56 protein-coding genes (2 of these 56 running past the window's edge) are annotated in these 56,101 nt (G+C 63.8%); 48 read left to right on the top strand and 8 right to left on the bottom strand.

All coding sequences use genetic code 11. From position 1 onward, the window contains the following. A protein-coding gene (locus EPO61_06190; protein ID TAJ09643.1) for an SCP2 sterol-binding domain-containing protein crosses the window boundary here: on the top strand, positions 1-122 show its end. Its footprint begins 211 nt before the window's first position; the window shows 122 of its 333 coding nt (coding positions 212-333); the start codon falls outside the window, past its left edge; the stop codon is at positions 120-122. Positions 123-227: 105 nt separating this feature from the next. Here the strand turns inward: EPO61_06190 and EPO61_06185 are convergent, their stop codons facing one another. The 5 genes from EPO61_06185 to EPO61_06165 all read right to left on the bottom strand — a co-directional run bounded on the left by EPO61_06185 (position 228) and on the right by EPO61_06165 (position 6,691). Next, entirely contained in the window at positions 228-3,470 is a 3,243-nt protein-coding gene (locus EPO61_06185) for an efflux RND transporter permease subunit (GenBank protein TAJ09642.1), read from the bottom strand. Between the two features lie 99 nt (positions 3,471-3,569). Further along, positions 3,570-4,829, bottom strand: a complete 1,260-nt coding sequence (locus tag EPO61_06180) for an efflux RND transporter periplasmic adaptor subunit (GenBank protein ID TAJ09641.1) — start codon at positions 4,827-4,829, stop codon at positions 3,570-3,572. Beyond that, on the bottom strand, positions 4,826-5,557 hold the full coding sequence (locus EPO61_06175; protein ID TAJ09640.1) for a TetR/AcrR family transcriptional regulator: 732 nt from the start codon (positions 5,555-5,557) through the stop codon (positions 4,826-4,828). Before EPO61_06175 ends, EPO61_06180 begins: the two co-directional genes overlap by 4 nt. Positions 5,558-5,601: 44 nt before the next feature. Continuing rightward, positions 5,602-6,171, bottom strand: coding sequence for a hypothetical protein (locus EPO61_06170; GenBank protein TAJ09639.1), 570 nt, complete (start codon positions 6,169-6,171; stop codon positions 5,602-5,604). Then, positions 6,140-6,691, bottom strand: a complete 552-nt coding sequence (locus EPO61_06165) for a hypothetical protein (protein ID TAJ09638.1) — start codon at positions 6,689-6,691, stop codon at positions 6,140-6,142. The genes EPO61_06170 and EPO61_06165 overlap by 32 nt, the downstream gene beginning before the upstream one ends. Positions 6,692-6,835: 144 nt before the next feature. Between EPO61_06165 and EPO61_06160 the strand changes: the two genes are divergently transcribed. From EPO61_06160 to EPO61_06135, 6 genes are all read left to right on the top strand, one after another. Continuing rightward, positions 6,836-7,363 carry a sulfopyruvate decarboxylase subunit alpha gene (locus tag EPO61_06160; GenBank protein TAJ09637.1) on the top strand — a complete coding sequence of 176 codons (528 nt, stop codon included), beginning with the start codon at positions 6,836-6,838 and terminating at the stop codon, positions 7,361-7,363. Positions 7,364-7,475: 112 nt separating this feature from the next. Then, positions 7,476-8,054, top strand: a complete 579-nt coding sequence (locus EPO61_06155) for a sulfopyruvate decarboxylase subunit beta (GenBank protein ID TAJ09636.1) — start codon at positions 7,476-7,478, stop codon at positions 8,052-8,054. Positions 8,055-8,133: 79 nt separating this feature from the next. After that, on the top strand, positions 8,134-9,225 hold the full coding sequence (locus EPO61_06150; protein ID TAJ09635.1) for an aminotransferase class V-fold PLP-dependent enzyme: 1,092 nt from the start codon (positions 8,134-8,136) through the stop codon (positions 9,223-9,225). 93 nt (positions 9,226-9,318) lie between these two features. Further along, on the top strand, positions 9,319-11,313 hold the full coding sequence (locus EPO61_06145) for a carbon starvation protein A (protein TAJ09634.1): 1,995 nt from the start codon (positions 9,319-9,321) through the stop codon (positions 11,311-11,313). Between the two features lie 92 nt (positions 11,314-11,405). Then, entirely contained in the window at positions 11,406-11,903 is a 498-nt protein-coding gene (locus tag EPO61_06140; protein TAJ09633.1) for a YajQ family cyclic di-GMP-binding protein, read from the top strand. Between the two features lie 21 nt (positions 11,904-11,924). Then, positions 11,925-12,959, top strand: a complete 1,035-nt coding sequence (locus EPO61_06135) for a hypothetical protein (protein TAJ09632.1) — start codon at positions 11,925-11,927, stop codon at positions 12,957-12,959. 111 nt (positions 12,960-13,070) lie between these two features. On the opposite strand, the gene EPO61_06130 is transcribed toward EPO61_06135, so the two are convergent. Beyond that, on the bottom strand, positions 13,071-14,015 hold the full coding sequence (locus tag EPO61_06130) for a hypothetical protein (GenBank protein TAJ09631.1): 945 nt from the start codon (positions 14,013-14,015) through the stop codon (positions 13,071-13,073). A 194-nt stretch (positions 14,016-14,209) separates the two neighbouring features. Between EPO61_06130 and EPO61_06125 the strand changes: the two genes are divergently transcribed. Continuing rightward, positions 14,210-15,502, top strand: coding sequence for an asparagine--tRNA ligase (locus tag EPO61_06125; GenBank protein ID TAJ09630.1), 1,293 nt, complete (start codon positions 14,210-14,212; stop codon positions 15,500-15,502). A gap of 215 nt (positions 15,503-15,717) precedes the next feature. Here EPO61_06125 and EPO61_06120 read toward each other — a convergent pair whose 3' ends face one another. Beyond that, positions 15,718-16,380: a hypothetical protein gene (locus tag EPO61_06120; protein ID TAJ09629.1), complete on the bottom strand. Its 663-nt coding sequence runs from the start codon at positions 16,378-16,380 to the stop codon at positions 15,718-15,720. A gap of 288 nt (positions 16,381-16,668) precedes the next feature. Here EPO61_06120 and rsmH point away from each other — a divergent pair, with 288 nt between their 5' ends. The 23 genes from rsmH (at position 16,669) to EPO61_06005 (ending at position 41,044) form a co-directional block, all read left to right on the top strand. After that, positions 16,669-17,598, top strand: coding sequence for a 16S rRNA (cytosine(1402)-N(4))-methyltransferase RsmH (rsmH, locus tag EPO61_06115; GenBank protein TAJ09628.1), 930 nt, complete (start codon positions 16,669-16,671; stop codon positions 17,596-17,598). Continuing rightward, entirely contained in the window at positions 17,595-17,924 is a 330-nt protein-coding gene (locus EPO61_06110) for a hypothetical protein (protein TAJ09627.1), read from the top strand. Before rsmH ends, EPO61_06110 begins: the two co-directional genes overlap by 4 nt. Further along, positions 17,921-19,705, top strand: coding sequence for a penicillin-binding protein 2 (locus tag EPO61_06105; protein ID TAJ09626.1), 1,785 nt, complete (start codon positions 17,921-17,923; stop codon positions 19,703-19,705). Before EPO61_06110 ends, EPO61_06105 begins: the two co-directional genes overlap by 4 nt. After that, positions 19,702-21,210, top strand: a complete 1,509-nt coding sequence (locus EPO61_06100) for a UDP-N-acetylmuramoyl-L-alanyl-D-glutamate--2,6-diaminopimelate ligase (protein TAJ09625.1) — start codon at positions 19,702-19,704, stop codon at positions 21,208-21,210. Before EPO61_06105 ends, EPO61_06100 begins: the two co-directional genes overlap by 4 nt. A 79-nt stretch (positions 21,211-21,289) precedes the next feature. After that, the gene (locus EPO61_06095; protein ID TAJ09624.1) at positions 21,290-21,505 is read left to right on the top strand and encodes a hypothetical protein; all 216 of its coding nucleotides are present in this window, start codon (positions 21,290-21,292) and stop codon (positions 21,503-21,505) included. Further along, a complete protein-coding gene (gene murF, locus EPO61_06090) occupies positions 21,477-22,949 on the top strand; it encodes a UDP-N-acetylmuramoyl-tripeptide--D-alanyl-D-alanine ligase (GenBank protein TAJ09623.1) in 1,473 nt (490 codons plus the stop codon). Before EPO61_06095 ends, murF begins: the two co-directional genes overlap by 29 nt. Before the next feature lie 80 nt (positions 22,950-23,029). Continuing rightward, positions 23,030-24,106, top strand: coding sequence for a phospho-N-acetylmuramoyl-pentapeptide-transferase (locus EPO61_06085; protein TAJ09622.1), 1,077 nt, complete (start codon positions 23,030-23,032; stop codon positions 24,104-24,106). Between the two features lie 164 nt (positions 24,107-24,270). Continuing rightward, positions 24,271-25,671, top strand: coding sequence for a UDP-N-acetylmuramoyl-L-alanine--D-glutamate ligase (murD, locus tag EPO61_06080; GenBank protein ID TAJ09621.1), 1,401 nt, complete (start codon positions 24,271-24,273; stop codon positions 25,669-25,671). A gap of 90 nt (positions 25,672-25,761) precedes the next feature. Beyond that, positions 25,762-26,964, top strand: coding sequence for a putative lipid II flippase FtsW (gene ftsW, locus EPO61_06075; protein TAJ09620.1), 1,203 nt, complete (start codon positions 25,762-25,764; stop codon positions 26,962-26,964). After that, positions 26,961-28,154, top strand: coding sequence for an undecaprenyldiphospho-muramoylpentapeptide beta-N-acetylglucosaminyltransferase (gene murG / locus EPO61_06070; protein ID TAJ09619.1), 1,194 nt, complete (start codon positions 26,961-26,963; stop codon positions 28,152-28,154). Before ftsW ends, murG begins: the two co-directional genes overlap by 4 nt. A gap of 82 nt (positions 28,155-28,236) precedes the next feature. Continuing rightward, complete coding sequence (locus tag EPO61_06065; GenBank protein ID TAJ09692.1) at positions 28,237-29,616, top strand: UDP-N-acetylmuramate--L-alanine ligase; 1,380 nt, start codon at positions 28,237-28,239, stop codon at positions 29,614-29,616. Beyond that, positions 29,613-30,602, top strand: coding sequence for a UDP-N-acetylmuramate dehydrogenase (murB, locus tag EPO61_06060; protein TAJ09618.1), 990 nt, complete (start codon positions 29,613-29,615; stop codon positions 30,600-30,602). Before EPO61_06065 ends, murB begins: the two co-directional genes overlap by 4 nt. 26 nt (positions 30,603-30,628) lie before the next feature. After that, entirely contained in the window at positions 30,629-31,642 is a 1,014-nt protein-coding gene (locus EPO61_06055) for a D-alanine--D-alanine ligase (GenBank protein ID TAJ09617.1), read from the top strand. Next, positions 31,639-32,496: an FtsQ-type POTRA domain-containing protein gene (locus tag EPO61_06050; GenBank protein ID TAJ09616.1), complete on the top strand. Its 858-nt coding sequence runs from the start codon at positions 31,639-31,641 to the stop codon at positions 32,494-32,496. Before EPO61_06055 ends, EPO61_06050 begins: the two co-directional genes overlap by 4 nt. 6 nt (positions 32,497-32,502) lie before the next feature. Continuing rightward, a complete protein-coding gene (gene ftsA, locus EPO61_06045) occupies positions 32,503-33,735 on the top strand; it encodes a cell division protein FtsA (protein ID TAJ09615.1) in 1,233 nt (410 codons plus the stop codon). A 105-nt stretch (positions 33,736-33,840) separates the two neighbouring features. Then, on the top strand, positions 33,841-35,037 hold the full coding sequence (gene ftsZ, locus EPO61_06040) for a cell division protein FtsZ (GenBank protein TAJ09614.1): 1,197 nt from the start codon (positions 33,841-33,843) through the stop codon (positions 35,035-35,037). A gap of 4 nt (positions 35,038-35,041) precedes the next feature. Further along, the gene (gene pgeF, locus EPO61_06035; protein TAJ09613.1) at positions 35,042-35,953 is read left to right on the top strand and encodes a peptidoglycan editing factor PgeF; all 912 of its coding nucleotides are present in this window, start codon (positions 35,042-35,044) and stop codon (positions 35,951-35,953) included. Positions 35,954-36,078: 125 nt separating this feature from the next. Then, positions 36,079-36,753: a YggS family pyridoxal phosphate-dependent enzyme gene (locus tag EPO61_06030; protein ID TAJ09691.1), complete on the top strand. Its 675-nt coding sequence runs from the start codon at positions 36,079-36,081 to the stop codon at positions 36,751-36,753. Continuing rightward, a complete protein-coding gene (gene proC, locus EPO61_06025) occupies positions 36,680-37,576 on the top strand; it encodes a pyrroline-5-carboxylate reductase (protein TAJ09612.1) in 897 nt (298 codons plus the stop codon). The genes EPO61_06030 and proC overlap by 74 nt, the downstream gene beginning before the upstream one ends. Continuing rightward, on the top strand, positions 37,576-37,872 hold the full coding sequence (locus EPO61_06020) for a YggT family protein (protein TAJ09611.1): 297 nt from the start codon (positions 37,576-37,578) through the stop codon (positions 37,870-37,872). Before proC ends, EPO61_06020 begins: the two co-directional genes overlap by 1 nt. 19 nt (positions 37,873-37,891) lie before the next feature. Continuing rightward, a complete protein-coding gene (locus EPO61_06015; GenBank protein TAJ09610.1) occupies positions 37,892-38,380 on the top strand; it encodes a DivIVA domain-containing protein in 489 nt (162 codons plus the stop codon). A gap of 98 nt (positions 38,381-38,478) precedes the next feature. Further along, the gene (locus EPO61_06010; GenBank protein TAJ09609.1) at positions 38,479-39,600 is read left to right on the top strand and encodes a class A beta-lactamase-related serine hydrolase; all 1,122 of its coding nucleotides are present in this window, start codon (positions 38,479-38,481) and stop codon (positions 39,598-39,600) included. A gap of 466 nt (positions 39,601-40,066) precedes the next feature. Continuing rightward, positions 40,067-41,044: a hypothetical protein gene (locus EPO61_06005; GenBank protein TAJ09608.1), complete on the top strand. Its 978-nt coding sequence runs from the start codon at positions 40,067-40,069 to the stop codon at positions 41,042-41,044. A gap of 81 nt (positions 41,045-41,125) precedes the next feature. Here EPO61_06005 and EPO61_06000 read toward each other — a convergent pair whose 3' ends face one another. After that, on the bottom strand, positions 41,126-41,437 hold the full coding sequence (locus EPO61_06000; protein TAJ09607.1) for a hypothetical protein: 312 nt from the start codon (positions 41,435-41,437) through the stop codon (positions 41,126-41,128). Positions 41,438-41,598: 161 nt separating this feature from the next. Here EPO61_06000 and EPO61_05995 point away from each other — a divergent pair, with 161 nt between their 5' ends. The 17 genes from EPO61_05995 to fabD form a co-directional block, all read left to right on the top strand. Further along, on the top strand, positions 41,599-42,165 hold the full coding sequence (locus tag EPO61_05995) for a CDP-alcohol phosphatidyltransferase family protein (protein ID TAJ09606.1): 567 nt from the start codon (positions 41,599-41,601) through the stop codon (positions 42,163-42,165). 79 nt (positions 42,166-42,244) lie between these two features. Beyond that, a complete protein-coding gene (locus tag EPO61_05990; GenBank protein TAJ09605.1) occupies positions 42,245-43,456 on the top strand; it encodes a type II secretion system F family protein in 1,212 nt (403 codons plus the stop codon). A 143-nt stretch (positions 43,457-43,599) separates the two neighbouring features. Further along, complete coding sequence (locus EPO61_05985; GenBank protein TAJ09604.1) at positions 43,600-45,309, top strand: PAS domain S-box protein; 1,710 nt, start codon at positions 43,600-43,602, stop codon at positions 45,307-45,309. Then, complete coding sequence (locus tag EPO61_05980; GenBank protein TAJ09603.1) at positions 45,294-46,679, top strand: sigma-54-dependent Fis family transcriptional regulator; 1,386 nt, start codon at positions 45,294-45,296, stop codon at positions 46,677-46,679. The genes EPO61_05985 and EPO61_05980 overlap by 16 nt, the downstream gene beginning before the upstream one ends. Before the next feature lie 33 nt (positions 46,680-46,712). Next, entirely contained in the window at positions 46,713-47,642 is a 930-nt protein-coding gene (ispE, locus tag EPO61_05975; GenBank protein ID TAJ09602.1) for a 4-(cytidine 5'-diphospho)-2-C-methyl-D-erythritol kinase, read from the top strand. 133 nt (positions 47,643-47,775) lie between these two features. After that, positions 47,776-48,717, top strand: coding sequence for a ribose-phosphate pyrophosphokinase (locus EPO61_05970; protein TAJ09601.1), 942 nt, complete (start codon positions 47,776-47,778; stop codon positions 48,715-48,717). A gap of 219 nt (positions 48,718-48,936) precedes the next feature. After that, positions 48,937-49,725 (top strand): 50S ribosomal protein L25, encoded by a 789-nt coding sequence (locus EPO61_05965; GenBank protein ID TAJ09600.1) that lies wholly within the window; start codon positions 48,937-48,939, stop codon positions 49,723-49,725. A 2-nt stretch (positions 49,726-49,727) separates the two neighbouring features. Then, a complete protein-coding gene (locus EPO61_05960) occupies positions 49,728-50,333 on the top strand; it encodes an aminoacyl-tRNA hydrolase (protein ID TAJ09599.1) in 606 nt (201 codons plus the stop codon). Between the two features lie 25 nt (positions 50,334-50,358). Then, the gene (ychF, locus tag EPO61_05955) at positions 50,359-51,450 is read left to right on the top strand and encodes a redox-regulated ATPase YchF (protein TAJ09598.1); all 1,092 of its coding nucleotides are present in this window, start codon (positions 50,359-50,361) and stop codon (positions 51,448-51,450) included. A 139-nt stretch (positions 51,451-51,589) separates the two neighbouring features. After that, positions 51,590-51,922, top strand: coding sequence for a 30S ribosomal protein S6 (gene rpsF / locus EPO61_05950; protein TAJ09597.1), 333 nt, complete (start codon positions 51,590-51,592; stop codon positions 51,920-51,922). Continuing rightward, a complete protein-coding gene (locus tag EPO61_05945; GenBank protein ID TAJ09596.1) occupies positions 51,919-52,311 on the top strand; it encodes a single-stranded DNA-binding protein in 393 nt (130 codons plus the stop codon). The genes rpsF and EPO61_05945 overlap by 4 nt, the downstream gene beginning before the upstream one ends. Positions 52,312-52,401: 90 nt before the next feature. Next, positions 52,402-52,572 carry a 30S ribosomal protein S18 gene (gene rpsR, locus EPO61_05940; protein TAJ09595.1) on the top strand — a complete coding sequence of 57 codons (171 nt, stop codon included), beginning with the start codon at positions 52,402-52,404 and terminating at the stop codon, positions 52,570-52,572. A gap of 101 nt (positions 52,573-52,673) precedes the next feature. Next, positions 52,674-53,258 (top strand): DUF177 domain-containing protein, encoded by a 585-nt coding sequence (locus EPO61_05935; protein ID TAJ09594.1) that lies wholly within the window; start codon positions 52,674-52,676, stop codon positions 53,256-53,258. A 39-nt stretch (positions 53,259-53,297) separates the two neighbouring features. Further along, the gene (locus EPO61_05930; protein TAJ09593.1) at positions 53,298-53,483 is read left to right on the top strand and encodes a 50S ribosomal protein L32; all 186 of its coding nucleotides are present in this window, start codon (positions 53,298-53,300) and stop codon (positions 53,481-53,483) included. A 190-nt stretch (positions 53,484-53,673) separates the two neighbouring features. Next, positions 53,674-54,708, top strand: a complete 1,035-nt coding sequence (plsX, locus tag EPO61_05925; protein TAJ09592.1) for a phosphate acyltransferase PlsX — start codon at positions 53,674-53,676, stop codon at positions 54,706-54,708. Then, positions 54,705-55,679, top strand: a complete 975-nt coding sequence (locus tag EPO61_05920; GenBank protein ID TAJ09591.1) for a ketoacyl-ACP synthase III — start codon at positions 54,705-54,707, stop codon at positions 55,677-55,679. The genes plsX and EPO61_05920 overlap by 4 nt, the downstream gene beginning before the upstream one ends. A gap of 175 nt (positions 55,680-55,854) precedes the next feature. Then, a protein-coding gene (gene fabD / locus EPO61_05915; GenBank protein ID TAJ09590.1) for a [acyl-carrier-protein] S-malonyltransferase crosses the window boundary here: on the top strand, positions 55,855-56,101 show its beginning. The gene runs 701 nt beyond the window's last position; only the first 247 of its 948 coding nucleotides appear in the window; it begins with the start codon at positions 55,855-55,857; the stop codon falls past the right edge of the window.

Here is a 56,101-nt window from a genome sequence, read left to right as displayed (position 1 = left end):
GCGTGGGAATCCTGGCCGGGCGGCTGGACGGAATGCAAGTGGCCATGACCGGCCGTCTTCAAATCAGCGGCGATCTCACGCTGGCCATTCAGCTCAAGTCGCTCTTCCCCTCTGTTCGCTAGCCGAAGACCGTTAAGCGTCCCTCGTGAAGCGTGAAGAAAGACGGCTTCCCTGCGAATAATGCTTCGTGAGATACGAGATACGTTTTTTGAGCGACGAGATACGCTTCACGAGATACGAACGCCGCCTGCCTGTCGTTCCATCTCCGGTTCGGTCTTCCGCGGGAACCGCTGCTCCAGGAGCAAATAGAGCGTCGGGATCAGGAAGAGGGTCAGGATCGTGGAGACGCTGAGCCCCCCGATCACGGCGCGGGCCAGCGGCGCGTTGGTCTCGCCCCCGGTGCCCAGCCCCATCGCCATCGGCAACAGGCCGAAGACGGTGGCCAGCGAGGTCATCAAAATCGGCCTCAGTCTGGTCCGGGCCGCCAGCACCACCGCTTCGTGCAGGCCCACCCCGCGCCGCCGCAACACGTTGGTGTAGTCCACGAGCAGCACCCCGTTCGACACCACGATCCCCAGCATCATGATCATCCCCATGAACGAGGTGGTGGACAGGGTCGTGTGGGTGAGGAAGAGCATCAGGATCACGCCCGGCAATCCCATCGGCACCGAAAACATGATGATGAAGGGGTCCAGCAACGATTTGAACTGGGCGGCCATTACCATGTACACCAGCAGCAAGGCCAGAATCGTGGCGAAGACCAAGCCCTCGAAGGTCTCGCGCTGTTGCTGGATCTGGCCGGCCAGCCGGACGCTGAACCCCTGGGGCATTTGCAGCTCGGCGAAGCGGTCCTCCAGATCGGCCGCAATGGCCCCGAGGTCGCGGTTCACCGGGTTGGCGGTGATGTGCACGATGCGCTGGAAGTATTTGCGCTCGATTTGCACCGGGCCGGCGTTCATGTGGACCTGGGCCACGTTCTTGAGCAGCACCGGGGAGCCGCCCCGGGTCGTGAGCAGGATGTCGTCCAGGTCCGTCAGGTTCTTGCGGTAGGGCTCGGCGAGCCAGGCGCTGATGTAGTACTCGTTGCCGGTCTGCGGGTCCGTGAAAATGATCGGATCGGTCTGCCCGTTGCCGTTCAGCGAAAACAGAACGGCATTGGCCACGTCGGTCTCGCTCACGCCCAGCAGCGCCGCTTTTTCCCGATCCACCTCGATGTCCAGCTCCGGATAGTTTTCCTCCCGGCTGACCTCGATGTCGGCCAGGCCGTGGACCTGGTGCATGGCGGCTTCCACCTGCTTGATCACGGCCCGGCCCTTTTCCAGGTCGTAGCCGTAAATCTCCACATCCACCGCTTTCTGGGACCCGAAGCTGGTCACCCGCTTGATGATGCCGCCCGGGTCGAAGAACATGGCCACGCCGGGGAACAGCTTGAGGATCTTGGGCCGCACCTCGCTCATGATCTGGACCTGATTGCGCCGGCGCTTGTCCGGCGAGGTCAGGTAGACCTGGATCTGCGAGGTATGGGGACCGGTGTTGCGGTTAAACAGCGACGAGCGGCCTTGCGCGAGCACGCCGGTGCTCGAGACGACCGTCTCCAGCTCGTTCGGCGGGATCGTCTCGCGGATCACCCGTTCGATCTCCGACACCTGCTGCTCGGTTTTCTCCACCCGCTGGCCCACCGGCGCGCGGACGTTGATGCGGAACTGGCTCTCGTCCGTCACCGGAATGAACTCGGTGCCGATGGCCGGGATCAGGGTCAGCGAGGCGGCGAACACCAGCACGATCACGCCGACCAGCGCCTTCTTGTGTCCCAGCACCCAGGTGAGCAGCGTTTGGTAGCTGGCGTCCAGCGCGTCGTACCGGGCCTCGCTCCAATGCATCAGGCGGACCCACCAGGCCGGCATGGAGCGGAGGGCGTCCTGCTCGGGCTTCAGGAATTTGTAGCAGAGGGCCGGCGTGACGGTGCGCGAGATGAAAAAGGAGGTGAAGAGGGAGATCGCGATCGTCAGCGTGAGCGGGATGAACAACAGCTTGGCGATGCCCACCACGAAGAGGATCGGGAGAAACACGACGACGGTCGTGACCGTGGAGGCGAAGATCGGCATGGCTACTTCGCGGGCCGCCTCCAGCAGCGCTTCCCACTTGGTCGGGACCGACAGGTTAAGTCTGGCCTCCGGCGCGACGTCCTTGGCCAGGGCCTGGACCTCTTCCCACCGCTGGTGGCTGGCGTTCAGGTGGCGTTGGATGTTCTCCAGTTCGACGATCGAGTCGTCCACCAGGCGGCCGATCCCCAGGGCGAGGCCGCCCAGCGTGAACACGTTCAGGGTCTCGCCGCTGAAGTAGAGGACGATGAACGTGACCATGATCGAGAGGGGGATGGCCACCGAGATGATCATCGTGCTGGCCAAGTTCCGGAGGAACACCAGGATCACGGCCGCGGCCAGCAGAGAGCCGTGCAAGGCTTGCTCCATGAGGTTGTTGATGGATTGCCGGATGTAGAGCGACTGGTCGAAGGAGACGCCGAGTTGAACCCCCGGCGGAATGCCGACCATCTTGGGCAGGGCTTTGCGGAGCGCGTCCACCACGGCCACCGTGTTGGCGGTCGGCTGCTTGTTCACGCGCAGGTAGACGGACCGCTGGCCGTCCGTATGGACGATGTTGGTCTGGATGTCGGAGGAATCCGTGACGGTGCCCAGGTCGCGCACCCGCACGGGGTTGCCTTGCGGAGTCAGCCTCACGATCACGTCGTTGATCGGCTCGACGGTCTTGAACTGGTTGTTGGTGAAGACGTTGTAGTCCAGATTGCCGGCCTTGATGTCACCGGACGGCAGGATCAGGTTCGAGGCTTTCACGGCCTTGACGACGTCCAGGATCGACAGCCCGCGCGCGTGGAGGAGGGCCGGGTCCAGGTTGATGTTGATCTGCCGGATCTTGCCGCCCTCGACCGTGGCGGCGGCGACGTTGGCGATCTGTTCGATCTGGGGCGCGATCGTGTTGTAGGCCAGGTCGTACAAGGCCCGTTCGTCCATGTTGGGGCCGGTCACGGTGACCAGGGCGACGGGGATGTTCGACACGTCGAATTTGACGATGAACGGTTGGAGGATGCCGGGCGGCAGCTGATTCAAGATTTGGGTGACGCGCTGCATCACCTCCATCTGACCCACATTGATGTCGGCCCCCCAGTTGAACCAGATCTGGACGGCGCCGATGCCGTGCTTGGCGAACGATTCCACGTGCTCGACGTTGGAGGCGGAGCTGACGGCTTTCTCGATCGGGTAGACGACGCTTTGCTCGACGTCCAGGGGCGGCGCGCCCTTGTAGATCACGCCGACGAAGGCGACCGGCACCTGGATGTTGGGGAACAAGTCCACGGGCAGGCGATCCAGCGAGGTCCAGCCCAGCACGACCATCGCGAGCGAGAGCATGAGGATGCCGATGCGGTTTCTGAGGGCGAGGAGAGTCAGCCACATATCAACAAATGACGAACGATGAACGCTGAACGCTGCATCGCAGGCATGAGATTTTGGTCGGCGAGTAATGCATCATTCAGCCTGTGCCTGCACGGCGTGTCACCCCTCGCGTTTCACCGGCCCGGCCGGCTTGTCCGTCGGGACCGTTTGCGGGGTCGGCTCGGGCGACATGCCGGGACCGGGCGTCGGGTCGGCCGGCCTGGTCTGCACGGGGGTCCCTTCTCCGACCAAGTCTTTGCCCGACACGATCACCTGTTCGGTGCCGGCGAGTCCTTTGGTCACCTCAATCATGTTCCCGGACCGGACCCCCACTTCGACGGGCATCTGGTGGGCCTTGCCGTCCCGGACCACGTAGACGTATTGGGCCTCTTCCAGCTTGGTCAGGGCATCGATGGGGATCTGAATCGCGTTCGGATGCCTGCCCACCAGAATCTCGACGCGCGCGAACATGCCGCCCTTCAGCGCCAGGTCCTTGTTCGGCAGATCCACCTCGACCGTCATGGTCCTGGTGCCGCGGTTCAGCGCCTGGACGATCCGGGTGACCTGGCCCATGAAAACTTTGTCCGGGTACGCCTCGGCCCGCACTTCCGCTTTCTGCCCGATCTTGATCAGGGGCACGTTCTTCTCGACCACTTCGATCATCGTGCGGACCGTCCCGATGCTCTGCAACGTCAGGATGCCGCGCGCCGTCGTCGAGGTGCTGGCGGTGGAACCGGTGACGGAGGCGCCGGTGTCGAGCGTCCGCTCCGCGATGTAGCCGGCGAAGGGGGCGCGGATGTAGGAGTAGGTCAAATTCGTTTCGGCCTGTTGCAGCGCCACCTCCATCTGCTTGACCTGGGCGCGCACGGATTCGATCTGGGCCAGGGCCATGTCGTAGTTGACCTGGGCGTTGTCCAGGTCCTGCTGGGACACGAACTGATCTTTGATCAACTTCTGCATCCGGTCGAGGGTCAGTTTGGCGTTGCGGATGTTGGCTTCCTGCCGGAGCACATCGGCCCTGGCTGCGGCCAGGTTGGCTTTGGCGCGGTTGACGGCGTGGACGTAATCCGTGTGGTCGATTTCGACCAGCAACTGGTGGGCTTTCACGTAGTCGCCTTCGTCCACGTGGAACTTGGCGATGTAGCCGTCCACACGGGAAAAGACGTTGATCTGCTGATCCGGCTCGATATCGGCCGTAAAAGTCAGGCGCACGTCCAGATCCTGGCGGATCGGCGTGCCGATGCCGACCGTGATCACGCGGCCCTTCTTCGTGTCGGGCTTGGCCCCGCTGCTGGTCAGGCGGAACACGACCAGGCCGGCGAGCGCCAGGATCAGAATCGCGGCCACCGTCAGGCCCGGATGGCGGCGGATGTGGTTCATGACTGCCTCCGGGCGGCGGGCGTGCGGCCTTCGGGACGGGCGGCCAGCAAGCCATCCAGAAACAGCGTCACATAGGCGGCCACGCTATCTTCGGGGCTCCGGTGGGCCGGGATGCCGAAGATTTCGTGCAACATCCGGTGGTGGGCGATCATGCCGGTGAAGGCCCTGGCCGCAAGCATCGGGTCTACGTGCCGGAACGCGCCCTCCTTGGCCCGCTGCGCGATGTAGCCGGCCAGAAAATCGTAGAAGATTCGGTGCTGGGTGCGGAAGAACATGGCCGAGATCTCGTGCCCTTCGAGCGCGCTGAACAGGAGCAGGCGGAGCAACGTCGGGTCCGCGCCCCGGCGGATGCGGTGACTGGCGATCAACGTGAAGACTTGCCGGTCGTCCCGCTTCTTGGCCGCCTCTTCCACGCTGGCCAGCAGTTCGGGAATGGACACCTTTTCCTTCAAGATCGCCGCGTAGAGGGCGCGTTTGGTGGGGAAATGCTTGAAGAGCAGGGCCTCGCTGATCCCCACGGACTTGGCGATTTCTTTTGTGGTCGTGCCCTTGAATCCGTTGGCGGCAAAGAGTGCGGCGGCGGCGGTGATGATGCTCGCTTGCCGTTCCTGCCCGGAAGGCCGGAGCGATCGGGGAACGCCCCTAAGCGGTTTGTGCGGTTTGACGGCGTGCAACGTCGGCATCGGATACTCGGTAAGTGAGTGATTACTCACCGGAGATGTTATCATAAGCCGTTTGGCGCGGCAAGCGGCGGGGAAACGGGTCGGGTCGGTCAGAACCCGCTCATGATTTCGGCGAACTTGGCCCCGAGGGCGCGGCTCTCAAAAAAGACGACGCCGGTCTCTTGTTTGCCGTCATAGGTCAGGTTGACTTCGGTCTCGGGGCCGCGCCAGTTGTACTGCTGGTTGGCGCCGGCCATGGTCTGGCCCGGCGTCAGGTCGAGCGGGCCGTAGCGGGCCTGGAGGTAGCGGAGCATGGCTTCGTGCTGGAGCGCGCCCTGGTAGCGGACGGTTACACGGGCGAACTTCCCATCCACGGTGGAGAACTTCATGGATTGGACGGGAACAGTCCCGATCAGCAGGGGCTCCTGCTTGAGCTGGTATTCCTTGATTCGGTCTTCCGAGTACGTGAGCGGAAACGTCGGCGCTTCGGCCAGCGCCGCGCCCCAGGGAATTCCCTCGAACCCTTTGGGATCGGTGGCCATCGTGACAGCCCAAGCGGGAGAGGGGGACGACAGGTAAAGGATCGCGAAAGCCAGCAGGCAGAATGTGGACGAACCGGACGCGCGCCGCAACCGGCGCGGGCGGGCGTCAGTAACTGGAGCCTGTGTCTGCCAGAGCATCGTTGAACCGGGGGGAAAGGGTGCGGCTTTCGATGAACAGGTAGCCCCGCTCCCGCTTGGCCTCATAGGTCAGGTTGATCTCCGTGTCGGTCCCCCGCCAATTGTACTGCTGGTTGAGGCCTCGCATCATGGAGCCGGGCGACCGGTCGATCGGGCCGAATTGGGATTGGAGATACGCCAGGACCGCGTCATGAGTGTCTTTGCCCTGATACCGGATGGTGACCCGGCCGAACTGGCCGTCGATCGTGAAGAGTCGGACCGATTCGACGGTGGTCTCTCCCAGATGAGGCGGCTCTTTCGGGACTTCATAGCCCTTCACCCGGTCCATGTTCTGGATCAGGGCCAGCTCCGCCTGATTGGTGAGCGGGGAGCCCCAGGGGATGTTGCGGAATCCCTTGGGGTCGTTGAGCAAGGTGCCTGCCTCGACGGTGGCCGGGAGAAACGGGGCCGGCCAGAGCCAAGCCAGCAAGATCAGTGCTGCAGTCAGACGGGGCCGGCTGTGGGCAATCAGAGGGGGCATCGGTGTCCATTCCGTCGCAGGTCGCGAAACCATAGCATCTTTGGGGAAGCGAACTCAATCGGCGCGGCGCGAGGGGCGCGGGCGACCCGTTCCTTGTGAAGTCGGGAGGGGCTTCGCTATAATGCGCCGTTCTTCAATCGGCGGATGTCGGCGAATCCTTCGTCATGGGGCGTCATGATCGAGAGCGATGCGTTTTGCCAGGCCTTGCAGGATATCGGGTTCGACTTCTTCACGGGTGTGCCGGATGTGTTGCTGGCGGGCGTGATCGAGACGCTGATCGAACGGCGCCTCTACACGCCGGCGGTCCGCGAAGATGAAGCCGTGGCGATGGCGGCCGGCGCCTTCATGGCCGGCAGGGTCCCGGCGGTGCTGATGGCGAATGCCGGCGTGGGAAACAGCCTGAATACACTGGCCTCGTTGAACCTGCTCTATCGCCAGCCCTGCCTGCTGGTCATCGCCTGGCGGGGCTTCGATGGAAAAGACGCGCCGGAGCACCTTGTCATGGGCCGGACCGTGACGCAGGTGCTGGAGACGGTCCGCATTCCTCACCGGACCCTGTCTGAGCAGACGGCTTCCGATGATTTTCGCTGGGTCGCGCAGACGTTCATGAAGGAACGCATTCCCGTCGCGCTGCTCCTGAAAAGCGGCGTGGTGCGTGGGATTCAGCCGTGAAACGTGAATCAAAGTTGTCAGTATCCAGTTCTCAGTAGTCAGTTCCGGAAACTGAGAACTGATCACAGAACACTGATAACTCTTTACGAACGGCGATGAGTGAGGACTAGGAATGAGACCGGAAGAAGGGACCATGCAGAGCCGGGCCAGGGCGATCCAAGCCCTGTTGGACCTGGTCAGCGATCAGCCGGTCATCATTTGCAATGGGTTCGCCTCGCGGGAAGCCTTCAAGGTCAAAGACCGTCCCGAGAATTTTTATATGACCGGCTCCATGGGCATGGCGGCGGCGATCGGGCTGGGAGTGGCGCTGCACAAGCCGCAGAAAAAGGTCGTGGTGCTGGACGGGGACGGGAACGTGCTGATGGGCCTGGGCACGTTGGCGACGGTCGGCGCGCTGAAACCGAAAAACTTCATCCACGTGGTGCTGGATAACGAAGTCTATGGGAGCGGGGGCAACCAGCCGTCCTATTCGCGGGTCGTGAAGCTGGACCAGGTCGCCAAGGCCGCCGGCTACGTGAACGTGGAGCGGGTGCGTGAGCGGGAGGACCTGGTCTACGAGTTCAAGGACATGCTGGGGAAGGACGGGCCCAGTCTGTTGCTGGTCAAGATCACCGAGCAAGTGGAAGATGTGCCCTGGGTTCCGCTCCCACCGGCCCAGATTGCCGAACGGTTCCGGAAAGCCATCGAATAATCGCTGTCAGCCGTCAGCGTTCAGCCTTCAGGTCGAGGCTGGGAACTGATGGCTGATGGCTGAAAGCTGAGGACTTGTTATGATTCTGTTAAGCCCCGGCCCGGTCAATGTGTCGGCGCGCGTGCGCGCGGCACTTCAACGTCCCGATCTCTGCCATCGGGAGTCTGAGTTTGCGGACCTCATGCAAGGGATCAGGCGAAAGCTGGTTCAGGCGTTCGTGCCAGGGGCGGAGGCGGACTATACCGCGGTGCTCCTGACCGGCTCGGGCAGCGCGGCCGTGGAAGCGGCGGTGCTCTCCTCGCTCCCGAACGGCAAGCGAGCGCTGGTGATCAACAATGGCGTCTACGGCGAGCGCCTCTCCTCCATCGTCGGCGTGCACCGGCTGGGGGTCAACGAGTTCAAGCTGGATTGGGGCACGAGGCCGGACCCGGAGAAGCTGCGGCTGGCGTTGCGCCAGCACCCGGAAGTCCACGTGGTCGCGATGGTGCACCATGAGACCACGACGGGCTTGATCAATCCCGTGAAGGAGATGGCCGAGGTGGCCGACAGCCTGAACCGCGTCTTCGTCCTGGACTCGGTCAGCGGCCTGGGCGGGGAAGAACTCGACGTGGCTGGGCCGCACCTCTATATGGTGGCCGGCACGGCTCATGACTGTCTCCAGGGGGTGCCCGGCGTGTCCTTCGTGCTGGTTCGCAAGGGGTTCATGGAGCGGATGAAGGCTTATCCCAAACGGTCCTGGTATCTGCACCTGCCCCATTACTATGAAGACGCGGAGAAGGGGAGCAGCCCCGTCACCCCGGCGGTGCAAGTCTTTCAGGCGTTCGACGAAGCGCTCAACGAATTGTTGGAGGAGGGAGTGGCCGCCCGGATCCAGCGCTACAAGAACGCCGCGGCACAGATTCGGAAAAAGATGGACGCACTGGGGATGAAACCGGTCCTACCGGTGGAACTGCAGTCCAACAGTCTCACGGCCTATCATCTGCCGGACGGAGTGACCTATCAGGCGCTCCACGACAAGCTGAAGGAGCAGGGCTACGTCATCTATCCGGGGCAGGGGTTGTTGGAGGGGAAGATCTTTCGCGTGGCCAACATGGGCGCCTTGACCGGGCAGCAGATCGACGGATTCCTCACGGCTTTCCAGGGCACGATACGCACGATTGCGGCCCGGTGATGGTTGCCTGAACCGATGCGCTGCCGCCGCGGCGCCCTCCTCTCGCGTGCCTCTTGTACAGGACTCAGCAGAGTTGCAAGGATACCGATCGTCATGAGCGTGGCGATGAAAGCTCTGTGGATGCTGATCGCGTCGGTCTGCGCGCTGGCCTTCGGCTTCGTCACGGGCCTGGTCAATCCGGGCGAAAAGGTGAACGGCCTCTGGCTGGTCGTGGCGGCGGCCTGCTTCTACGTCCTCGCCTTCCGGTTCTACGCCCGGTTTCTGGCGCGACGGGTCATGGAGCTGAACGACGAGCGGGTGACGCCCGCGCACCGGCTCAAAGACGGCAAGAATTTCTACCCGGCCAACAAGTATGTTCTCTTCGGCCACCACTTCGCCGCCATCGCCGGAGCCGGCCCGCTGCTGGGGCCGGTGCTGGCGGCCCAGTTCGGCTACCTGCCCGGCTTCCTCTGGCTCGTGATCGGCGCCGTGCTGGCGGGGGCGGTGCAGGACTTCATCATCCTCGTGGCCTCGATGCGGCGCAATGGCCGGTCCCTGCCGGAGATCGCGCAGGATGAAGTCGGGATCGTCACCGGGGCGACGACCGCCGTGGCGGTGCTGTTCATCGTGGTCGTGGCGCTGGCGGGGCTGGGACTCGCCGTGGTCAACGCCTTGTATCGGAATGCCTGGGGGACGTTTACGATCGCCATGACGGTGCCCATCGGGTTCCTTATGGGGTTCTACCTGCAGAAATTCCGTCCGGGCCGCGTCGGGGAGATGACGGTGCTGGGGGTTGCGCTGCTCCTGTTGGCCGTCTGGGGCGGGCGCCTCGTGGCCCAATCCGATACGGCAAGCTGGTTCCATTTCGAGCGGCCGACGCTGGTGTGGCTCCTGGCCGGCTACGGGTTTCTCGCGAGCATCCTGCCGGGCTGGATGCTCCTGGACCCGCGCGGCTACCTGTCCACTTTCATGAAGATCGGCGTGGTCGTGCTCCTGGCGGCCGGGGTGATGGCGATGGCCCCGATCATCGAGATGCCGCGGGTCACGGCCTTCGTGCACGGAGGTGGGCCGATCATTCCCGGGACGCTCTTCCCGTTTCTCTTCATTACGATCGCCTGCGGCGCCATCTCTGGGTTCCATTCGCTGGTCTCGTCCGGCACGACGCCCAAGATGATCGCGCGGGAGTCCTACTCCATCGTGGGCTACGGGGCCATGCTGATGGAAAGCTTTGTGGGCGTGATGGCGCTGATCGCCGCGTCGGTCCTGGTGCCGGGCGATTATCTGGCGATCAACACGCTGCTCTCGCCGGAGGCGCTGGCGGCCATGGGCTTTCCCGTTTCGCGGATCGAGGAGCTGTCCCACCTCGTCGAGTCGGACGTGGCCGGGCGGCCGGGCGGAGCCGTGTCGTTGGCGGTCGGGATGGCCTCGATCTTTTCCGGTCTCCCCGGCATGGCGCACTTGATGGCCTATTGGTACCAGTTCGCGCTCCTGTTCGAAGCCCTGTTCATCCTGACCACGATCGACGCAGGCACCCGCGTGGCCCGCTATCTGGTGCAGGAAATGGGCGGGCGCCTCTATCGGCCCTTGCGGCAGATATCCTGGTGGCCGGGCGTGCTGGCCAGCAGCGCCCTCGTGGTGGGGGCCTGGGGCTATCTGATCGGGACCGGCAGCATCTCGACGATCTGGCCCATGTTCGGGGCGGCGAACCAACTGCTCGGCACCCTGGCCCTCTGTATCGGGACGACTGTCTTGATCAAGATGCAGAAGGCCCGGTATCTCTGGATCACGATCGGGCCGATGCTGTTCGTCGGCGCCATCACGTTGACCGGCTGCTATGAGCTGGCTTTCTTGTTCCTGCACAAAGCGGCAACAGCCGGGGCCGCCGAGCCGGTCTTGCCCCTCTATCTGGATGCGGCGCTGGTGGGAGCGGTGGCCCTGTTGGCGGTGATCGTGCTGGCGGACAGTCTGCGCCAATGGTATGGCTATCTGGTGGAAGGGAAGCCCTGTACGAGCAGCGAGGTGTTAGTGGGGCCGGGCGGAGTGCCGTTGGGCGGGGCTTCTCCGGCCCATGGGGAGGGGTTGCGGATTACCGTGGATCGCTGTTGTTGATCAAGAAGCTGTCAGCCGTTAGCCATCAGCTTTGACTTCGGACCGGAGCTGAAGGCTGAAAGCTGACCGCTAATAGCTGAAAGGGGTGTGTGATGGCCGATCAGAATTCGTTCGACGTGGTGTCGCAGATCGACATGCAGGAAGTGAAGAACGCGGTGGAGCAGGCCACGAAGGAAATCCGCCAGCGCTTCGACTTCAAAGATTCCAAGACCGAGCTCACGCTGACGGAAAAGGACAAGACGCTGGTCGTGGTCTCGGACGACGAGTACAAGCTCAAGGCGGTGCTGGAAATCCTGAAGGCCAAGTTCGTCAAGCGCAACGTATCGCTGAAAGCCCTGACCTACGGGGCCGTGGAGCCGGCGCTGGCCGGGACGGTGCGGCAGACGATCACGCTGCAAAGCGGCATCGCCTCCGACAAGGCCAAGGAGATCAGCCAGGCGATCCGCGACGGGAAATTCAAGGCCCAGGCGCAGATCCAGGGGGACCAGGTGCGGATCCAGAGCAAGAGCCGGGATGAACTCCAGGCGGTGATCGCATTCTTAAAGCAAAAGGACTTTGGCATTGATCTGCAATTCCTTAATTATCGGTAGGCTCCTGCCTCGGGCGTGACGATGCCGACCTGCCTTCGAGGCCTGCTTCTCACCTGCTGTCTGCTGGCGGCGCTGTTCCTCTCCGGCTGCGGACGCGCCGACGCGATCGTCGTGATCACGGTGCATCCGGCCAATCCGAACATCCTCTACGTCGCGACCAACGATTACATCTACAAGACGCGCGACGGCGGCGAGACCTGGGAGAATCTCTCCAAAGGCATGAGCCACTCGCGCGTGATCTCGATGGCCGTCGATCCCGCCTATCCCGCCACCGTCTATGCCGGCACCAAAGGGGATGCGGTCTTCAAGAGCTACGATGGGGGCCAGCGCTGGGTCTCGCTGCGGGCCGGGCTGGAGGATGTGACGATCACCTCGGTCGTCAACCAGTTCGTGTTCGACCCGGCGGAGCCAGCCCACATCTTTGTCGCGACCACGATGGGAGTCTTCGAGACGCAGAATGCCGGGGAGCAGTGGCAGAAGCGCATGGACGGGATGAAGGAAGTGTTGATGGTCGTGACGCTGGCGCTGGACCCGACGAGACCCCAGGTCATGTATGCGGGCACGAGCGGGGGCGTGTACAAAACCGTCAACGGCGGCAAGGGATGGGAGAAGGCCAACAACGGCCTCGTGCCGCCGGAAGTGCTCAAGTCCTCCCGCGCTCTGGGCGTGACCGTCATGCAAGTGGACCCCTATGCGCCCGATACGATCTATGCCGCCACCCTGAACGGAATCTACCGGTCCCGGGATCAGGCTCAGTCCTGGACGCGCATCGCCCAGAAGCTGCCGGACCAGATGATCAGCGCCATGCTGCTGGATCGGGCGCAGCCGGGCACGATCTATGTGGCCAGCCGCGAGGGGGTGCATCGGAGCAAGGACCGGGGCGAGACCTGGCAGGCATTGAATCAAGGTCTGGCCACGCTCAACGTCCGTTCGTTGGTTCAGAGCCAGGTCGATCCGAAGGTCTGGTACGTGGGCACGAACGGGAGCGGGCTCTACCGGAGCCAGGACGGGGGCGAAACGTGGACGCCCATGCCGCCGGTGAAACCGGCCGCCTAAAGAAGAAGTTGTCGGTAAGCAGTTTTCGGTTGTCAGTTTCCGGAACTGACTACGGAGAACTGAATACTGAAAACCTTCTCGCTCGGCTTACGGCCTATTTGCAGCGAATGACTAGCGCTTATTCAGGTCGGACTGGCCGACCGAGGGGCCGGTGGAAGATTGCTCGTTGAGGGAGCTGCTGCCCTTGAGGCCTGGGCCGATCTGGCTGTCGCGATTGAAGCTGGATGTGTCCTCGAGGGCCGGACCGGTCTGGCTGGCGTCGTTCAGGCCTGATTGCCCCACGCTTTCGGTGCCGGTACGGGCCGCCTTGTCGAGGGTGCCTTGCCCGGCCGCCGGACCCACGGCCGCGTCGCGGTTCAAGGTCGAGGTGCCGCCGAGGGCCGGGCCCGTTTGGCTCGTCGCGTTGAAGCGGGAATCGCCCACGTCTTTCCCCGTCGGGGCGCGGCTCGGCTGAGGGGCCGGCTGGAACTCACGCTGCATCGTCGCTTCTTCCTCTTGTATCTTGCGCCGTGCCCGCCCCGCCGCGTCGTAATCCAGGCCCTCCGCCTTTTCATACGCCTGGTCGAGCTGTTGGTGTTTCGCCTTCAGGGCGTGCAGTTTGTCCCGCGCCTCGACCACCGGCAGCACCAGCGCCCCATGAGAGGCGACCAGCGAGAACCGTTGGCCGACCAGTTTGTCCGTCTGCTTGAGAATCTCCCCTGCCTCGTAGTCCAGATCGTCGATGTCCTTGATCATCGCCGGATCCGTCGAGCAGCAGGACATGAATTCGCGGTATCGCTTCAGGAAGGACGCCACCGAGGCCTCGATATTGTCCGGTGTGACGCCGATGTCGGGTCTGGGCTTGGCCGGCTTCTTGTCCGCCTCGGCCTTGAGCTCGGCCTTGGGATCGACCAGCGGCTTGCAGCCTGGGCCAGGCTGGAGTTGGATCGTGTCCCCGACCTTGCCGGGGCAGAGGTACATGGTCGCCTGCGCGGACTCCTGAAGGAAGAACACGCCGGCTCCGGCCAGGACGAGGCCGAGGACCAGCAGACCGTCTGTCATCGTGGTGTGTCGCATGAGCGCGTCCATCCGCTGCCGACGGTTTCATTCTGCTCGCCGCCGCCGAACAATGTCAAACCGGAGCGGGGTTTGCGCGGGGCGGACGCGGTTGACGCGGTGCGGTCGGCGATCTTGAAAGCCGGTTGACGTTGGGATAGGCTGCATCCGCCGTGGCCGCGCAAGGCCGACGACGGAGACGCAGGGAGGTTCACATGCCGCACGTGTATATCCAGGATGTCGCCGACCATGTCGGGCAGGAGATCACGATCAAGGGCTGGCTGCGCCATCGCCGCTCCAGCGGGAAAATCCATTTCCTCGTCGTGCGCGACGGGACCGGGGATCTCCAGGCTGTCGTCAGCAAGGGCACGGTCGGGGACGAGCCGTTTGCCGCGGCAGCCGCGTTGACGCAAGAGTCCTCCGTGGTCCTCACGGGCACCCTCAAGGCCGATGCGCGCGCCCACGGCGGGTATGAGCTGGACGTGACGAAGATCGAGCCGGTGCAGGTGGCGGAGCCCTTTCCGATCCAGCCGAAGGAACATGGGGTCGGTTTCTTAATGGAGCACCGGCACCTCTGGCTCAGGTCCAGCCGGCAGCATGCCGTGCTCCGGATCAGGCACGAAATCATCCGCGCCTGCCGCAACTTTTTCGACGACCGGGGCTTCACCCTCGTGGACGCGCCCATCTTCACGCCCAATGCCTGCGAAGGCACCACGACTCTGTTCCAGACCGACTATTTCGACGAGAAGGCCTATCTGACGCAGAGCGGGCAACTGTACAGCGAGGCCACGGCCGCGGCCTTTGGAAAGGTCTATTGCTTCGGCCCGACGTTCCGCGCCGAAAAGTCCAAGACGCGCCGGCACCTCATGGAATTCTGGATGGTGGAGCCGGAAGTGGCCTACGCGGAACTGGCCGACATGATGGACCTGGCCGAGGCGTTTCTCTCCCATATCGTCGAGCGGGTGCTGGCGACGAGGCGGGCCGAGCTGGCCGTGCTGGAGCGGGACGTGACCAAGCTGGAACGGATCGTCGCGCCGTTTCCGCGCATTACCTATGAAGAGGCGGTGGCGCGGTTGCAGCAGAAGGGGAACCCAATCCAGCATGGGGACGATTTCGGCGGCGACGAGGAGACGTTGCTCTCGAACGAATTCGACCGGCCTGTGATCGTCCACCGGTATCCGTCGGCCATCAAGGCCTTCTACATGCAGAACGATCCGACCAGGCCGGACCTGGCCCTGTGTATGGACGTGCTGGCGCCGGAAGGCTACGGCGAGATCATCGGCGGCGGGCAGCGCATACACGAATACGAGAAACTGCTCTGCCGCATCCGGGAACACAAGCTGCCGGAAGAGGCCTTCCGCTGGTACCTGGACCTTCGTCGTTACGGGTCCGTGCCCCACGCGGGCTTCGGCATGGGCATCGAGCGGGCCGTGGCTTGGATCTGCGGGCTGGAGCATGTGCGGGAAACGATTCCGTTTCCGCGCATGCTGTATAAATTGTATCCGTGAAAGAGGTGGTCAGCCGTCAGCAATCAGCCTTCAGCTTGTGGAAGAAGAACCTCATCGGGTTCACGATTATATACTTGCACGAGGTGTCCAATCTGGACGCCTGCCTCGATGAACTGGAATGGCGGTTTGACGACCGTTAGAATCCATACCTGTTTCGGGACGCGCTCATTAAGCTGCTCAATTCATCCAATGTGGAGTACAAGGAATTAGTGGCGTCATGATCGTCGCGGAAGTTCATGAAATTCCTTTCGCCACTCCGATGCTTGCTGCTCAGTGGCAATAAAGGAAATGTGTAAAAAATGGCTCCGTCGAAACTCGCAGTTTTCCAGGCCGACAGTGCCTACCAATGAATGGCCTTCAGGAACAATCCAAACATAGTCCGTAAATGTTGGTCGGCCTCCGTCAAGTTCATTGCGACTTATTGTATTGCCACCCAATAACGCAATCACGGCTGGCCCAACAATCTGACAGCCCTCTATAATCTTATCTCGAAGAATGGGGCCATCTTTAACCAAATCTGCAAGGTGCAAACGCACGCCGGATATACGTCTTTGCGCTAATTGTGCTGGTGTAGCATCTGGAAGCTTTTGTTTCGGTACCTCGCCTTGCTCAATGTTCGCTCGCATTTTTTGTTGTAATTGACGCCATCGAATCTGATTTACCAAGGCAAAGCCGATCACGAAAAAGGCAAAACCGATCAGAACTATTATCTCTCCCGGCCACTGCTGCACTTCCTGGAACGCCGCCCATGCGAAGTAGGCCATCATGCAAGCAAACCCAATGAGAGTTTGCCAAAACCAATTTTTGATCGCGTCTTGAACTGGGGAGGGAAGCGATTCCCAGAAACCCGCCCATGCCCATCTCCAATCAAAAGCCATGGCGCACCCCTCTTGAGATTTGCGCTACGGTACCATGCCCCTAACCCTGTATCAAACGAGCAATCGTGATCTCTATGAGCTTCATTTTTAGCTAAAAGTCATTTGAAAGTTCTTGCTCGCCTTCTGCACCACTTAGTCTATTCGCCCCCCTGGAAGCGTGAATTTCGCATTCATTCTGTGAATTCACAGCCATCCATATCCTATTAAGAAACCGCAAAATTTTCTTGACAAGTATATGCATGGGAGTATATTACGCGAGAAAAGTGGGAAGAAGTGGGAGTAAATGGTTTGCCTGGTGAACATGAGAAAGATCTCCATATTCCGGTATTGGCTGAAGAAGTGGTCGCGGGCCTGGGCTGCAAGCCCGGAGGCCGATATGTGGACTGCACCGTTGGGTATGGAGGGCATGCAGCCCTCATTCTGGAGCGCAGCGCCCCTGATGGTGTGCTCATCGGCATGGATCAGGATGAGGCGGCCCTGCGTGCGGCCGGGGAACGGCTACAGCCCTATGCCGGTCGCGTGCGTCTCGTTCGGGGAAATTTTCAAGAGCTGAAGCAACAGTTACGCTCAATGGGCGTCGCGGAGGTTGACGGCGTGATGTTTGATCTGGGGGTGTCGTCAGCGCAACTGGACGAACCGACGAGGGGTTTCAGCTTTCTTGCCGACGGCCCGCTGGATATGCGGATGGATCAGCGTGCCGCTCTCTCCGCCGCCTCTCTCGTGAACGACCTGCCCGAGCAAGAACTGGCCGACCTGATCTATCGCTATGGGGAAGAGCGGTATTCGCGACGGATCGCGCGGGCCATCGTCCGCGCGCGGGCGATCCACCCGCTGGCCCGGACCCTGGAGTTGGCGTCTGTGATTCGCGGATCGGTCCCGCCGCCCTATCGCCACGGGCGCATCCACTGCGCGACGCGCACGTTTCAAGCCCTGCGGATCGCCGTCAATCGCGAACTGGATGTGCTGGAGGGCGCGCTCAAGGATGCGGTGGAGGTGCTGGCGCCGGGGGGGCGGCTCTGCGTGATCTCGTTCCATTCCCTCGAAGATCGTATCGCCAAGCAGACTTTCCGCGCGTTGTCGCGAGGGGAGTCTCCTTGCTTGTCCGTACTCACCAAGAGGCCGCTCGTGGCGTCCGAGGAAGAACGGGCGGGCAATCCGCGCGCCCGGAGCGCGAAGTTGCGGGTTGCCGAACGCCTGACCGTGGGGAGGGCCGCATGAAAACCTTGGCCGGAATGACCGTGACGGGCCTGCTCCTGTTGCTGCTCTGTGTGTGGGAGCGCGTGGACATCGTGCGCGTCGGCTATCACATCGAGCAGCTCAAGCAGCAGAAGGTGCAGCTCCAGCGGGAGCGGGACGAGTTGCGGGTGAAGGTGTCCAGCATGACGGCGCCGGAGCGGATCGCGCGGGCGGCCACGGAGAAGCTGGGGATGGGGCCGCCGGAGCAGGGGCAGGTGGTGCTGGTGAAGGTGACGCCGGATTTCGCGCCCGGCCGGGGGGCGGAGTTGCGGCTGGCCAAGAGCGACGTGGGGGTGAGAATCCCGTGACTTCGGCAGACCCCTATCGGTGGCGGAGGATCGTCGCCGGGCTCATCCTGATGCTCGGGTTTGCCGGCGTGCTCTTCCGGCTGTTCACGCTGCAAGTATTGCAGGCGGCGGAACTGACGGAAAAGGCGGACCGGCAGCACCGGATGTCCGTGACGGTGGAAGGCGGGCGCGGCGGCATCTACGACCGGCAGGGCAAGGTCCTGGCGATGAACATGGAGGTGCCCTCGGTCTACGGCATTCCGGCGTCGCTGGAGAATCCTGCCGGCGTGGCGCGCGACTTGGCGCGGGTGCTCCACGTCCGGGCCGATGACATCGAACGGAAGCTGAGGCGGGAGCAGAAATTCGTCTGGATCGCCCGCAAGCTGGACCCGGAGCAGGGACGGAGCCTGGAGCGTCTGTCGCTGGAGGGGATCGGGACCAGGATGGAGGGGCGGCGTTTCTATCCGAAGGGGCCGCTGCTGGCGCATGTGCTGGGGTTTGCTGGGATGGACGGGCAGGGGCTGGAGGGGATCGAGCGGCGGTACGAATCGTACCTGCGGGGGGAAACGCAGAAGGTGGTCCTGCAGCGGGATGCGCTGGGCCGCACCGTCTTTCCGAAGGGGCTGAACGAACAGGGGCCGGCCCCTGGGCATAGCCTCACCCTGACGATCGACGAGGTGATCCAGTACATCGCGGAAAAGGAATTGGACGAAGCGGTGACGAATTCCAGGGCGAAGGGCGGGGTCGTGTTGGTCATGGAGCCTCGTACCGGTGCGATCCTGGCCATGGCCATCAACCCGAAATTCGATCCGAACAGCATGGGCAACCTCACGCCGGAACGCTGGCGGAACCGGGCGCTCACCGACGCTTATGAACCTGGCTCGACGATGAAAGTGATTACCGCCGCGGCCGCCCTGGAAGAAAAAGTCATGGGGCCCGGCACCCTGATTAACGGCGAGAATGGACAGTTCTCCGCGGCCGGGCGGAACATCCACGACCATGAAAAGCTCGGCTGGATGACCTTTGCCCAGATGGTGCAGAAGTCGAGCAACATCGGCGCGGCAAAAACCGGGATGGCGCTGGGCGAAGAGCGGCTGCACCGGTATCTCAAGGCGTTTGGCTTCGGCGAGCGGACCGAAATCGATTTGCCGGGTGAAGCGGCGGGGCTCGTGCGGGATCCGAAGGACTGGGGCCGCCAGTCGTTGGCCTCGATCGCGTTCGGGCAGGAAGTCGGCGTCACGCCCCTGCAGTTGCTCAACGCGACGGCGGCCGTCGCGAACGGCGGCTGGCTGATGAAGCCCTACGTCGTGTCGGAGATTCGCGACGGCAAGGGGGCGGTGGTGGCGCAGACGGGCCCGCAAATCCGGCGCCGGGCCGTGTCCGCCGAGACCGCCCAGTCCCTGACGGCGATTCTGGAAGGCGTGGTGACCCATGGGACCGGCGCCAAGGCGGCCATTGCCGGATTCCGGGTGGCGGGCAAGACCGGCACCGCGCAGAAGATCGATCCTCAGACTGGCCGCTATTCGCCGACCCTCTTCGTGGCCTCCTTCGTCGGCTACCTGCCGGCGGACGATCCGCGGCTGGCGATCCTGGTGGTGGTGGACGAGCCGCGCACGGAGCAATGGGGCGGCACGATTGCGGCGCCGGTGTTCCGGCGCGTGGCGGAGCAGGCGCTTCCGCACCTGGGCGTCTCCTCCAAGTCGCCGATCAAGCTGGCCCGGTATGATGAATATGGGGAAGCAAGGCGCGGCGGGGTGGATCGAACGCTTGTGCGATTGGCTTCGGTGGGAGATCCCTCGTGAGGCTGGCCGAACTCATCGAACCTCTGGAAGCGGTCACGCGGCCCGGAGGCCTCGGAGTCGAGGTGACCGGACTAACCGACGACTCGCGTTGCGTCAAGCCGGGCCATGTGTTTGTCGCGGTGAAGGGCGGCAAGGCGGACGGCCACCGGCATCTGGTCCAGGCGGTCCAGGCCGGCGCAGCCGCGTTGGTGGTGCAGGAGCCGCCGGCGGGAGGGTCGGTGCCGCCGGCGGTGCCGGTCATTCAGGTGCCGGATTCCCGGCGCGCCGTCGGCCTGCTGGCCGGCCGGTTTCACGGGGATCCTTCGTCCAGGCTGACGATGATCGGTGTGACCGGGACGAACGGAAAGACCACGATCACCTATCTCTGCCGGGCCGTGCTAGAAGCGGCCGGCCGGAAGGTGGGGGTGATCGGTACCGTGGCCTATCAGATCGGGGCCGAAGTGATCCCCGCCTCCCACACGACTCCCGGGGCGGTCGAGCTACAGGCACTGCTGGCGCGCATGGTGGCCGCGGGGCTGGATACGGCGGTCATGGAAGTGTCGTCTCATGCGCTGGCGTTGGATCGCACGGCCGGCTGCGAATTCGACCTGGCGGTGTTCACGAACCTGACCCAGGACCATTTGGATTTCCACGCCGACCTCGAAGAGTATTTTCAGGCAAAGGTGCGCCTTTTCTCCGCCCTGTCGCCGACCGGGCGAAAGCTCAAGCCCAAGCGCGCCATCGTGAATGTGGACGATGAGCGGGGCCCGCGCGTGTGCCAGGCCTGCCGCGTTCCCGTGTGGACCTATGCGATCCGGCGTCCGGCCGACATCCGCGCCGAAGCGGTGCGGCTCTCGCTGGCAGGCACGAACTTCACGGTCGTGACCCCGGTCGGCCGGTTCGAGGTGGCCAGCAAGCTGGTGGGGGAGCACAACGTCTACAACCTGCTCGCGGCCATCGGCGTGGGGTTGCAGGAGGGGCTGACGCAGGAACAGATCCGCGCCGGGTTGGCGTCGGTCGAGAACGTGCCGGGACGCTTCGAACGCGTCGAGGCGGGCCAGGATTTCACCGTCGTGGTGGACTATGCCCATACCGAGGATGCGCTGATGCGTCTGCTGGCCGCGGCCAACCGTCTCAAGACGGGCCGGGTCATCACCCTGTTCGGCTGCGGCGGGGACCGAGATCGTGGCAAGCGGCCGAAGATGGGGCGTGTGGCGGCGGAGCAGAGCGACGTCGTGGTGCTGACCTCCGACAATCCGCGCAGCGAGGATCCCGCGGCGATCTTGCGCGAAGTCGAGGTGGGCGTGAAGGAGGCCCTGGCAGCCGCGCCGGCGCGCGCGCAGTACCGGGTGATCGCCGACCGACGCCAGGCCATCGAGGCGGCCATCCGCGAGGCGCGGACGGGAGATACGGTCCTGATCGCCGGAAAGGGTCACGAGGATTACCAGATCATCGGCAGCCAGAAGCTGCATTTCGACGATCGCGAAGTGGCGCGAGAGGCGTTGCGCAAGCGGAGCCGCGCCTAACAGGATGTTCAAAGAGGCCGTCCAGCGATGCGAGAGCAAAGCTGGCGGACTTTTTCAACATCCTAACTGAGGAGGAGCCGTGACGGATATCCAACGAATGCAAGGCATCACGGTCTTGGGCGTCCAGACGAGACAGCAAGGGGGCTCATACATCCTCTGCAATGATCCGGAAACGGGGACGACGTTCGCCGTCCATCCGGGCGAGACTATCGGGGCGGCGCTGGAGCGGGTGGAGGAGCGCTACCGCGAAGCGATGAAAGGGAGCCATGGGGGCGGTCACAGGGTCCATCGCTGAACAACCGGCGCTGAGGCCCGGCCAGCCATATCCGTGGGATGTCATGCCGCTGTTTACGGTGGAAGAGATCCTCGAGGTGACTGGGGCGCGGGTGCTGGCTTCCGGCGCCGGTCGACTCGCGCGCAGCGGGTTCCGCCGTCTCTGCACGGATTCGCGCCAGATCCGGCGCGGCGATCTGTTCGTGGGCCTGCCGGGGGAGCGCTTCAACGGCCGGGAGTTCGTGGAGGCCGCGATCCGGAAGGGGGCGGCCGGCGCCCTCATCCAGGGCCAGTCTTGGGGCAAGACGGCGACCAAGCCGATCTTCGGCGTGCCCGATGCCGTGCTCGCGTATCAGCAGTTGGCCGCGCACCATCGCCAGCGATTTTCGATGCCGTTGGTCGCGGTGACCGGGAGCAACGGCAAGACCACCTGCAAAGAGATGACGGCCTCCGTTCTGGCCGAGCGGGGATCGGTGCTCAAAACGGAAGGGAATTTCAACAACCGGATCGGGGTGCCGCAGACCTTGTTGCGTCTGACCCAGCGCCATGACGCGGCCGTGGTGGAGATGGGCGTGGACCGGAAGGGGCAGACGACGCGCCTGTGCGAGATCGCCCATCCGACGATCGGCCTGATCACCAATATCGGCCCGGACCATTTGGAATTCTTCGGCAGCCTGGACGACTCCGCCCATGCCAAGGCCGAACTGCTGGACTGGATTCCGGAAGACGGAACGGCGGTGCTGAACGCGGACGATGCCTATTTCGACTACCTGGCCTCGCGGGCGCGCTGCCGCGTCCTGCCGTTCGGCCAGTCTTCGCGCGCGCTGATTCGCGCCGCCGATGTGACGATGGATCTCAGCCGGGGCACGACGTTCAGCCTCATCCTCCCGGACCGGGCGCGCGGCACGAAGGTCCAGTTGGCGGCGCATGGCGTCCACAACCTCTCCAACGCCCTGGCGGCTGCGGCTGTGGGGCACGCCCTGGGCATGAGCGGCGCGGCGATTGCGCGCGGGCTGGGGCATTTCAGGCCAGCCGAGATGCGTTCGCAGGTGACGGTCTGCCGCGGGATCACGATCATCAACGATTGCTACAACGCCAATCCGGCCTCCATGAAGGCGGCCCTGACACTGCTGGCCGAACTGGCCGGCGGAGGCGGGACGATTGCGGCGCTGGGCGACATGCTGGAACTGGGCCCCGAGTCGCCGGCCCTGCATCGGGATGTCGGTGTCCATCTGGCGTCCCGGGGCATTACGCAGCTCATCGCCTGCGGGCCGTTGGCGCGGAACCTGGCGGCAGGCGCTCGTTCGGCCGGTATGGAAGCCGGGCGGATTCATACGGTGGCCGATTCGTCTGCCGCCGCGGACCTCTGCAAGGAGCTGGCGCGGGCGGGGGACGTGGTACTGGTCAAGGGCTCGCGCGGGATGACGATGGAACGGGTCGTCGAAACATTGATGAAGGGTGATTGATGAATGATGAACTGAGGCGACATCCGTTCTCCGTTCATCATTCATCACTCATCGTTTATCGTTTTACCTGGAACTGACGCATGCTGTATCTGTGGCTCTATCCGTTGCACACCGAGTTTTCGTTCCTGAACGTCTTCCGGTATCTGAGCTTCCGAATCATCTATGCGGCGGTCACGGCCTTCCTCGTCGCCTTCGTGCTGGCCCCCCCGCTGATTCGGAAATTGCAGGAGATCCGGATGGGCCAGCAGGTGCGGGAGGACGGGCCCAGCACGCATCTCTCGAAGTCGGGCACGCCGACGATGGGCGGGCTGCTGATCCTCTTCGCGGTGGTGCTGGCCACGTTCCTGTGGGCGGACATCACCAATCGCTATGTCTGGCTGGTCGTGCTGGCCACGTTGGGATTCGGGGCCGTGGGGTTTGCCGACGACTATCTCAAGTTCGTGCGGGGCCGCTCCAAGGGACTCTCGGCCACGCAGAAAATTCTGGCGCAGGGGCTCGTGGCGCTCAGCATCGGCTTGGTCTTCTATTTCCTGCCCGGCTACTCCACCCAACTCAGCGTGCCGTTCTTCAAGAACTTCACGCCCGACTTGGGCCTCCTCTATATCCCGTTCGCCGTCCTGGTTATCGTGGGGGCCTCCAATGCCGTGAATCTGACCGACGGACTGGACGGGCTCGCGGTCGGCCCGATCATGATCGCGTCCCTGGCCTATACGATTGTCGCCTACGTGGTCGGCAACAAGATTACGTCGGAATATTTGCTGATTCCCTACATCGAGGGCGCCGGGGAACTGGCGGTCTTCACTGCCGCAATTTTTGGCGCCAGCCTGGGCTTCCTCTGGTTCAATACCTACCCGGCCTCCGTATTTATGGGGGATGTGGGTTCCTTGCCCCTCGGGGCGGCGCTTGGGACCGTGGCGGTCGTGAGCAAGCATGAGCTGCTGCTCCTGCTGGTCGGCGGGGTGTTCGTGATCGAGGCGATCTCGGTCATCTTTCAGGTGGCGTCGTTCAAGTCGCGGGGGAAGCGGATCTTTCTGATGGCGCCCATCCATCATCATTTCGAGATGAAAGGATGGGAGGAACCGAAAGTCGTGGTGCGGCTGTGGATCGTTGCCATTCTTCTGGCGCTCTTGAGCTTGAGCACGTTGAAACTACGGTAATGGCAGGATGCTGAAAATGGCTCCCAACTTTGTTCTCGGTCGCTCGATCCCCTCAACGTACTTCTTCAGTACGCCTCGGGGCTCTTACTCCCTGCGGCCTCGTTGGATAGCCGTTTGAGCATCCTGTTGGGTCTGAATCCTACAGGCTGATCCAGTGGAGGAGGATGTCATTCCCAGCGGAAGCGGAGATCAGGGGCAAGCGCGTGACCGTGGTGGGCTTGGCCCGCAGCGGGGTCGCGGCGGCTCGGCTCCTGCAAACAGTGGGTGCGCAGGTCACGGTGGCGGACGGAAAAGAGGAGTCGGCCCTGGCCGAACCCCTCTCGCGGCTGGACCGGTCGGCGGTATCGGTGCGGGTCGGGGCCGGTTACGAGGCGGCGCTGAACGGGGCGGAACTGGTGGTGATCAGCCCCGGCGTGCCCAGCCGGCTTCCCGCGCTCGAGGCGGTGCGAGGGCGCGGCGTGCGGGTGATTGGAGAATTGGAGCTGGCCTCCCGGTTTCTGCGCGCGCCGATTCTTGCCGTCACCGGGACGAACGGGAAGAGCACGACGGTGACGTTAGTGGGGCTGTTGCTGGCCGAGAGCGGCAAGCGGGCGTTCGTCGGGGGCAATCTCGGTACGCCTCTGTGCGAGGCGGCGCTGGCCTCCTATCAGGCTGGGCCTGGCGCCGGTCCCTACGACTATGTGGTGGCTGAAGTGTCGAGCTTTCAACTGGAAACGGTCGAACGGTTTCATCCCAGGGTGGCGGCCCTGCTGAACATCACGCCGGATCACCTGGATCGCTATGACTCGCTGGACGACTATGTGGCGGCCAAGAGCCGGCTGTTCGAGAACCAGGCGCAGGGGGACCTGGCCCTGTTGAATCTGGATGACGAGCGGGTTGCGGGGTTGGCGGGGAAGCTGAGCGCCAGGACCCTGGGCTTCAGCCGGGTCTTGTCCCCGGATCGCGCCGGCTGCGAAGGAACCTTTCTCGACGGGGGAGCGTTGGTGGCGACCATCGGAGGGAAGCGGCAGGAGATTTGCCGCCGGGAGGAGTTGCGGCTGTTGGGCGATCACAACCTGTCCAATGCCTTGTCCGCCGCGGCCATCGGTCTGGCTTGTGGCTGCCCGATTCCGTCCATGCGGCAGGTGCTCCGCACCTTTCCCGGTTTGGAACATGCCCTGGAGTTCGTGCGGGAGCGGGAGGGGGTGCGGTTCATCAACGACTCCAAGGGCACGAACGTGGATGCGACGCTCAAGGCCTTGGAGAGTCTGTCGCAGCCGATCCTGTTGATCGCGGGCGGTAAGGACAAGGGCGGGGATTTCAGCAAGCTGCGCCAGACGGTCATGCAGCGGGTCAAGCGGCTGATCCTGATCGGAGACGCGGCGCCGTTGATCCAGGCGGCGTTGGCCGGATTCGACCGGATCAGCAAGGCGGCGACGTTGCGGGACGCGGTGGACCTGGCGGCGCGGGAGGCGACCGCGGGCGACGCGGTGCTCCTCTCGCCTGCCTGCGCCAGCTTCGACATGTTTGCCGATTATCAGGACCGGGGGCGGCAGTTCAAAGCGTTGGTGAAAGAACTGCCGTAAGAGCTATCAGCCGTCAGCTTTCAGTCTGGGATGAAGTAGGGAAGATCGGAGCTGATGGCTGAAGGCTGAGAGCTAAAGCGGAGCATATGAATGTCGCGCAAGGGAATGCAGGGGGGCACGTTGGCGCTTCCTTGGCCGGGGGGCGGTGCCAGGCCCAAGGCGGTGGCGAAGGCCGACGGGGTCCTGTTGACCATCACGTTGCTGTTGGCGTTGATCGGGCTGGTGATGGTGTTCAGCGCCAGCGGGGTGGTGGCGGGCAATCGGTTCCACGATTCGATCTACTACCTCAAGCGGCAATTGGCCTGGCTGGCCTTCGGGTTTCTGCTGCTGCACGTGGCGTCGCGTGTGGACTACACGGTCTGGCAGCGGATGGCGCTGCCGATTCTCTGCGTCACGGTCCTGCTCCTGATGCTGGTGCTGATCCCGCACGTGGGCACGGTGGTGAAGGGCGCGCGGCGCTGGCTGCGCTTCGGCCCCATCTCGATTCAACCGGCCGAGATGGTCAAGCTGGTGGTGGTGCTCTACCTGGCGGCCTATCTCACCAAGAAGGAGGGACGGGCGACGGAATTCACCACCTGGTTTTTGCCGCCGCTGCTGGTCATTGGATTGCTGGCCGGGCTGGTGGTGCTGGAACCGGATTTGGGCACGGTGATCGTGGTCGGTCTGGTGACGTTGGTCTTATTGTTTCTGGGCGGGGCCAGGCTCGGGCATCTGCTGGGGTTGGTGCTGATGGCGTTGCCGGTGGTGGGGCTGTTGGTCTGGCGGTCGCCCTATCGGATGCAGCGGCTCATGACCTTTCTGGATCCGATGAAGGACCCGACTGGGGCCGGCTTTCAGGTGAACCAGTCCTTTTTGGCCTTCGGGAGCGGCGGCCTGTTGGGCGTGGGGTTGGGCGAAGGCAAGCAGAAACTCTTTTTCCTGCCGGAGGCCCATACGGATTTCGTGTTGGCCCTGGTGGGCGAAGAAGTGGGCCTGCTCGGCACGGCCTGTATCATGCTCCTCTATGCCCTGCTGGTGGTGAAGGGGTTTCAAATCGCGAACCGGGCGCGGGAACCCTTCGGCCGGCACTTGGCCCTGGGCATCACGTTGTTGATCGGATGTCAGGCCTTGATCAATGCGGGTGTCGTGACCGGCATGTTGCCGACCAAAGGGTTGACCCTGCCTCTGGTCAGCTACGGCGGGTCGTCGCTCATGGTGAGTCTGTTGGCGATCGGCATTCTGCTCAGCATTTCGCGCGATCGGCAGGGAGGCAGACCGGCGCCGGGGGCCGCTCGTCAGGCCGGAGGGAGATGAGGATTGTCATTGCGGCCGGCGGGACCGGCGGCCATCTGTATCCGGCTGTGGCCTTGGCCCGCGAGTTTCTGCGTCAGGACCGAGCCACGGAGGTGCTGTTCGTCGGGACGGCCAGGGGAATCGAAAGCAAGGTGCTCCCGCATGAGGGATTTGCATTGCAGATGATCGCGGCCAGGCCGGTGATGGGACGGGGTTGGCGGCAGGCGGTCCTGGCTTGTCTATCTTTACCTGTGGCGGTCCGGCAGGCGGTTGCGATCCTGCGCGCGCGGCGGGCTGACCTCGTTATCGGCGTCGGGGGATACAGCAGTCCGCCGGTGATCCTGGCGGCCTGGCTGCTACGGATCCGCCGGGTATTGTTGGAGCCCAATGCCTCTCCTGGACTGGCGAACAAGGCGACGGGGCCCTTGGCCGACCTCGTGTTCCTGTCCTACGGCGCGGCGGCCGGCTCGTTTTCGTCCGCCAAGGTCAGGGTCACGGGGATGCCGATCCGGCGGGAGTTCTACGAGGAAGCTACGAGGGCAGGAGGGGACGCGGAGACACGGGGACGCGGGGACACAACGGCACTGCTACATCCCCCCGTCGCCGCGTCCCCGCGTCGCACCGATCGCCCGGTGTATCGACTGTTGGTGTTCGGCGGCAGCCAGGGAGCGCATGCGATCAATCAGGCGATGGTGGAGGCCCTGCCTCATGTGCAAGCCATGAAGGACCGGTTGGCCATCGTCCATCAGACCGGCGAGTCGGATTGTGCATCCGTGCGCGCCGCTTATGTGGCAGCCGGGCTGGAGGCAGAGGTGACGCCGTTTATCTATGACATGCCGAAGGCGCTGCGGTCTGCCGACCTGGTGGTGTCGCGCGCCGGGGCGATCACGCTGGCCGAATTGTCCGCCTGCGGCAAGCCGGCTATTTTGGTCCCGTTGCCGACGGCGATCTATCAGCATCAAGAGAAGAATGCGCTGGTGATGGAGCAAGCAGGAGCGGCGGTCTTGCTGAGACAATCCGAACTCACGGGGACCTCATTGGCGAACCAGATTGCAGCTTTACTGTCCGATGCCGGTCGTCTGCGTTCGATGGGGGAGCGGAGCGCGGCCCTGGGGCGACCCGACGCCTCCGAAACCATCGTGGAGATGTGCCGAAAACTCCTAAAGGAGGACTATGGGACCAACCAACCTCTTGGAGCAACCAGGTCGTGAGCAGAGCCTTCGTCCGGACAGGCTCGGTTCGGACGAGTCGTCCGCCAGACGGAGCGGAGTGAGCGTTCGCGTGGGACCGACGATGTTCAGGAAGATTCAGCACATTCACCTGGTCGGGATCGGGGGTTCCGGCATGAGCGGGATCGCCGAGGTGCTCTTGACGCTCGGCTACAAGGTGACGGGCTCAGATTTAAATTACTCGGAGACAGTGAAGCGTCTGGAGGAATTGGGCGGGCGGATATTCATCGGACATGACGCGGCCAACGTGGGGGACGCGCAGGTGGTGGTCATCTCGTCGGCCGTGGCGCCGACCAATCCGGAGGTGGTGGCGGCCCGCGCGAAGGTCATCCCGGTTATCCCGCGCGCCGAGATGCTGGCCGAGCTGATGCGCCTGAAGTATGGGATCGCCATCGCCGGCGCGCACGGCAAGACCACGACGACCTCCCTGGTGGCGGCGGTGCTGGCGCAAGCCGGGTTGGACCCGACCGTGGTGATCGGCGGAAAAGTCAACGCGCTGGGCAGTCACGCGCGGCTGGGCCGGGGCGATCTGCTGGTGGCCGAAGCGGACGAGAGCGACGGGTCGTTCCTCAAGCTCTCGCCCTCGGTCGTCGCCGTGACCAACATCGACAAGGAGCATCTGGAGCACTACGGCACGATGGAACGGCTGGAGGGCAGCTTCCTGGAATTCATCAACCGCGTGCCCTTCTATGGACTCGCCGTGCTCTGCGCCGACGACGAGCGGATCCGCGCCCTGCTGCCTCGGGTGGTCAAGCGCTACCAGACCTACGGGTTGCAGGAGCGGCCTGGGGTGCCGGCGCCGGACTTCCGCGCGAGCGACATCACGGCGAACCAGTGGGAGTCGGAATTCCGGGCCTACCACCGAGACAAGAATTTGGGGCCGTTCCGGATATCCATTCCGGGGATCCATAACGTGAGCAACGCGCTGGTCGCCATCGCCATCGGCATCGAGCTGGATGTGCCGGTGGATTTGATCCGCAAGGGGCTGGCCTCCTTCGCCGGGGTCGAGCGGCGCTTCCAGCTGCGCGGCGAAAAAGGCGGGGTGATGGTCGTGGACGATTACGGCCACCATCCGAGCGAGATCAAGGCGACGCTGGCCGCCGCCAAACAGGGGTGGAAGCGCCGGCTGGTCGTGCTCTTTCAGCCCCACCGCTACACGCGCACGCGCGACCTGATGGAGGAGTTCGCCCAGGCCTTCGGCCAGTCCGATCTCCTGTTCGTCACCGACATCTATCCGGCCGGCGAGGCGGCGATCCCCGGCATCACCGGCGAGAAGCTCGCGGCGGCCATCCGGGCCGCCGGCCATCCGGCCGTCCGTTGGGTGGAACGGAAAGAACAATTGACCGAGCAGGTCAGGGCGGAAGTCCAGCCGGGCGATCTGGTGATCACGCTCGGAGCGGGCGATATCTGGAAGGCCGGTCCCGGGTTGTTGGAGCGGCTATGATCGTGGAGGTCGTGATGCGGGACGGCGGCAGACAGGGGCTGAGTCCGGGGCCCAAGGCGATCGCGTCCGCGCCGGCTCGCAAGGGGGCGCAGGCCAGAGACCTGCATGCGGCCGTGGCCGGTCTGCGCGGAGAGGTCCGATTCAATGCCTCGCTGCGGGATCTGACGTCGTTTCACATCGGCGGGCCGGCCGATGTCTTGTGCTTCCCCGCCGACGTGGAGGACTTGGGCCGGCTCGTCGGTCAGGCCAAGGCCGCGAAGGTGCCGATCTTCGTGTTGGGAGGCACGAATCTGCTGGTGCGCGATCGGGGCATCCGCGGCTTGGTGGTGAGTCTGGCGAAGCTCACGGCGATCCGGGACGAACCGGACTCCGTGGTCTATGCGGAAGGCGGCGTGGGCATGCCGACGTTGATGAAACATGCGATCACCCGATCGTTGACCGGGCTCGAATGGGCCGCCGGGATTCCCGGCACCCTGGGCGGGTCGGTCGTGATGAACGCGGGAACCAGACTGGGGGAGATGCGGCAAGTGCTGAAGGCGGTGCGTCTGGTGGACCCGAAGGGGAAGGTCCTGGACGTACCGGCCTCGGCCATCCGGTTCAGCTATCGGCGCGCCAAGCTGCCGCGCGGCATCGTGGCCGGGGCCTGGCTGCAACTCCGGCCCGGGAACCGCGAACAGATCGAGACCGTGGTGAAGGACTACTTGCATCATCGGCGGGATACCCAGCCGCTGGCCCAGCCCAGCGCCGGCTGCGTGTTCAAGAATCCCCCGAACGATGCGGCCGGGCGCGTGATCGAAGCCGCGGGCATGAAGGGGGCCCGAGTCGGCGACGCCCAGGTGTCGGAGAAACATGCCAACTTCGTGGTGAACCTGGGACAGGCGCGCGCCGCCGACGTGATCACCCTGATCAAGCAAGTCGGCCGTGCGGTGCAAGAGCAGACGGGCATTACGCTGGAACTGGAACTCAAGATCGTGGGGCAGCCGTGAGGATTGTGAACAGTGAAAGGTAAACGGTGAGGAGAAAGCCGCTGACGAAAGCGCGCATCGGTGTCCTGATGGGGGGGCAATCTTCCGAGCGGGAGGTGTCGCTCCGGACGGGGCGCGCGGTGCACGGCGCGCTGCAGCGTCGCGGCTACGAGGCGGTGGCCATCGATGTGAGCGAGTCCCTGGTGCAACAACTTCGGGCCAAACGGGTGGGGCTGGTGTTCCTGGCGCTGCATGGTCCCGGCGGAGAGGATGGGACGATACAGGGTTTGCTGGAATCCATCGGGATGCCCTACACGGGATCGGGCGTGCGGGCCAGCGCGATCGGCATGCACAAGGTAGCGACGAAGGCCCTGCTGGCCTATGCCGGTATCCCCGTGGCGGAGGGAACGGTGATCCGGCGCGAACAGGGCCGGTCCGCCGGGTTGCCGGCCGGCCTGCATCTGCCGCTGGTGGTGAAACCGGCTTCGGAGGGCTCCACGATCGGGGTCTCGATCGTGCGGCGGCGCTCCGACTGGCGCCCCGCGCTGCGTCGCGCCCATGCCTACGACGAGGAAGCGCTCGTGGAAACCTACATTCCCGGACGCGAGATCGGGGTGTCGGTGTTGGGCGATACCGGCAAGATCGTGGCGCTGCCCGCGGTGGAGATCGTGGCGCCGGGCGGCTTCTATGACTATGCGGCCAAGTATACGAAGGGCCGCACGCGCTACCTCTGCCCGGCTCCGCTCAAGCCGGAGCTGGCCCGGCTGTTGAAGGACCTGGCCGTCCGGACCTATCGGGCCGTCGGCTGCGACGGGGCGGCGCGGGTGGATTTTCGCGTGACGCAACGCGGCAAACCCTACGTGCTCGAAATCAACACGATCCCCGGCATGACCGAGACCAGCCTCCTGCCGATGGCCGCCGCGCAAGCCGGGTTGGACTATGACACCTTGACCGAGTTGATCCTCCGGTCCGCCCTCGCCCGCGCGGCGGCCGGCCAAGCCGCTTGCCGGGCTGCTTCGCCTGCGCTCCGTGCCATGGCGGGAGGGAGAAAGACACGATGAAACAGTGGAAAGGCGCCAAGCAGCGGGCGCGGGCCGCCCGGCCGATGTGGGCGCCGAGGCGGGCCGGTCGGTCGTCTGCTCGTTGGCGGCTGTCCTCCAAGCTGGGGCGTGTGAGCAAGTGGATCGGGTGGGCTTGCCTGGGCATCCTCGTTGCGGGTGCGACCGGGTGGGGCGGGTTACAGGCGTACCGGCAGGCCCAGCCGATCCTGCATGATTGGCTGGAGGTCCGGGAGGTGACGCTTGCGGGCATCCAGCACTTGTCGCGGGAGGAAGTGCTGGATCGGTTGGGGCTGCAACCGGGGGAGACGCTCTGGTCGGCCAATCCCGCGGTTCTGAGCGAGCGGCTGATGACGCATCCCTGGATCAAGCAGGCCTCCGTGACCCGGTCGCTGCCCCATCAGTTGATCGTGACTCTGGTTGAGCGCCAGCCGGTGGTCATGCTGAAGTCTTCGTCCTCGGCGCTGTTGCTGGACAAGGAAGGCCAGGTCTTGACGCCGCTGTCCGTGCTGGAGGGCGCCGAGTTTCCGATCCTGATCGGCGTGGACCCGGATCGCGTGATGCAAGGGGACGACCGGGCCCGCCAGTTGGTGCGGAACGGGATCCGGCTGGCCGGCCTGCTGGGCGATGAGTTCGACGGGCTGCCGGAAATCGACCTGGGCAACCCGGAGAATGCCGTCGCCTACGTGCAAGGCCTGCGGTTTCAATTCGGGCCGGCGTCGTTCGAGGAGAAATGGGAGCGGTATCGCAAGATCGACCGGACGCTGCACGTCAGCGTCGGCGACGAGCAGGCGAATCCAAAGCATGAGATCGACTTGCGCTATCCGGGCAAGGTGATCGTTCGCGAAAGGGGGTGACCGACTGTGGGGAGACGTGATCACGTAGTGGTCGGGCTGGACATCGGCACGACGAAGATTTGCGCGGTCGTCGCGGAAATGACCGAGGACGGGACCGTCAACATCATCGGCGTGGGCTCCAGCCCGTCCCGCGGGCTCAAGAAAGGGGTCGTGGTCGACATCGACCTGACGGTGGATTCCATCAAGAAGGCGGTGGAGGAAGCCGAGCTGATGACCGGCGGCCAGATCAACGCCGTCTATACGGGCATCGCCGGCAGCCACATCTCCGTGGCCCAGGCGCGCGGGGTACTCGCGCTGAAGCGGCAGGAGGTGACCCGCCAGGATGTGGACCGGGTGATGGAGCAGGTCCGCGCCGGCATCATGGTCGAACCGGGGCGGGAAATCCTGCACGTGATCCCGCGCGAATTCGTGGTGGACGACCAGGACGGGGTGCGGGAACCGTTGGGCATGTCCGGGGCGCGGCTGGCCGTGGAGGCCCACATCATCACCGGGGCGGTCACCTCGGTGCAGAACATCAGCAAGAGCGTGAACCGGGCCGGCCTGGACGTAGTGGAGATCGTGCTGCAGCCGCTGGCCTCCAGCGAGGCGGTGCTGAGCAGCGAGGAGCGGGACCTCGGCGTGGTGATGGTGGATCTGGGCGGCGGGACGACCGATCTGGCGATCTTCGTGGACGGGAGCATCCGGCACACGGCGGTCCTGCCGATCGGCGGCCAGAATTTGACGAAGGATATCGCGATCGGGCTGCTGACCTCCCAGACCGAGGCGGAGAAGATCAAGATCAAGCACGGGATTGCGCGGGTGGACCTGGTCAACGACGGCGACATGGTCGAGGTGCCGAGCGCGGGGGACCGGCCGGCCAGAAGCATCGCGAGGCGGGAGCTGGCGCTGGTCATCGAGCCGCGCGTCGAGGAGATGTTCGAGTTGGTTCGCGACGAGATCAACCATGCCGGCTATGACGGAAGGCTGGGGGCCGGGGTGGTCATCACGGGCGGGACCTCGATGTTGGAAGGGATGCCCGATGCGGCAGAGCGGGTGCTCAATCTGCCGGCGCGCCGCGGCGTGCCGACCGGGGTGGACGGGCTGCGGGACATCGCGGGGACGCCGATGCATGCGACGGCGGTCGGGCTCATTTTGCATGCCTGCCATCACATGGGCGATCTGGAATCGGTCGGCCGGGGCGGACGGCGGGTCGGGCGGGCCTTCGGTCGGATGCGGCAACTGTTGCAGGAGTTTTTCTAAAATGAGCCGTCAGCCGTCAGCGTTCAGCCATCAGCATGAAGAATTTGTTCTGCTGAGAGCTGATTGCTGAAAGCCGACGGCTCTTCAGAAAAGGGAGGAAGCACGATGTTCTCATTTGAAGAAGAAGACATCATGCCGGTCCGGATCAAGGTCGTCGGGGTCGGGGGGGCCGGCTGCAATGCGATCAATACGATGATCGGCTCCGGCCTCGGCCGGGTCGAGTTCATCGCGGCCAACACAGACGTGCAGGCGTTGGGCCGTTCCATGGCCACGTTTAAAATCCAGCTGGGGCCGGAGAAGACCAGGGGATTGGGGGCCGGCGCCAAGCCGGAAGTGGGCCGGGAATCGGCGATGGAAAGCAAGGACCGCATCCGGGAGAGCCTGGAGGGCGCCGAGATGGTCTTCGTCACGGCCGGCATGGGCGGCGGCACCGGGACCGGGGCCGCGCCGGTGGTTGCCGGGATCGCGCAGGAACTGGGCATCCTGACCGTGGCGGTTGTGAGCAAGCCCTTCACCTACGAAGGCAACCGGCGGATGAGCCACGCCGAGGACGGGCTCCGGGAACTCAAGAAGCACGTGGACACGCTGCTCGTCATCCCGAACCAGCGCCTGCTCCAGATTGTGGACAAGAGCACCTCGATGCTGGAGGCCTTCAAGGTGGCCGACGATGTGTTGTTGCAGGCGATCAAGGGTATCGCGGACGTGATCACCACGACGGGCCACGTGAACGTGGACTTCGCGGATGTGCGGACGGTCATGACCTACACGGGCCGGGCGGTGATGGGCATGGGCGTGTCGCGGGGCGAGACCCGGGCCGTCGAGGCGGCGCAAAAAGCCATCTCCAGCCCCTTGCTGGAGGACGGGAGCATCGCCGGCGCCAGGGGCGTGCTGCTCAATATCACGGGCGGGCTGAACATGACCCTGCACGAGGTGGACCAGGCGGCCTCGATCATCCGCGAAACGGCCGATCCCGAAGCCAACATCATCGTCGGGCAGGTCATCAACGAAGCGCTGAACGAAGAGCTGGTGGTGACCGTGATCGCCACCGGATTCGACCGGGAGGAGGCCGGACTGCCGGAGCGGTCCTTGCTCGAGCGCCCGGCCCCGGCGCGCGCTCCGCAACCGGCCCTGGCCGGCGTGGGCGCCAAAACGTCGGCGGAGGCGCCGAAGAAAAACCTCGAACGCCCGACCTTCCTCCGCAAATTGTCCGCGCAGCGGGAAGGACAAGAGCGGTTGGGTCTGGTCATGGACGAAAACGAGAAGTGGGACGTGCCCACGTTTCTGAGAAAGCAAGCGGACTGAGGCCATGGCAGGTCCTCGGCGCGTCCGCACCTCCGGGGCCGCCCTCCGAGCCCCTCGGCGAGGAAGCCTTCCGGAATTCCCGCGGCCGCGGCCATGCCGCGGTGCCTCGGTCAGTTCCGGCTTTCCTTCGCCGAGAGGCTTGGTCGGGCTGACCGCTCTTTTGGCGAAGTCCTTGCCGAGGACCTGCCAGGCTGTGTGGGGAGAAGAGATGAGCAAGGGACACATCACGGTTCCGGCGTTTGCCGACGCGCGCGAAGGCGTCCGGCATTTCTTCGGGACGCGACATGAAGCGGGCCGCCCGGACCAGGCTGCGCGTCTGGTGGTGTCGGTCACGCAAGTGCATGGCACGGAGGCCTTGGTGCTGGATCGGCCGGTCGAGCCGGGCGAGACCTTTGCCGGCGGATGGGATGCGCTGGTGACGAACCAGCGGGAGGTCTGGCTCACGGTCAAGACGGCCGATTGCGTGCCGATCTTGGTGCATGACCCGCGTGAGGGGGTCGTGGCGGCGATCCATGCCGGCTGGCGGGGCGCCGTTGCAGGCATCCTGCCGCGCACCCTGGCGGTGATGCAGGAACGGTTCGGTTCGGACCCCGGCGCGCTGCGGATTGGCATCGGCCCATCGGCCGGCTCCTGCTGCTACGAAGTGGACGAGCCGGTGCTGGCGCAGCTGCGCCAGGGGTTCCCCGACTGGTCTCTCGTCGTGCGGGAGACGGGCCCGGGAACCTGGCTGTTGGACTTGCGTGACCTGCTCCTGCGCCAGGCCCAGGCCATGGGGGCGGCCCGTCCCTCCATCCGGACGGTCAACGCCTGCACGATCTGCCACCCGGCGTTGTTTCACTCCTATCGTCGCGAAGGGACGGCCCGAGGCACGATGGTGAGCGGCATCCTGCTGACGAGCCGCTCGAAGAAACGATGAATGATGAAGGCCGAACGATGAATGGTGTAACATGTCATCCATTACTCCTACGCAGTCGCAAGCATCGTTCAGCCTTCTGCCTTCATCGTTGAGTGAATGTGGCGGACGCACAAAGCCCGGATGCCATCGCCCGCAATGTGCGGGCGGTCTTTGACAACATCCGGCAGGCGGCGCTGCGCACGGGCCGCCGGCCCGAAGCGGTTCGCCTGATCGCGGCGACCAAGACCGTCGCGCCGGATCTGGTCCGGTCGGCCATCGAGGCCGGCGTGCATCTTCTGGGCGAGAGCCGGCTCCAGGAAGCGCTGCCGAAGATCGAGGCCGTGGGGGACTGTCAGGGGATCGCCTGGCATTTCATCGGCCGCTTGCAACGGCGCAAGGTGAAGGCGGTGGTCGGGCGGTTCCAGATGATCCATTCGGTGGACAGCCTGGATCTCGCTGCGGAGATCAACCGGCGAGCGGCGGAAGCGGGGCTCGTCCAGGCGGTCTTGATGGAAGTGAACATCGGAGAGGAGGCGACCAAGGGGGGGCTGGCTCCCGCTGCGGTGGCCGAAGCGGTGGCGGCGATCAAAGACCTGCCGAATCTCTCCGTGCAGGGGCTGATGGCCGTGCCGCCGCTTGCAACCGATCCCGAGGCGGCCAGGCCCTACTTCCGGCGTCTGCGCGAGCTGGTTTTGTCGCTGCCGTACGAAGACGTGAAGGAACTGTCGATGGGGATGTCGCAGGATTATGCCGTGGCGGTGGAAGAAGGCGCCACGATGGTCCGTGTGGGCACCGCGATTTTCGGAGCGAGACGTGGCTGATCGGACGATCTCCAAGAAACTGGCCTTTATCGGGGCCGGCCAGATGGCGGAAGCGCTGTTGGGAGGACTGTTCGCCTCCCGCTGCTGCGAGCCGTCGTTGGTGCGTGCGGCCGACGTGAGCCAGGAGCGACGGGATCTCATGAAGAGCCGGTTCGGCATCCTGGCCGGCGCCGACAACAAGGAGGCGGCGGCCTGGGGCGAGGTGGTCCTGCTCGCGGTCAAGCCGCAAATGATGGAGACGGTGCTGGACGACCTTGCGCCGGTTCTGCCGGGCCGTCTGGTCATTTCGATCGCCGCCGGCTGGTCCATCGGGAGTCTTGGTCGGCGGTTTGAAAAATTGGGAGACAAGGCGCCGCGTGTCGTGCGGGTGATGCCCAATACCCCCGCCTTGGTGCGCGAGGGCATGTCCGCCATCGCCTGCGGGTCCGGCGTGAGCGAAGCGGATGCGGAGCTGGCGCGGACGCTCTTCGAATCCGTCGGACGGGTGGTGATGGTCGAGGAGCGTCTCATGGACGCGGTGACCGGCCTGAGCGGCAGCGGACCGGCCTATGTATTTCTGGCGATCGAAGCCCTGGCGGACGGAGGGGTGAAGATGGGCCTGCCCCGGTCCGTGGCCGCCCTGCTGGCAGCCCAGACCGTGCTAGGCGCGGCGAAGATGGTGCTGGAGACGGAGGAGCATCCGGCCCGGTTGAAAGACCGTGTGGCGTCACCGGGCGGTACGACCATTGCCGGGTTGCACGAGCTGGAGCAGGGGGGGCTAAGGGCGACTCTGATCGCGGCGGTCGAGGCGGCAACGAACCGATCCAAGGAGCTGGGAAGCTGATGTTTGTCGCCGGCAATCTGCTCAACGCGTTCGCGACGGTCGTGGACTATGTGCTCTGGCTGTACATGTGGGTGATCATCGCGCGGGCCTTGATTTCCTGGGTCAACCCGGACCCGTGGAACCCGATCGTACAGTTTCTGGATCGCGCCACCGAGCCGGTCCTGGGACCGATCCGGCGGAAGCTTGGCTGGCGGATGGGCATCGACGTGTCGCCGATCATCGCGTTTTTGATTATCATGTTCCTGCAATTGGCCGTGGTGCAAACGCTCAAGGATTTCGCCGCCCGCATGCACTGAGCCTTTAGAGAGGTGCGCCATGAAAATTACGCCGCTCGACATCCAGCAAATGCAGTTCCGGACCAGCCTGCGCGGTTATTCGAAGCGGGAAGTGGATCACTTCCTCGAAGATCTGGCGCAAACGGTCGAGGGGCTCACGCGCGAGAACCAAGCCCTGCGCGACAAATTGGCGGCCACCGAAGAGCAACTGGCTGTCCTCAAGAAGTCCGAATCCACCCTCAGCCACGCGCTGGTGACCGCGCAGGCGTTCACGGACGATCTCAAGCAGGCGGCGCAGCGGGATGCCGAGCTCATCATGAAGGAAGCGGAGTTGAAGGCGGCGGAGCTGGTCCGTGAAGCTCAGGCCGAACTTGCCGGCACCCAGCGGGAGATTCTGGACCTGCGCAAACAACGGCTTATGGCCATCGAGCGGCTGCGCTCGACCCTGCGTTCGTTTGAGCGGATGGTGGAGATCGAGATGGGCGACGAGGCGCACGCGGACCAGGCGGAAAAGCTGATCGGCGGCTGACCGTGCCGCCTTCCTGACGGCCGTTCCGGGGCCTGCCCCTGCTATACCCGCGTACCTGCCTTGTGCCTCTCAATGCCTTGTGTCCCTGATGGGTGACGATGGATGCGTCCGATCCGATTGCCGGCGCCATGCAATCTGCGGTGGAGGCCGGTGTCTTCCCCGGGGCGGTGTTGCTGGTCCGGTTCCGGGGCGCGGTCCGGTACCATCGGGCCTTCGGCCTCGCAGCTACCGTGCCAACGCCGGAGCCGCTTCATCGTGACCAGATCTATGACCTGGCCTCGCTGACCAAGCCCCTCGCCACCGCCACCGCCCTCCTGTGCCTGGTTCAAGACGGGCGACTCGACCTGGACGTTACGGTCCAGGGCTATCTTCCTGAACTTCAAAGCTGTCCGGTCGGTCGGGCGACCATCGCGCACCTCTTGACCCACAGTTCCGGGCTTCCCGCCTGGTGCCCCTTTTACGAACGGATTGCCGAACAAGACAAGCTCCAGCCGGGTTTTCTCGGCAGCCAGGCGGCGAAGGACTATGTTCTGCAATTGATCGGAGCGGAAGCACTCGCGGCGCCGATCGGAACCAAAGCGATCTATAGCGATTTGGGGTTTATGCTCTTGAGCCTGCTGGTGGAACGGCTGGTCGGCCGGTCGCTGGCGGATTTCATCCGGGAGCGGGTCTATGGTCCGATCAATGCGGAACCGCTCTGCTTCCTGCCGACAACGGGAGGGCCTGCTCGTGTCGCGGTCGAGACGATCGCGCCGACGGAGGACGATCCCTGGCGGGGCCGGATGCTGCGGGGGGAAGTGCATGACGAAAATGCCTACGCGTTGGGGGGGATTGCCGGCCATGCAGGCCTGTTCGGGACAGCCGAGGCGGTGCTGGCCGTCTCCGGCTGTTGGTTGGATGCAGTGACGGGCAAGCCGTCCTTGCTGCGGGCGGACCTCGCGCGGCGGTTCACCAGCAGGCAGGAGATCGTGCCTGGATCGAGCTGGGGCTTGGGGTGGGACAGTCCCTCGCCGCCGTCCTCATCCGGCACGAAGTTCTCGCCCAAGTCGTTCGGCCACCTCGGATTTACTGGCACGTCCCTCTGGGTCGATCCGGAGCGGGAATTGGAGGTGGTCCTGCTGTCGAACCGCGTCCACCCGACGCGGAAGAACGACAAGATCCGGGAGTTTCGCCCGAAGATTCACGACATCATCTATAAAGAGCTGGTGGCCGAGGGCTGATGGCTCTTCCGGCGAAGGATGGACGGAGGCATGTGCCTCTCGCTTTCGCGCCTCTCGCGGCACCCCTTCCACGGTGTCAGGAGCGGAAGCCTTCTGGAATTCCCGTCGCCGTGGCCTGCGACCACGGTGCGGTGGTCAGTTCCAGCTTTCCTTCTCCTGACGCCGGGCGGGGACCCCGCCGCTCCGGCGGACGTTCGCTCCAGGCACATGCCTCCTTGTGGAAGGTTCTGCGGCTCTAAAAAAAGAGAGTGACGGGGACCGACCGCTTGTAGGCCGGTCCCCGTTGCTCGGAGCACGTTTCAAAATTGAGAAATGGGACTATGCCGACCAGCATAGTACGCGACCTCTGCGCTGTGGGCTTCGTTGACAAGTCACTGAAATCAGCGGAAAACTACTCGATAATGTGTAGTCTGCACGAGTGTGCTACGTCGGTCAGTATATTCAATAGTTCGACCTACTGGAGATCGTGGTGAAGCCAATTTTTAAAGTAGATATCGCTCCGAATGCGCAATCGAGCCTGGAAGCGCACTCGTTGTTGGCCGCGATGATGGATGAGACATTTTTCAAGCAAGTAAGCAATCTCAGGCCGCCTATGGGCATTTACAACGTCTCTGTCTCACGAGTGTGTGATCGCGTGATTCGTTTCTGCACTCGTCTCGAACAATATTTCCGTGCTTCGGGCACCGTAACGCCTTCCAAGGCAAATGATGACGTCATGCAGGAGCTCATCGACTATATCGAATCGGCGTTCTACGCCGCAGCTGAGCATGTTGACGACATCGATTCAATCGCAACCGCGTTCTTGGCACGCTCAAATGCGGGGACGAAGGAAGCAGATTATCGGAATCTTCAAAGTGGGATAAAAAAGCACAAGCGGCTGGTTTCTGCGGCTGCGAATGCGATAAAGCATCAGCAGTCGCGGATCAGAATATTTTCAACTGAGTTTGCATACTCAGGAGTATCCGGTTGCCTCCACGGGTATTTCATTGAGGGTGTTGAGGATGGAGTTATCTGCCCAAGCACCACTTTCCATCACACTTATCCAGTACTCTCCGCTACGGCACTCGCTTGGGAAATCGTGATGTTTGTGCTGAACTGTTCTCGTGATTTGAGTCAATTTCTGAAAGCGGTTTCCCCGGCATCAATCGAGGCAAAAGATATCCAATGCGAGGTATTAGGCAAGGCGGTGATTGCCGCCGCTCGGCTGCCGAATTATACGTTTGGGGAGGAGCACCCCTTCGCTCGGGCTACGCTACGGCTGACAAATGCGGCCCCTAATCGGAAACTATTGGATTCCAATTTGTATGGGTCAATCCTTATCGGATGGCCCCAAAATGGCGCGCCGGAGTTTGGCTCCTCTACTAGTGGATATGCTGGCGATGGTGTGTCCAAAAGCTTCAGAATCGTGCATCCAAAGAGTGTTACGTTTCATCAATGGGATTAGGAGGTTTAACCATTCGATTCTGCTGACCGCGGCCTCGGATGGGGATGGACTTTGGATAGCCGCGGCAGCAGATCGTCTGCGTTACGCGTCCGGGTAGTCGGTCCAGGTTTCTTTCTCGGCCAGGTACCGGCGGCCCTTGAAATTGGGGCGGGTGCGTATGCGGCGGAAGCCAAAGGCCTGCAGTTTCTCCACGAGGCTTTTCACGGCCGCGCCGATCGTGGGCTGGGTGTCCCCGTCGACCGTCAGGGCCTCGTACATCACCTTCCCCGCATAGCCTTGCGCCACGCGGCTGACCAGCACCGACCGGTTGAAGTAGCGATCGCTGGGGTCGGTCCCCTCGATCTGATGCCGCTCGACAACACCCTCTTTTTTGAAGGTCAGGGGAAGAGTCACGCCAGCCTCCGTCTCGCTCCGTCCGTGATTCGGTCGCTTGAGTCGCCAGCTGTGATTATAGTCAGGCCCTCGCCGGAGTTCAACCTTTGTTGACAACGTGCGGCCCCTATTCATATTATTCTCCAGCTTGTTCCTCAACGGAATTCCGCGGGAGGGCGTTTGTGTCTGCCAATTCGGTCATGAACGTGCCGAACAGCCTGACCCTCCTGCGCATTCTCCTCGTTCCGGTCTTCGTGAGCCTGCTCGGCGATCAGCGCTTCGACGCGGCGCTGGTGGTGTTGGTGATTGCCGGCTTGACGGACAGCCTGGACGGGACCATCGCGCGGGTCGCCAATCAGCAGACCAAGGTCGGCGCCTACCTGGATCCCTTGGCCGACAAACTGCTCCTGACCGCAGGGTTTGTGACCCTGTCCCTGCTCCACCTCGTGCCGGTCTGGGTGACGATCCTGATCGTCAGCCGCGATCTGCTGCTCATGACCGCCACGCTGTTGGCCCGGTGGACCGTCCAGCGCGTGGACATCTCTCCCTCGGTGTGGGGCAAGGCGACGACCCTGTTTCAACTATCCTATCTGCTCCTGGTCGTGGCCCTGTCCTCCCGCCGCATGGACCTGCAGATGCTGGCGCCGCTCCTCTATCTCATGGTCGGAGTCACCTTTCTCTCCGGGGGCCATTACCTCTATCGCTACCTCTTCCGAGGCGCGGTGCCTGTGAGGACGAGAGAAGCATGAGCCGGTGCGGGCGGCGAATGCAACGGCCTCACGTGGCTCCGGCGTCTGTCGCGGGCCGGCTTGCAAGGATGGGGGACTGATGGCTGTCTTCACGTATGTCGGGCGAACCGCGCAGGGCGTCACCAAGAAGGGTGACGTGGCCGCCAAGACGAAGGAGGAGGCGGCCGCACAGCTCCGCCAACAGCGCATCGTCGTGTCGTCCCTCCAGGAAAAAAAAGAAGGCGGCAAGTTCGGGTTCGGCGGCGGCGGTATCACCGACCGGGACGTGGTGATCTTTACCCGTCAGTTCGGCACCATGATCAACGCCGGGCTGCCCCTCATCCAGTGCCTGGAGATCCTTTCCACGCAGTCCGAGAACAAGGTGTTCGGAAAAGTCATCGGGGAAATCAAACTGGACGTGGAGGGCGGCTCCACGTTTGCCGACGCGATCAAGAAGAAGCCGAAAGCCTTCGACGAGCTGTATGCGAACATGATCCATGCCGGCGAAATCGGCGGGTTGCTGGATACGGTCCTGGTGCGCCTGGCGGTGCACATGGAAAAAGCCATGAAGCTCAAGGCCCAGATCAAGTCCGCGATGGTCTATCCGGCCGCCATCCTGGGCGTGTCGATCATCGTGATCGCCGTGCTGATGGTCTGGGTCATTCCCATCTTTGCCAAAATGTTCACGGATCTGTCCGGCGGAAAGGCCGGCCTTCCGGGGCCGACCCAGCTGGTCATCGACGCCAGCGATTTTGTGCAGGCCTATATCGTCTATATGGTGATCGGCGGGGCGGCCGGGGTGTCCGGTCTGAAAAAATATTATGCGACGCCCAAGGGACGCTACAACATCGACAAGCTGGCGCTCAAGATCCCGGTCATGGGAGACCTGATCCGCAAGGCCTCGGTGGCCAAGTTCACGCGGACGTTGGGCACCTTGATCAGCAGCGGCGTGCCGATTCTGGAGGGTCTCAGCATCACCGCCAAGACATCGGGCAATAAGGTGGTGGAGGAAGTGATCATCGGGGCGCGCAGCAGTATCAGCGAGGGGAAAACGGTGGCGGAACCCCTGTCGAAAAGCGATGTCTTTCCGAAGATGGTCATCCACATGATCTCTGTCGGGGAGTCCACCGGCGCCTTGGATACCATGCTCAACAAGATCGCCGATTTCTATGACGACGAGGTGGATGCGGCGGTGGCCTCGCTGACCGCACTCTTGGAACCCATGATGATGGTGTTTCTGGGCACTACGATCGGTTTTATCGTGGTCGCCATGTATTTGCCGATCTTCAAGATGGCATCGGTCGTCGGCTAGCCGGCATGTCGCCCACGGTCGCCAGCGGCAGGTTCGCCTCACTCAACGCGTCAACGTATCGTCCGCGCGTGCGCCTCAGCTGTCGGCGACCGTCTCTCACGTGAGCGTCGTTGTCCCCGGACAGCGGCTGAACCCAGGAGCCTATGGAAGACCTGCGGGGCAAGCTGCATTGGTTGATGGGCCTGCGGGTGGTGGTGGTGACGCTGCTGCTCGGGCTCTCGCTGGCCTTCCAGATCGCCAAGGGCGAGCTGGTGTTCACGTTTTACGCCCTGATCGTCTTCACCTATGCGATCACGATCGCCTATGCGCTGGCGCTCCGGTATGTGACCGAACCCCAGGCGCTCCGGCCCTTCGCCTCCTTTCAGGTGGGGATGGATCTGCTGCTGGAGACGTTTCTGGTCGCCAGCACCGGGGGCATCGAAAGCCCGTTTTCCCCGCTGTACGTCATCACCGTCGCCCTGGCAAGCTTGATCCTCCGACGCCGGGGCGGACTGATCACGGCCGGGGTCTCGGTGATTCTGTTCGGCGTGCTCACCAACATCCAGCTCTACGGGCTCCTGGCGGGCCGCGGATGGCTGCTGCACAGCCGGCTGTCCGCGGCGGAAGCCATCCAGACGCTGTCGTTGAACGGCCTGGCCCTGGTCCTGGTGGGCTGGCTCAGCGGGACGTTGGCCGAACAGCTCCGGCGCACCGGCCAATCGCTGATCGAAAAGGAGCAAGGGCTGCTCCGCCTGCAGGCATTCCACGAAAACGTCGTGCAAAGCATCAGCAGCGGCTTGTTTGCCGCAGATCCGGAGGGACGAATCACCTCGTTCAACCGCGCGGCGCGGGAGGTGACCGGGTATACTCTGGAGGCGGTGTTGGGCCGGCCCTGGTGGGAGGTCTTTGATTGGCAACAGGGAGATCTCTTCGACACGGTCCCGGCCACCCTGGCTGCGCCGCACACGTTCGAAGCGGAGGGGAAGCGCGCCGACGGCACCCGGCTGGTGCTGGGCATGACCCTGTCGCCTCTGACGGAGCAGGGGGTCCAGACCGGCATGGTCGGGATGTTCAAGGATTTGACCCAGATCCGGGATATGGAGGAGGAGATGCGCCGCCGGGAATGGCTGGCCACACTGGGCGAAATGTCGGCCGGCATGGCGCACGAGATCCGCAATCCCCTGGCTGCGCTGGCCGGCGCGATGCAAATGCTGCGGCGGGATGTCGTGCTGGAGGAAACGAACGCGCGCCTCATGGACATCGCCGTACGCGAAGCGACGCGGCTGGACGCCATCATTACGGAGTTCCTGCTCTATGCGCGGCCCCCGGCGCTCAATCTCAAGGAGTGCGATGTGAACGAGGTGCTGAGCGAAACGCTGGATTTGGTCCGTCATCAAGCGGCCTCGCGGACGGATATCCAGATCACTCCGCATCTGCGACCGGGCCCGATGACCGCCCGCGTCGACCCGGATCAGATCAAGCAGGTGTTCTGGAACCTGGCCACCAACGCCTTCGAGGCCATGCCGGCGGGCGGCCAGCTCACGATCTCGACGGGGCGTCGGTGGGTCGGGGCCGGCGCACGGAGCGGCGACGTGATCGAAATCGCCTTCCACGATACGGGGGAGGGCATCAAGAGCGACGCGCTGGACAAGATCTTCCTGCCGTTCTTCACGACCAAGAGAGATGGATCCGGACTTGGGCTGGCCGCCGTGCACCGGATCGTGGATCTGCACGGCGGCTGGATTCGAGTGGACAGCCAGGAGGGCAAGGGCTCGCGTTTCGTGGTGTGCCTGCCGGTGTCGGCCCAGGAGGGGCCGCGCCTCTGGCACGAAGGACGAGAACCATGGAGTAGGGAACCGTGGAAAAGATCCTGATCGTTGACGACGAACAGAGTATGCGGGATGTGCTGAGCATCATGCTCAAGCGCGCGGGGTATGCCGTGACGGTCGCCGCCGACGGGGAGGAAGCCGTTGCCCAGTTGGGCAAGGACATCTTCGACCTGGTCATCACCGACCTCAAGATGCCGAAGGTGGGCGGGTTGGACGTGCTCAAGGCCGTCAAGGATTCGTCCCCGGACACGGTGGTGCTGGTCATCACCGCGTTTGCGTCCACCGAGACCGCGGTCGAGGCGATGAAGCGGGGCGCGTACGACTACCTGACCAAGCCGTTCCAGGTGGACGAAGTCCAGTTGATCATCCGCAATGCCCTGGAGAAGCGGCGGCTCTCGACCGAAAACATGTTGCTCAAGCGGGAACTGGCCAGCCAGTCCTCGTTTGCCCAGATCGTGGGGCAGAGCGATGCGATGCAGAAGGTGTTCGACATGGTCCGCAAGGTGGCGGACAGCAAGAGCAACGTGCTGATCTGCGGAGAAAGCGGGACGGGCAAGGAGTTGGTGGCCCGCGCGATCCACTACAACAGCGCGCGCAGCCGGCTCCCCTTCGTCGCCATCAACTGCGGGGCCTTGCCGGAGCCGTTGTTGGAAAGCGAGTTGTTCGGACACATGAAGGGCTCGTTCACGGGGGCGGTGTCCAACAAGGCCGGCTTGTTCGAGGTCGCCAACGGCGGGACCATTTTTTTGGACGAGATCGGCGAAACCACGCCGACCATGCAGGTCAAGCTCCTGCGGGTCATTCAGGAGCGCGAGTTTCGCCGGGTCGGCGGGACCCGCGACCTGAAAGTGGACGTGCGCATCGTCGCGGCCACCAACAAGGATCTGGAGAAGGCGGTGGCGGACGGCAGCTTCCGCGAAGACCTTTATTACCGGCTGGACGTGATCCCGATCAATTTACCGCCCTTGCGCATGCGCGCGGGAGATATCCCCTTGCTGGCCAAACATTTTCTGGAGCGGTTCGCCAAGGCGAGCAGCAAGCCGGTCCCGGAGCTGACCTCCGGGGCCATGCATCTGCTGCTGGAACATGAATGGCGGGGCAACGTGCGGGAGATGGAAAACCTCATCGAGCGGGCGGTCGCGTTCGCCTCCGGCCCTCAGATTACGGAGGAGGACATCAACAGTTGGCTCCACCGGCCGGCGGCCCAGCCCCAGGCCGGCTATCCCACCGATCTGCCGACGGACGGGCTGGATTTGGAAGAGCTGATCAACCGTATCGAAAAGGATCTTTTGCTCAAAGCCCTGGAACGGGCCCGGTGGGTCAAGAAGAAAGCGGCGCGGCTGTTGAAACTCAATACCCGTTCCTTCCGCTATCGCCTCGAGAAGTATGCCATCAAAGGCGGCCGGGACGAGTGAGGCACGGCTACAAGGCTGAACGATAAGCGATGAATGATGAATAGCAGCATGGGCGAGCGAACGGTGCTGGTCCGGGCTCCGGCCAAGGTGAACCTAATCCTCCGGGTCCTGGACCGGCGGCCCGACGGATACCATAACCTCTGGTCCCTCATGCATACGGTGGGCTTGGAGGACGACCTGCATGTTCGGCTCATGACGGAGCCCGCTGGTGCATCCCTGGTCCAGCTTGCCTGCGACGATCCGACTCTGCCGACGGACGGGCGCAATCTGGTCCGGCGCGCCGCCGAGATGGTGCTGGAGCAGGCGGCGGCGCAGGGCCGCCCGATCCAGGCGGTGGACATTCATCTGACCAAGCGGATTCCGATGGGCGGGGGGCTCGGCGGGGGCAGCAGCGACGCCGCGGCAACCATCGTGGCGTTGAATCACCTGCTGGGCCTCGGCTGGTCCGTCAGCGAAATGGCCAAGCTGGGGGAGTCGCTGGGCAGCGATGTGCCGTTCTTTTTATTTGCGCCTTGCGCCCGGGTGCGGGGTCGGGGCGAGGACGTGGCCCCGTTGACGCTGGCCGGTACGCGATGGGTCGTGTTGGTGAACCCGGGGTTTCCCATCGAGACGCGCTGGGCCTACCAGCGCCTGGCCGAGTCGCGCCGCGGGGTGCGGCCGCTCTCGGCGGCGCTCGTCAAGCTCGTGGGGCGCGACCGGCTGTCGTGGAGCGAGGTGGTGCCGCTGATGGAGAACGATTTCGAAGGCGCCTTGGCCCCGGCCCACCCGGCCCTCTCCGCGCTCAAGACGGAGTTGCTGCTCGCCGGGGCGGAAGGGGCGTTGCTGTCCGGAAGCGGAGCCACCGTCTTCGGCATTTTTCATGACGAGGCGACGGCGGTTCGCGCCAGGGATCTGGTGGGCCGGTCCGAGGGCCGCCGGGCCTTTGCGGCTCCGGCCGGAATAGGCCCTCTGACCTGCGGCTAGACTCGGATCGAACCGCCCAGCGCCTGCCGGTCGGTTGACAGGCTCCTTTCTTTTCCGATACAGTGGCGATTCTTGTCATGACCACCCAATGAGGGAGGGCGGCTTTGGTGCGCCGATTTGAAGGAGGGGTGTCATGGAAAAGACGCTGAAGTTGTTTTCCGGGAACTCGAACCCGGCTTTAGCCAAGGAAATTTGCGGGTATCTGGGCATCGCCCTCGGTGAGGCGACGGTCTCCTCCTTCAGCGACGGAGAGATTCGGGTCCGGATCGAGGAAAACGTCCGGGGCGCCGACGTATTCGTCATGCAGTCCTGCTGCCCCCCGGTCAATACGGCGATCCTCGAACTCTTGATCATGATCGACGCGCTCAAGCGCTCCTCGGCCTATCGGATCACGGCGGTGATTCCCTACTTCGGCTACGCCCGGCAGGACCGCAAGGATCAGCCGCGGGTGCCGATCACCGCCAAGTTGATGGCGGATTTGATCACGACGGCGGGCGCCGACCGGGTACTGACGATGGACCTGCACGCGGGGCAGATTCAGGGATTTTTCAACATCCCGGTGGATCATCTCTATGCCCTGCCGGTCTTGCTGGATTACATCAGCAAACAGGGGGGCGAGGATTTGACCGTGGTGTCGCCGGACGCCGGCGGAGTGGAGCGGGCGCGGGCCTTCGCCAAGCGTCTCCAGGCACAACTGGCGATCATCGACAAGCGGCGCGAGGGGCCGAACAACGCCCAGGTCATGAACATCATCGGCGACGTCGAAGGACGCAATGCCTTGTTGCTGGACGATATGATCGACACGGCCGGCACGATCGTGCAGGGCGCCCAGGCCTGCGCGGACAAAGGAGCTCGAAACGTTTGGGCCGGCTGTACCCATCCGGTCCTGTCCGGTCCGGCGTTGGAGCGGTTGCAGGCCTCGTGTCTGACGGAAGTCGTGGTGACGAATACGATCCCGTTGAACGGGAAAGAACAACAGTGCCCCAAGTTGCGGGTGCTGTCGGTAGCGCCCCTATTGGGCGAAGCCATTACCAGAATCCACGCGGAGGAATCAGTCAGCTCGCTCTTTGCGTAACGCCCGCCACAAGGGGCAGCCAATGTGCCCCACCTCCACTTTAAGCTGCCTGGAGCGTCACTGCCTCAACGGGAGGGGAACAGGCTTGGGCTAGGCGGGGTATGGAGCGGGTGAACGTCACGGGCGGTACAAGAATTCTCCGCCGCGGTATGATCGTACGCGGCGGTTCAAGCAAAGTTTGGTAGGGAGGCCGGTTGCGCCTCGAGTGGGAGGAAGATCATGAAATTCGACTTGACGGCAGAGGTCAGAGAAAAAGCGGGTAAGGGGGCGGCCCGTCAGTTGCGGCGGAGCGGCAAGGTGCCGGCCGTGCTCTACGGTGAAGGGGAATGTCTCCTGCTGACGCTGGACCCGACGGCGGTGATCAAGGTTCTGCGCGGCCATGCCGGCAGCACGGCGCTTATCAACCTGAGCCTCACAGGGGCTGCGTCCAAACCCAATCGGACCGCGCTCCTGCGGGAGTATCAGGTCGATCCGGTGTCCGGCGAGTTGTTGCACGTGGACCTGTTCGAAATCTCCATGAGCAAGCCGATCCGGGTCAAGGTGCCCGTCAGCGTCGTGGGGGGCATGCCGGCCGGCGTGAAGGAAGGCGGGGTGCTGCACCACAATTTGCGCGAGTTGCACATCGAGTGCTTGCCCGCCGCGCTGCCGGACGCGATCGAAGTGGACGCCTCGAACCTGGCCATCGGCCAGGGCGTGCACGTGAAGGAGTTGACGGTGATCGCAGGCGTCAAGGTTCTGGACGAGGCCGAACAGATGGTCGTGAGCGTGGTCGCGCCGATCTCCGAAGCCAAGCTGGAAGCGTTGTTGACCAGCGGCGCCGGGGCGGAAGAAGGCAAGGAGCCGGAAGTCATCGGCAAGGGCAAGGAAGAAGGGGCGGAAGGGGCCGAGAAGGCGGCTGCGCCCGGTGGTGAAGCCAAGGCCGGTGAGAAGGGCGAGAAGAAGGAAGCGGCCGCCGGCGCCAAGGCCGGTGAGAAGAAAGAAGGGGGCAAGGAGGAAAAGAAGAAGTAGACTTGCGTCTGATTGTAGGGCTCGGCAATCCTGGCGATCGCTATGCGCAGACCCGGCACAATGTCGGGTCTCGGACGTTGGAGCGCGCGGCGGCACGCTGGGCGATCCCGCTCAAGCCGATCGGAGTTGCACGCCAAGGCCGCGGCCTGGTTGGGCCGCCGGACAAGCGGGTAGACGTGACCCTGGCCTTGCCCCTCGCCTGGATGAATCAATCCGGGCCCGCCGTCAAGGCGATGGTGGAGGCCCTCGGTCTTTCCGCCGAGCAGTTGCCCGACCACGTGATTGTCGTCCACGACGACCTCGATCTGCCGCTGGGGCGCCTGCGCATCAAGTGCCGTGGAGGTCCCGGCGGTCATAACGGCATCCTCTCCCTCATCACCACCCTGGACACGGACGAGTTTTGTCGGGTGAAGCTCGGCGTCGGACGCCCGCCCGTCGGGATCGAGGCGGCCGACTATGTGCTGGCTCCATTTTTGGCGGACGAAGGGCCTCAAGTCGACGCGATGATCGAGCAAGCCGTGCTGGCGCTGGAGTGTCTGCTGGCCGAGGGCGTTGCGGTGGCCATGAATCAATTTAACGCCAAAGAGCCGATGGCTGATGGCGAATAGCCGATCGTAAGGACGAGGAGTCTCAATGGGTTTGTGTTGCGGAATGATCGGGCTGCCGAACGTGGGGAAGACGACCGTCTTCAACGCGCTCGTGGGCGGCACTGCGCTCGCGGCCAATTATCCGTTCGCGACGGTGGACCCCAACACCGGGATCGCACCGGTGCCGGATCCTCGCTTGCTGAAACTCACGGAGATCTTTTCCTCGAAGAAGACGACGCCCAGCACTCTGGAAGTGCGCGACATTGCGGGCCTGGTCGAAGGGGCGAGCAAGGGGGAGGGGCTGGGCAATCAGTTTCTGGGGCATATCCGTGAGGTGGATGCCCTCGTGCACGTGGTCCGGTGCTTTCAAGGCACCGACGTGGTGCATGTGAGCGGCAGCGTGGATCCCCTCCGCGATATCGGCACGATCGAAACGGAGCTGATCCTGGCCGATCTGGAAACGCTCGATCGCCGCAAGCAGAAGACCGAGAAGAAGGTGCGGGCGGGCGATAAGAAGGCGGCGGCGGAGATGGCCTTTATGCAGGTGCTCATGGAGCGGCTCGACAAGGGAGAGTGGCTCGGCAACTTGTCCTTCACGCCGGAAGAGCGGGCCATGCTCGACGACTGTCAGTTGCTTGCCGCCAAACCGGTGTTGTTTGTGGCGAACGTGTCGGAACAGACCGTGGCCGACGAGCCGCTGGTCAACCAGGTGCGCGAGTTTGCCGGCCGTCGCGGGGCGCGGGTGGTGACGATCTGCGGCCAACTGGAGGCGGAGCTGGCATCCCTGCCGGAGGCCGAGCGGACCGACTATTTGAAGGAAATGGGATTGGCGGAGTCCGGCCTCGTGCGGCTGACGCGCGAAGCCTATGCCTTGCTAAACCTCACGACGTTCTTTACCGCCGGGGAAACGGAGTCTCGCGCCTGGCCGATCGTGACGGGGACCAAGGCCCCGCAGGCGGCCGGGAAGATCCACTCCGACATGGAGCGGGGGTTCATCCGGGCCGAGGTCTACCACTATGACGATCTGCTCGCCTGCGGCTCGGAAGCCCGCGTCAAGGAAAAGGGCCTGTTCCGGCTGGAAGGCAAAGATTATGTGATCAAGGAAGCGGACATCGTCTATTTCCGGTTCAACGTATGAGGGGCGCTCCGGCTGCCGTATTTGACAGCTTCTCCGGGGCTGTGGTAGGGTCCGATCCTCCGCACGGGATTTCCGTGCCCCTCGCTCCAGGCCAGGCCCTGGGGCCCATGTGCGCAATGGTCCATGAGGAGGTCTGAGTATGTCGATCTACGAGTCTATTTTTGTCGTCCGCACCACGCTTTCCGACGAAGACACCAACAAGCTCATCGAAAAGATGAAGAGCGTCCTGGAGAAGTCCGGGGCCACGCTTCTCAAGCTTGAGAATTGGGGCAAGAAGAAGCTCGCTTACGAGGTCAAGCGCGAGCGCAAGGGTACGTTCGTCTATTTCCATTTCAAGTCCGCGGGCGGGGTCGTGAACGAGCTGGAACGGTCCTACCGTCTCGAAGACTCCATTCTCAAGTTCTTGACGGTCAAGCAGGAGTTGGGCGCCGCGAACAAGCCGGCGAACGACGTCAAGGAGCCGGCGGCGTGACCGGGTTCAACAAGGTCATCCTGATCGGGAACCTGACGAAGAACCCCGAGCTTCGCTACACGCCCAGCGGGACGCCGGTGGCCAGTTTCGGCCTGGCGGTCAATCGCAAGTTTCGCCAGGGTGAGGAGCTCAAAGAAGAGGTCTGTTTTATCGACATCGTGGTGTTCGGGAAGACCGCGGAACACTGCGGACAGTACTTGAGCAAGGGCAGCGGCGTGATCGTGGACGGTCGGCTGCAGCAGCGCCGCTGGGAAACGGAAGACGGACAGAAGCGCAGCAAGCACGAGGTCGTGGCCCAGACCGTCAACTTCCTGCCCAAGCGGCAGGAGGCGGGCGGGGAGGCGGCGCATGCGGAAGAGCCGGGCTACGAAGAAGACATACCCCAATAACTGATCGCGGTTGGAACGACAACGGAGGGACGAGTGGAGCGAGGACGGTTATTTCAGCGCCGGCGGGTTTGCCGGTTCTGCCACGAGAAGATGCCGATTGATTTTAAAGATATCGGTCTGTTGCGAAATTTTCTCACAGAGCGTGGCCGGATCGTTCCGCGCCGGATTTCCGGCAATTGCATGGGGCACCAGCGGGAGTTGACGATCGCGATCAAGCGCGCGCGCTCGATCGCCATGCTGGCGTTCGCCGAGGAGCGGTAGGCACGATCACCGGCGGGGCGCGCGCCCCGCTGTGGTTTGACTTCTCGATGGCGACCGGGTATAGAGCGGTCACGGTGCGTCGAGGAGGCGTGACGAGTCTCATGGCGTTACCCAGCCCGTACCTCTCAGAGATTCCGGCTGAAGGGTTGCAGTTGACCTGCACGACGCAGCCTGATGAGCTGCAACTGGAACCCGGCGACGCCCGCGTGCGCGGGGAGTTCGACCTGGCGGTCGAGATCGCGAAGGCCGGCCGGACCGTGCATGTGAGCGGCCTGTTGGCCGGCACGTTCGTGCGCCAGTGCGTCCGCTGTCTGAACGATTATGACGAGCCGGCCCGCATCCCGTTCACGGCCGACTATCGGGGCGAAGAGCCGCCGGCGAAGTCGCAGCCGAAGCGGGCGAAGCCGCGCAGCGAGGACGAGGAATCCGAGGCCTCCCTCGAGGCGGAAGAGGAGCCCTACTCGCTGGTGGGGGACCGGCTGGAGTTGGCCGAGATGCTGCGGGAGCAGATCATCCTGGCCACGCCCATGCAGCCGCTCTGCCGTGAAGATTGTCGGGGACTCTGCCCGACCTGTGGGCAGGATTTGAACGAGCGTCAGTGCGACTGTCCCGGAGAGCGGCAGGACAGCCCTTTCGCGGTGTTGAAGAAACTGACGGAGAGTGCACCCAAACGTCCGAGGGTGTGAGGTGTGAGTCGAAGCCAGCGCAACGAGTGAGGAGCCACGATGCCAAATCCAAAACATAAGCTATCCAGAGCCAGGCGGGACAAGCGGAGGACGAGCAAGTCCAAGATCACGCCTCCGGGCTTGTCCGTGTGTCCGCAGTGTCATGAACCCAAGCGCCCACATTATACCTGCCTCAACTGCGGGACCTATAAAGGCAATGCGGTCATCGCCGTCGAAGAGTCCTAGCAGGATGGTGAAACAGGCCGCCTGCTTTGTTCTCGCGTCGCTCGGAGGTCCCACGTACGGTAAAGCGCGCGCGGAACCTCCTTGCTCGCTGCGGCTTCGTCGGCGTTCCTGTTTGACCATCCTGCAACCGCAGTTCTTCTCTTTCTAGCTCGCAGATGCCGTTGGGGCGCAGCGCGAGCCAATTGTTGCCATGAAAATCGCCATAGATGCGATGGGCGGAGACTTCGGACCGGCTCCGAACGTCGAAGGCGCCCTGCAAGCGGCCAAGGAACTGGCCCTCGACGTGGTCCTGGTGGGGGACGAGCCCCAGATCCGAGACCAGTTGCGCCGGCTGGGTGCGTCCGATGATCGTCGTGTGACCGTCGTCCATGCGCCGCAAACCGTCGGTATGCACGAGTCGCCGGCCTTGGTGGCCCGCAAGAAGCGGGACTCCTCGATTTGGGTGGCCACGGAGCTGGTCAAGGCGGGCGAGGCCAGCGCGGTCGTGAGCGCCGGCAACACGGGGGCCAGCATGGTGGCGGCCTTCTTCGTCCTGGGCGTGATCAAAGGCGTGGAGCGGCCGGCCATCGCCGTCAGTTTGCCCACGCTGGATGGCAGCGCCATCATGTTGGACGTGGGCGCCAACGTGGACTGCAACGCGCAACACTTGCACCAATTCGGCCTGATGGGCAACGAATATGGGAAGTCCGTGTTCGGCACACCCAATCCGCGCATCGGCCTGCTCAGTATCGGGGAGGAGGACAGCAAGGGCAACGAAGTCACCAAGGAAGCGTTCAAGTTGCTGAAGGCCAGCCCGATCAATTTCGTCGGAAACGTGGAGGGCCGGGATGTGTACAGCGGAGGCGCCGATGTGATCGTCTGCGACGGGTTCATCGGCAACGTCGCGCTCAAGATCTCCGAAGGGTTGGCGGACACGATCAAGAAGTTGCTGCTCAAAGAGATCGCCGGCTCGTTCCTGGGGCGGCTCTCATATCCGTTCATCGCCGCGCCCTTGCTGCGGCTGCGCCGGCGGATGGATTATGCGGAATTCGGCGGCGCGCCCCTCCTCGGCGTCAACGGGATCACCATCATCTGCCACGGCCGCTCCTCGTCCAAGGCCATCAAGAATGCCATCCGCCGGGCCAAGAGTCTGGTGGACAGCTCCGTGAACCAGCTCATCCAGCGCGACATCGAAGAGAGTCTGGCTCAGCACGAGCGGACGACCAATCCGGGAGCGCCCGCGTGAGGGCCCGCATCCTCGGCACCGGGTCCTACGTGCCGGAGCGGGTCTTGACGAACGCCGATCTGGAAGGGATGGTGGCGACGTCGGATGCCTGGATCATGGAACGGACCGGCATCCGCGAGCGCCGTCTCGCGGCGCCGGGCGAGGCCTGTTCCGACTTGGCCGTGAAGGCGGCGGAGCGGGCGCTAGCGGCGGCCGGCGTCGCGGCCGCCGATCTGGACCTCATTCTCTTGGGGACCTGCACGGGCGATTACCCCGTGCCCTCCACGGCCTGCCTGGTCCAACACCGGCTGGGCGCCGTCCGCGCGGCGGCCTGTGACATCTCGGCGGCCTGTTGCGGGTTTCTCTATGCGCTGGGGGTGGGCGATGCCTACGTCAGGACCGGCACGCGGCACGTGCTGGTGATCGGGGCCGAGGTCATGTCGGTCGTGACGGACTGGACGGATCGGAACACCTGCGTGCTGTTCGGCGACGGAGCCGGGGCCGCGGTGTTGGGTCCCTCGGAAGGCGATCGGGGCATCCTTTCGTCCCACCTCCATTCCGACGGCGGGCTCTGGGACCTCATTGCGGTGCATGGCGGAGGCTCACGGATGCCTCCCTCAGAAAAGATGGTGGCGGAGCGGCAACAGTACATCAAGATGAAAGGCAACGAGACCTTCAAGGTGGCGGTGAAGACCTTGGAGGACAGCGTCCGCGAGGCCCTGGCGGCCAACAATCTGACGGCGGCCGATCTGGACTTGTTGGTGCCGCACCAGGCGAACATGCGGATCATCAAAGCCGTGGCTTCCCGGCTGGGGCTTCCGCTGGAGAAGGTCATGCTGAATCTGGAGCGGTATGGCAACACCTCAGCCGCCTCCATTCCGTTGGCGCTGGATGAAGCGGTCAAGGCAGGGCGCATTACCGAGGGCAGTCTGGTCTTGATGGAGGCCTTCGGGGCCGGGCTGACCTGGGCCTCGACGATCGTCCGCTGGTGACACGAAGGGGGCTGTCAGCCGTCAGCCGTCAGCGATCAGCTTGTGGGTATCGGGAGCAAATGTTTTGCTGTTTGCTGAGGGCTGATTGCTGAGAGCGGACCGTTGAAAGCGGATCGCTGATGGAACTTTTTTCTCGTTGACAATGGAAACCAATTCCCTCATATCATACCCCGCCATGGCTTCCGGAATCGGGTTGGTGTTTCCCGGCCAAGGGTCTCAGTCGGTCGGGATGGGACGGGCGTTGTACGAGACCCACCCGGCTGTCCGGAAGGTGTATGAGGAAGCGGGGGCGATCCTCGGGTATGACGTCGCCGCGCTGTGCTTCGACGGACCGGCTGACCGCCTCAACCTGACCGAGTACACACAGCCCGCCTTGCTTACGGCCAGTATCGCGGCCTATCGCCTTCTTGAACCAGTTGGTC

It is taken from the genome of Nitrospirota bacterium, from assembly GCA_004296885.1.
Lineage (GTDB): Bacteria > Nitrospirota > Nitrospiria > Nitrospirales > Nitrospiraceae > SYGV01.
Note: the sequence above shows the minus strand (reverse complement) of the source record. Positions and strands in the feature narration are given on the sequence as shown.

What these genes read in the sequence shown, in the direction of transcription:
- EPO61_06185 (TAJ09642.1), bottom strand. Translation starts at nt 3,470, where the DNA reads ATGTGGCTGACTCTCCTCGCCCTCAGAAACCGCATCGGCATCCTCATG.
- EPO61_06180 (TAJ09641.1), bottom strand. Translation starts at nt 4,829, where the DNA reads ATGAACCACATCCGCCGCCATCCGGGCCTGACGGTGGCCGCGATTCTG.
- EPO61_06175 (TAJ09640.1), bottom strand. Translation starts at nt 5,557, where the DNA reads ATGATAACATCTCCGGTGAGTAATCACTCACTTACCGAGTATCCGATG.
- EPO61_06170 (TAJ09639.1), bottom strand. Translation starts at nt 6,171, where the DNA reads ATGCTCTGGCAGACACAGGCTCCAGTTACTGACGCCCGCCCGCGCCGG.
- EPO61_06165 (TAJ09638.1), bottom strand. Translation starts at nt 6,691, where the DNA reads ATGCCCCCTCTGATTGCCCACAGCCGGCCCCGTCTGACTGCAGCACTG.
- EPO61_06160 (TAJ09637.1), top strand. Translation starts at nt 6,836, where the DNA reads ATGTCGGCGAATCCTTCGTCATGGGGCGTCATGATCGAGAGCGATGCG.
- EPO61_06155 (TAJ09636.1), top strand. Translation starts at nt 7,476, where the DNA reads ATGAGACCGGAAGAAGGGACCATGCAGAGCCGGGCCAGGGCGATCCAA.
- EPO61_06150 (TAJ09635.1), top strand. Translation starts at nt 8,134, where the DNA reads ATGATTCTGTTAAGCCCCGGCCCGGTCAATGTGTCGGCGCGCGTGCGC.
- EPO61_06145 (TAJ09634.1), top strand. Translation starts at nt 9,319, where the DNA reads ATGAGCGTGGCGATGAAAGCTCTGTGGATGCTGATCGCGTCGGTCTGC.
- EPO61_06140 (TAJ09633.1), top strand. Translation starts at nt 11,406, where the DNA reads ATGGCCGATCAGAATTCGTTCGACGTGGTGTCGCAGATCGACATGCAG.
- EPO61_06135 (TAJ09632.1), top strand. Translation starts at nt 11,925, where the DNA reads ATGCCGACCTGCCTTCGAGGCCTGCTTCTCACCTGCTGTCTGCTGGCG.
- EPO61_06130 (TAJ09631.1), bottom strand. Translation starts at nt 14,015, where the DNA reads ATGCGACACACCACGATGACAGACGGTCTGCTGGTCCTCGGCCTCGTC.
- EPO61_06125 (TAJ09630.1), top strand. Translation starts at nt 14,210, where the DNA reads ATGCCGCACGTGTATATCCAGGATGTCGCCGACCATGTCGGGCAGGAG.
- EPO61_06120 (TAJ09629.1), bottom strand. Translation starts at nt 16,380, where the DNA reads ATGGCTTTTGATTGGAGATGGGCATGGGCGGGTTTCTGGGAATCGCTT.
- EPO61_06110 (TAJ09627.1), top strand. Translation starts at nt 17,595, where the DNA reads ATGAAAACCTTGGCCGGAATGACCGTGACGGGCCTGCTCCTGTTGCTG.
- murF (TAJ09623.1), top strand. Translation starts at nt 21,477, where the DNA reads ATGGGGGCGGTCACAGGGTCCATCGCTGAACAACCGGCGCTGAGGCCC.
- EPO61_06085 (TAJ09622.1), top strand. Translation starts at nt 23,030, where the DNA reads ATGCTGTATCTGTGGCTCTATCCGTTGCACACCGAGTTTTCGTTCCTG.
- murD (TAJ09621.1), top strand. Translation starts at nt 24,271, where the DNA reads ATGTCATTCCCAGCGGAAGCGGAGATCAGGGGCAAGCGCGTGACCGTG.
- ftsW (TAJ09620.1), top strand. Translation starts at nt 25,762, where the DNA reads ATGTCGCGCAAGGGAATGCAGGGGGGCACGTTGGCGCTTCCTTGGCCG.
- murG (TAJ09619.1), top strand. Translation starts at nt 26,961, where the DNA reads ATGAGGATTGTCATTGCGGCCGGCGGGACCGGCGGCCATCTGTATCCG.
- EPO61_06065 (TAJ09692.1), top strand. Translation starts at nt 28,237, where the DNA reads ATGTTCAGGAAGATTCAGCACATTCACCTGGTCGGGATCGGGGGTTCC.
- murB (TAJ09618.1), top strand. Translation starts at nt 29,613, where the DNA reads ATGATCGTGGAGGTCGTGATGCGGGACGGCGGCAGACAGGGGCTGAGT.
- EPO61_06050 (TAJ09616.1), top strand. Translation starts at nt 31,639, where the DNA reads ATGAAACAGTGGAAAGGCGCCAAGCAGCGGGCGCGGGCCGCCCGGCCG.
- ftsZ (TAJ09614.1), top strand. Translation starts at nt 33,841, where the DNA reads ATGTTCTCATTTGAAGAAGAAGACATCATGCCGGTCCGGATCAAGGTC.
- pgeF (TAJ09613.1), top strand. Translation starts at nt 35,042, where the DNA reads ATGGCAGGTCCTCGGCGCGTCCGCACCTCCGGGGCCGCCCTCCGAGCC.
- proC (TAJ09612.1), top strand. Translation starts at nt 36,680, where the DNA reads ATGCCGTGGCGGTGGAAGAAGGCGCCACGATGGTCCGTGTGGGCACCG.
- EPO61_06020 (TAJ09611.1), top strand. Translation starts at nt 37,576, where the DNA reads ATGTTTGTCGCCGGCAATCTGCTCAACGCGTTCGCGACGGTCGTGGAC.
- EPO61_06015 (TAJ09610.1), top strand. Translation starts at nt 37,892, where the DNA reads ATGAAAATTACGCCGCTCGACATCCAGCAAATGCAGTTCCGGACCAGC.
- EPO61_06010 (TAJ09609.1), top strand. Translation starts at nt 38,479, where the DNA reads ATGGATGCGTCCGATCCGATTGCCGGCGCCATGCAATCTGCGGTGGAG.
- EPO61_05990 (TAJ09605.1), top strand. Translation starts at nt 42,245, where the DNA reads ATGGCTGTCTTCACGTATGTCGGGCGAACCGCGCAGGGCGTCACCAAG.
- EPO61_05985 (TAJ09604.1), top strand. Translation starts at nt 43,600, where the DNA reads ATGGAAGACCTGCGGGGCAAGCTGCATTGGTTGATGGGCCTGCGGGTG.
- ispE (TAJ09602.1), top strand. Translation starts at nt 46,713, where the DNA reads ATGATGAATAGCAGCATGGGCGAGCGAACGGTGCTGGTCCGGGCTCCG.
- EPO61_05970 (TAJ09601.1), top strand. Translation starts at nt 47,776, where the DNA reads ATGGAAAAGACGCTGAAGTTGTTTTCCGGGAACTCGAACCCGGCTTTA.
- EPO61_05965 (TAJ09600.1), top strand. Translation starts at nt 48,937, where the DNA reads ATGAAATTCGACTTGACGGCAGAGGTCAGAGAAAAAGCGGGTAAGGGG.
- ychF (TAJ09598.1), top strand. Translation starts at nt 50,359, where the DNA reads ATGGGTTTGTGTTGCGGAATGATCGGGCTGCCGAACGTGGGGAAGACG.
- rpsF (TAJ09597.1), top strand. Translation starts at nt 51,590, where the DNA reads ATGTCGATCTACGAGTCTATTTTTGTCGTCCGCACCACGCTTTCCGAC.
- rpsR (TAJ09595.1), top strand. Translation starts at nt 52,402, where the DNA reads ATGCCGATTGATTTTAAAGATATCGGTCTGTTGCGAAATTTTCTCACA.
- EPO61_05935 (TAJ09594.1), top strand. Translation starts at nt 52,674, where the DNA reads ATGGCGTTACCCAGCCCGTACCTCTCAGAGATTCCGGCTGAAGGGTTG.
- EPO61_05930 (TAJ09593.1), top strand. Translation starts at nt 53,298, where the DNA reads ATGCCAAATCCAAAACATAAGCTATCCAGAGCCAGGCGGGACAAGCGG.
- plsX (TAJ09592.1), top strand. Translation starts at nt 53,674, where the DNA reads ATGAAAATCGCCATAGATGCGATGGGCGGAGACTTCGGACCGGCTCCG.